The sequence below is a fragment of the Actinoplanes flavus genome (genome assembly GCF_017592555.1).
In the GTDB taxonomy this organism is placed as follows: Bacteria; Actinomycetota; Actinomycetes; order Mycobacteriales; family Micromonosporaceae; genus Actinoplanes; species Actinoplanes flavus.
On record NZ_JAGFNS010000029.1, the window covers coordinates 57,672 to 112,003 of the forward strand.

Consider the following 54,332-nt stretch of genomic DNA (forward strand, 5'->3'; position numbering starts at 1 on the left):
CCGGGGCCTCAAGATCCCGGGGTACGAGGACGGCTTCTTCGTCGGTCCCACGGTGATCGACCGGGTGACCCCGGCGATGGACGTGTACACCCAGGAGATCTTCGGCCCGGTGCTGTCGGTGGTCCGGTCCGCCGACGTGGACCAGGCCATTTCCATGATCAACAGCAATCCGTACGGCAATGGCACCGCCGTCTTCACCAACAGCGGCGAGGCCGCCCGCCGGTTCCAGCGGGGCGTCCACGTCGGCATGATCGGCGTCAACGTGCCGATCCCGGTGCCGATGGCCTACTACTCGTTCGGCGGCTGGAAGGACTCCCTGTTCGGGCAGAGTCACATCTACGGCCCGGACGGCGTCGACTTCTGCACCAGGGCCAAGGTCGTCACCCAGCGATGGCCCGCCACCAGCGCGTTCTCCGAGGCGTCCCTGCACTTCCCGACCGCGCGATGACCGGCGTGCTGCGGCTCGGCAGCGGGCCGGACACGCGGATCCCGTGGCGCCGGCTCCTCGACGAACTGGCCGCCGCCGGATACCACTGGCTGGAACTCGGCCCGTACGGCTACCTGCCGCCCGACCCCGGCCTGCTCCTCGACGAGCTGGCCGCCCGTGACCTGCACGTCTGCGCCGGAACGGTGACCGGCGCCGGCGGCCCGCACGGCGACTTCGCGGCGGTGCTCGCCGAAACCCGCCGGGTGGCCGAACTGACCCGTGCCCTGGGCGCCTCCGACGTGGTCTTCGTGCCGTCACCGGGCTACCGCGACGACCGCACCGGCGGCTACCTGGAGGCCGCCGAACTCGGCGAGGGCCAGTGGCGGTCGCTGCTGGCCAACACCGGCCTGCTCGGCCGGGTCCTCGCCGACGAGTACGGGCTCACCCTGCGCTTCCAGCCGCACGCCGACTACCAGGTCGCCAACGAGCACCAGGTCCGCCGCCTGCTGGACGGCACCGACCCACGCTACGTGTCGCTCTGCCTGGACACCGGCCACCTCACCTACCGCCGGGCCGACGTGCTCGAACTGATCGCCCGGTACCCGGACCGCGTCGGCTACGTCCATCTGCGGCAGGTCGACCCGGCGCTCGCGGCCCGCGCCGACGCCGAGGACCTCACCTACGGCCAGGCCGTCGCGATGGGCGTGAGCGTCACCCCACCGGCCGGCGTGCCGGAGATCCCGACCCTGCTGGCCGCCCTCACCGCCCTCGGCGCCGACCTGTTCGTCGTGGCCGTCGACGTCCCGTCGCCGCTCGCGCGGCGCGCCCACGATCATCTGACATCTTTCGGAGGCCTCATATGACCAGACGTGTCCTCGCCGCCGGTGCCGCGGCGATACTCCTGCTCGGCGCGTGCAGCGGCGGTGGCCGGGAGGAGCCCGGGGAGGATGCCGCGACCGGTTACACGATCGCGTTCATCACCCACGAGACGCCGGGCGACACGTTCTGGGACAAGGTGCGCTCGGGCGCCCAGCAGGCGGCCGCCGACCAGAAGGTCGACCTCAAGTACTCCAACGATCCGGACGCCGGCCGGCAGGCGGTGCTGATCCAGCAGGCGGTCGACGCGAAGGTGCAGGGCATCGCCACCACCCTGGTCACGCCGGACGCGCTGGCCGGATCGGTGAAGGCGGCGACCGCGGCCGGCATCCCGGTCGTCGGCCTGAACGCGGGCATCGACCAGTACAAGGAGCTCGGCGCGCTGATGTACTTCGGCTCCGACGAGACGGTCGCCGGCACCAGCCTGGGCGAACGGATCGCCGCGGCCGGCGCGAAGCACCCGCTCTGCGTCATCCACCAGACCGGGTCGGTGGCCCTCGAGGCGCGCTGCGCGGGCGTCAAGAGCGCCGTCCCCGGGACCGAGAACATCCAGGTCAACGGGGCCGACGACGCGGCCGTCACGTCGACGTTGCAGGCCAAGCTGGCGCAGGACAAGACCATCGACTACGTGGTCACCCTGGGCGCGCCGATCGCGCTCGACGCCATCAAAGCCGGGGGTACGGCGAAGCTGGTCACCTTCGATCTGAACCAGGAGACCGCTCAGCTGATCAAGGACGGGAAGATCGAGTTCGCCATCGACCAGCAGCCCTACGTGCAGGGCTACCTGGCGGTCACCTCGCTCTACCTCTACCTGAAGAACGGCAACGACATCGGCGGCGGGCGGCCCGTGCTGACCGGGCCGTCGTTCGTGGACAAGTCCAACATCGACACCATCCTGCCGTACACCCAGAAGAACACCCGGTGAGGCGGGCGGTGCGCCCCGAGGTGGGCGCGCTGGTGGCGGCCGCGGTCATCTTCGTCTTCTTCCTGGCGGTGGCCCCGGCGTTCCGGTCGGCGGACGCGTTCGTCACGGTGCTGTACCAGTCGTCGACGATCGGGATCGTCGCGGTGGCCGTCGGGATGTTGATGATCGGCGGCGAGTTCGACCTGTCCGCCGGGGTCATCGTGACCTCGGCCGGGCTGGTCAACTCGATGTTCTGCTGGTATTTCGGGATCAACCTGTGGGTCGGCGCGATCCTGTCGCTGTTGTTCTGCCTCGCCGTCGGTTTCCTCAACGGCTACCTGGTGATGCGCACCGGGATCCCCAGCTTCCTGATCACGCTCGGCACCTTCTTCGTGTTGCAGGGCGCGAACCTGGGCGTCACCAAGCTCGTCACCGGCTCGGTGTCCAGCACCGATGTCAGCCGGATCGACGGGTTCGGCTCGCTCGGCGCGATCTTCGCGTCCAGTTTCGCGATCGGGCCGGTCGTGGTCTGGGGCACGGTGGTGTGGTGGATCCTCTTCGTGGCGGTCGCGACCTGGATTCTGCGGCGCACCCGCGGCGGGAACTGGATCTACGCGGTCGGTGGGGCCGCCGACAGCGCCCGTGCGGTCGGGGTGCCTGTCGTCCGTACCAAAATCGGGCTTTTTCTCGCCGTGTCGTTTCTCGGCTGGTTCGTCGGGATGCACAACCTCTACCGGTTCAACACGTTGCAGGCCGGCGGCGGGGTCGGCAACGAGTTCCTCTACATCATCGCGGCGGTGGTCGGCGGCACCCTGCTGACCGGCGGGTTCGGCAACGCGCTCGGGGTGGCGATCGGGGCGTTCATCTTCGGCATGACCAGCCTCGGCATCGTCTACGCGGGCTGGGACCCGAACTGGTTCCGGGCCTTCCTCGGCGTGATGCTGCTGCTCGCCGTCCTGGTCAACCTCTACGTCCGCAGGCTGGCCACGAGGGAGGCGCGCGCATGATCGAGATGACCGGGATCGGGAAGTCCTACGGTCCGATCCGTGCCCTGCGCGACATCGACCTGCGGGTCAACGCCGGCGAGGTGACCTGCGTGCTCGGCGACAACGGCGCCGGCAAGTCCACCCTCATCAAGATCATGTCGGGGTTGCATCCGCACACCTCCGGCACGATGCGCGTCGACGGCCGGGAGACCGTCTTCACCTCCCCGCGGCAGGCCCTCGACCTCGGCATCGCCACCGTCTACCAGGACCTGGCCGTGGTCCCGCTGATGGAGGTGTGGCGCAACTTCTTCCTCGGCTCCGAGCTGACCGGCGGCCGGTTCCCGCTCGCCGGGCTGCGGATCCGGGACATGCGCCGGATCGCCGACGAGGAACTGCGCAAGATGGGCATCACCGTGGCCGACATCGATCAGCCGATCGGCACCCTCTCCGGCGGGCAGCGGCAGTGCGTGGCGATCGCGCGCGCCGTCTACTTCGGTGCGCGGGTGCTGATCCTGGACGAGCCGACCGCGGCGCTCGGCGTGCGGCAGTCCGGGGTGGTGCTGCGGTATGTGGCGGCGGCCCGGGACCAGGGCATCGGCGTCGTCTTCATCACCCACAACCCGCACCACGCGTACCTGGTGGGGGATCACTTCGTGGTGCTGAAGCTGGGCGCCATGGTGCTGGACGCGCGGCGCGGGTCGGTCAGCCTCGACCGGCTGACCGCCGAGATGGCCGGCGGCGCCGAGCTGACCGAGCTGGCCGAAGAGCTGCGACGGCCGGCGTGACGGCGTACCGGAAATGGTCTTCGAAAATGGGTGAGTGGCCCGTTGCCGGCGGCGTGCCCCGCGGTCGTCGGCAAATCCGGCGCGGAGCACGCCGTCGGCGGCCGGACCGGGCAGCACGTGCCTGATGCTGCCCGGTGCCGGTGGCCGCCGTTCTAGCTGTTGGGCAGGACCAGCACCTGGCCCGGGAAGATCCGGTCCGGGTCCGGCACGATGTCGCGGTTGAGGTTCCAGATGTCGCGCCACCGGTTCTCGTTGCCGAGCTTCTCGCGGGCGATCTTCGACAGCGAGTCGCCGGGCCGGACCGTGTAGAGCTTCGGGATCGGGCCGGTCGGCTGAGCCGGCGGCAGGAACAGCACCTGCCCCGGGAAGATCCGGTCCGGGTTCTGGATCGTCGCCCGGTTCAGCACGAAGATCTCCGGCCAGCGGGCCTCGTTGCCCAACTGCTCCCGCGCGATCCTCGCGAGGCTGTCGCCCGGCCGCACCTTGTAGGTGCGCGGCTGCTCGCCGCCCGGCAGCACCCCGGCCAGGCGCAGCAGGTCGGCCAGCTCGAAGTGGCCGGGTTTCCGCGACGGCAGGGTGGGCCGCCAGCCGGGCGTCCGCAGGTACGAGTCGTCGCTGCGCAGCGCGAGACCGATCAGCACCTCGGCGACGATGGTGCTGCCGACCGGGCCCAGGTGGGCGCCGTCGTGCAGGGCCTTCGCCTCGGCCAGGACGTAGTACCAGAGCGGGGTACGGGTCAGGAACTCGCTGTCGTCCAGCACCGCCCGCTGGGCGTCACTGCCCGCCGCGGCCCGGATCTGGTCCTTGGTCAGCTCCTCCACCCCGATCAGGTGGGCGATCGCCTGGCCGGTGGGCAGCCGCAGCCGGTAACCGCGCAGCAGGTTGCGGACCGCGAGCCGGCTGGCGTCGGCCGGCACCTGCGGTGTGCCGTCGATGTTCTTCAGGTTGAACAGGGCGCCGCCGCCACGGTTCAGGCCGAACGCCGCCAGCTTGGTGTCGATCTTGCGGGTCTTCATCACCTGGTCGCCGGAGCCGATGATGTTCTCCCACTCGATGATCCAGTTCTCCGGCAGCGTCTCCGCCGGGCCGAGCCGGATCTCCTCACCGAGCTGCCCGCTCAGCGCCGTGAAGACGAACAACAGGTCCAGGCTGCCCGGCGGCTGGGTGTCGACGCGGAAGTTGGAGTTGAAGTTGTAGACGCCCCGGACCATCGAGTGCCCGAACCGGTAGGCGGCCACCGCGAACTCCAGCGGCATGTAGAACGGTGCGGCGTACGGGTTGTACCACCGGTTGCCGTGGGTGAGGATGCCCTGCACGATCTCCTTGTCGGCGACCCTCTTGAGAAAGTCCTCGATCACGATGTACTGGTAGTGCTGGCGCAGCGTGCGACGGGCCTCGCCATAGGACAGACCCTGGTCGACGAGCACGTTGTGCGCCTTGAGGAACGCCACGTGCAGCTGCGAGATGATGGTGTTCTCGTCGTTGCGCGGGTCGCCGATCAGGGCCGCCCGGTCGTGCGTCTTGTCCGTGGGGTTGCGCCCCTCCCGGTGCACGTCGTTGTCGTCGCCCTTGCCCTTGGGCCGGGCGGTCGGCGGCGGGTTCGGGTTCGGCGGGTTCTGCAACGGGATGTTGTGCACCTTGCCGACCCGCAGCTTGTCGGAGTCGTCCGGGTCGAACTGCTGCGGCGGGCTGTACAGACTGTCCAGGTCCAGGGTGGCCGAACGCTGGTTGCGCAGCACCCGGTGCATCTCCTCGAGGGTGAGCGGCAGCATGCCGTCATCGAGGAGCACCTCCATCCTGGCCGAACCCAGACCGCGTTTCTCGTCCTCGATCTCCAGGGTGATGTCGTGGTCGATGAACTGGCCGAGATAGGTGTAGGCGGCCGGGATCGGGCTGTTGTCGTCCCGGTTCTCCTCCGCGGTGTCGTCCAGCATCGTCGCGCCGAGCCGCTTCAGCTGGGCGTTCGTGCTGGGCGACTGTGGCAGCAGGTTCGCCTCGTCCTCCTGCAACATCGGGAAGAGCAGGTCGAACGGTTGAGTGCTGACCGGCGGCGCCAGCGCGAACGCCAATGGCGACCGGGCGGCGAATGCGGCGAGTTCGGTCTTCGCCTGGTCGATGTCCTCGTCGGTGATGGGTTGCCCGTGTCCGAGACGCGGCATGGTGGGTCCTCTTTTCCGAGGTGGCGAAAATGGCCGCGCGATGACGTCGACCGGCGCGGCCTCGACCGGTCCATATCGGCCGGTGTCTCTCAGCGGCCACGATAGGCAGCGGCACCTGGAAGTGAAGACAGATGGGTGACACAGCGCGACGCTGTTGTTGGCAAATGGTGTCAAGCACGGCTTTCTCGAGTGGCGTCAGCGGTGCCGCAGGCCGTCGAAGGCCAGGTCGGCGACGGTGCCGGCGATGGACTCCGGAGCGCCCCGGTCCGGCCTGTACCACTCGATCAGCGAGTTCACCATGCCGAACAGCAGGCGGGCCGCGGTCGCCGGGTCCACGTCGGCCCGCACCCCACCCTCGGCCTGCGCCTGTTTCACCAGGTCGGTGACGATCCGGTCGAACTCCCGGCGGCGGGCCAGGGCGTGCTGCTCGGCCGCCGTGTTGCCCCGGACCCGCAACAACAGGGTGACGAACTCCAGGCGGTCGGCCAGGACCAGCACGCTGCGCCGGATCAGGTCCTTCAGGCGTACGGTCGCCGCGCCCTCGTCCCGCACGGCCGCCTCGGCCGCCTCGAACAGGCCGTCCAGCGCCCGGTCGACGGCCATCGTGAGCAACTGCTCCTTGCCGCTGACGTGGTGGTAGAGCGTCGACTTGGTGATGCCCAGCGACTCGGCCACGTCGAACATGCTGGTGGCGTCGTAACCGCGGGTGTTGAACAGGCGGACGGCGGCGGCCAGCACCGCGTCCTGATCATGCCCCGGACGGCCGCGGCGCCGGCTCTTCTCCACAGGTTGAATCTAGCCTCTTGATTTACCGACCGATCGGGCGGTTAATGGAGGCATGACGAGTCCCGCTGAGCTCTACACCACCCACCGCGAGCTGCTGGACCGCGCGGTCACCGCGACCGCGGCGCGTGACTACTGGTCGGCCTATCCGGAGTCGCCCAGCAAGTCGGTCTACGGCGAGGAGGCCGCGCCCACCGGCGACCGGGCCTTCACCGGCCTGCTCGGCCAGCCCTTCCCGCTCGACGTGCCGGGCGCTGTGGGCAGCGTGTCCACCGAGCGCTCTCCCTATGGCATCGAGCTGGGGATCAGCTATCCGAAAGCCGACCCGCTCGCCCTGATCGCCGCCGCCCGGGCCGCCACCCCCGGCTGGCGCGCGGCCGGCCCCACCGGCCGGGCCGGCGTCGCCGCCGAGATCCTCAGCCGCCTGCACGCCCGGGTCTTCGAGCTGGCCCACGCCGTGCAGCACACCACCGGCCAGGCCTTCGTGATGGCCTTCCAGGCCGGCGGCACCCACGCGCTCGACCGCGGCCTGGAGGCCGTGGCGTGCGCGCTCGCCGCCACCACCCGGCTGCCGTCCGAGTCCCGCTGGACCAAGGGGCAGCTCGAGCTGGCCAAGACGGCCACCGTCACCGGGCGCGGCGTCGGCCTGGTCATCGGCTGCACCACCTTCCCGACGTGGAACGGATTCCCCGGCCTCTTCGCCAGCCTCGTCACCGGCAACCCGGTGATCGTCAAGCCGCACCCGGGCGCGGTCCTGCCGCTCGCCATCACCGTCCAGGTCTGCCGCGAGGTCCTCGCCGAGGCCGGCCTCAACCCCGACGTGGTGACCCTCGCCGCCGAGGAGCCCGGTGACGGCGTCGCCGCGACCCTGGCCACCCACCCCGACGTGCGGATCGTCGACTTCACCGGCTCCAGCGAGTTCGGCGACTGGCTGGAGGCGAATGCCCGGCAGGCCGTCGTCTACACCGAGAAGGCCGGGCTCAACACCGTCGTCCTCGACTCCACCGCCGACTACCAGGGCCTGCTGCGCAACCTGGCGTTCTCCCTCTCGCTGTACAGCGGCCAGATGTGCACCACCCCGCAGAACCTGCTGATCCCGCGCGACGGCATCGACACCGACGCCGGCCACCGCGACGTCGAGGAGTTCGCCGCCGACCTGGGCGCGGCCCTCGACAAGCTGCTCGGCGACCCGCGCCGGGCCGCCGGGACACTCGGGGCCATCGTCAACGACGGGGTGTTCGCGCGCCTCACCGAGGCGGGCACCGCCCCGGGCGTCGTGCACCCGTCCACCGCGATCGCCGACGAGCAGTTCCCCGGCGCGACCATCCGGACGCCGCTGGTGGCCCGGCTCGACGCGGCCGACGAGAAGACCTACACCCGGGAGTGGTTCGGGCCGGTCTCGTTCCTGATCACCACCGACTCGACCGAGCACAGCCTGCGGATCTTCACCGAAACCGTCCGGGCACACGGCGCCCTCAGCGCGCTCGTGCACTCCACCTCGCCCGCCGTGCTGGAGTCGGCCCGCGAGGCCGCGCTCGACGCCGGCGTGCACCTCTCGGAAAACCTGACCGGCGGCGTGTTCGTGAACCAGACGGCCGCGTTCAGCGACCTGCACGGCACCGGGGCGAACCCGGCGGCCACCGCCTCGCTGACCGACGACTGGTTCGTGGCCGGCCGGTTCTTCACCCTCCAGTCGCGGCGGCCGGTGTGAGCACCGTCGACTCTGCCCCCACCGGCTTCGACGAGGCCATCGCGCGCGATCAGCGGATCGAGCCGGCCGACGACATGCCGGAGGGCTACCGGCGCACGATGGTGCGGCAGATCGCCCAGCACGCGCACTCCGAGATCATCGGCATGCAGCCGGAAGGAGACTGGATCACCCGGGCGCCCACGCTGCGGCGCAAGGCGATCCTGCTCGCCAAGGTGCAGGACGAGGCGGGGCACGGGCTCTACCTCTACTCGGCGGCGGAGACGCTGGGCGCCGACCGTGGTGACCTGACCCGCCGGCTCATCGAGGGCCGGCAGAAATACTCGTCGATCTTCAACTATCCGACGCGGTCGTTCGCCGACGTCGGAGTGATCGGCTGGCTCGTCGACGGGGCGGCCATCTGCAATCAGGTGCCGCTCTGCCGTAGCTCGTACGGGCCGTACGCCCGCGCCATGATCCGCATCTGCAAGGAGGAGTCGTTCCATCAGCGGCAGGGATACGAGCTGCTCATGACGATGATGCGGGGCACGCCGGCCCAGCGGGAGATGGTGCAGGACGCCGTCGACCGCTGGTGGTGGCCGTCGCTGATGATGTTCGGCCCGCCGGACGCCGACTCACCCAACACGGCCCAGTCGATGGCTTGGAAGATCAAGCGGCACACCAACGACGAGCTGCGGCAACGGTTCGTCGACATGACCGTGCCGCAGGCTGAGGCGCTCGGTGTCACGCTGCCCGACCCCGACCTGCGGTGGAACCCCGAGCGCGGCCACCACGACTTCGGCCGGCCGGACTGGGACGAGTTGCGGCGGGTCATCTCCGGTGACGGGCCGATGAACGCACAACGGTTGCGGCGGCGGCGTGCGGCCGATGAGGACGGGGCGTGGGTCCGCGAGGCGGCGGCCGCGCCCCCCCCCCCCCCCCCCCCCCCCCCCCCCGGGCCACCTCCTCCGCCGCTTCGATCCTGGAGGGGGAGCGATGACCCGGCACGAGTGGCCGCTGTTCGAGGTGTTCGTGCGGGCGAAGCGCGGGCTCAACCACGTGCACGTGGGGTCGCTGCGGGCGGCCGATCACGAGATGGCGCTGCACCACGCCCGCGACCTCTACACCCGGCGCAACGAGGGCGTCAGCATCTGGGTCGTCCGGTCGGACGCGGTCGCCGCCAGCGATCCGGCCGACCGGGACGCGTTCTTCGAGCCCAGCGCCGACAAGGTGTACAGGCATCCCACCCACTACGCCATCCCCGACAACGTTCCGCACATCTGAGAGCCCGGACATGGCCTTCGACGACGCTTACCACGCGCTCACCGACCACGACGACGATGCCCGATGGGCCTACGGGACCGGCTTCGTCGACAAGCTCGCCGGGGTGCCCGGCGACCTGCCGGACGGGGTGGACCGAGCCGACCTCGCCGAGTACTGCCTGATGCTCGGCGACGACGCGCTCATCCTGTCCCACCGCCTCCAGCAGTGGGTGACCCGCGCCCCCGAGCTGGAGGACGAGCTGGCCCTCGCCAACATCGGCCTCGACCTGCTCGGCCAGGCCCGCCTGCTACTCACCCGGGCCGGCGTGGCCGAGGGCTGGGGCCGCGACGAGGACGACCTGGCGATGCGGCGCGACCCCTCCGGCTTCCGCAACGTCCGCCTCGCCGAACGCGCCGACGCCGACTTCGCCCACCTGGTGGCCCGGCTGTTCGCCCTGTCCACGTGGCGGCTCGCGCTGCTCGACCGGCTGACCGCCTCCCGCGACCCGATGCTCGCGGCGATCGCCGCCAAGGGCGTCAAGGAGGTCACCTACCACCGCGACTACGCGGCCCAGTGGGTGGTCCGGCTGGGCGACGGCACCCCGCTCTCCCACGACCGGATGCGGGCCGCGGTCGAGACCCTGGCCCCGCAACTGGCCGAGCTGTTCCTCTCCCACCCCACCGAGGCGCGGCTCGCCGAGGCGGGCGCCGCCGTGGACCCGGCCACGCTGGAGGCCGAGTTCACCCAGGTCTGGACGCACGTCCTCCAGACCGCGACCCTCACCGCACAGCCGGTTCCCTCCGGCGCCGCGGATGCGCAGCCGTCGGGGCGGGCCGGGGAGCACACGCCCGCGCTCGCCGAGATCCTGGACGAGATGCAAGGGGTGGCGCGATCGGTGCCCGGAGGTGCGTGGTGACCGGCACCGCGGCCGAGGTGGTCGGCGCCGTCACCGACCCGGAGCTCCCGATGCTCACGCTCGCCGAGCTCGGAGTGATCCGTGAGGTGCGGCAGGACGAGGACGGGGTGCTGGTGACGATCACGCCCACCTACTCGGGATGCCCGGCCATGGAGAGCATTCGGGCGGACATCCGAAGCGCTCTGCGGCAGGCCGGATTCGGGCGCGCCGAAGTGCGTACCGTGATCGCTCCTCCCTGGACCACCGACTGGATCAGCGCATCCGGGCGGCGCAAGCTCGCCGAGGCGGGCATCGCCCCGCCGGGGGCGGCACCCGTCCGAGCGACCGGACCGATTCCGATCAACCTGAGCCCGCGGCCGACCGCGGTCTCCTGCCCACGCTGCGGGCACACCGACACCGAGACACTCGCCGCGTTCGGTGCCACCGCCTGCCGTGAACTGCGGCGATGCCCGGCCTGCCGGGAACCCTTCGAGCACATGCGGGAGATCTGAGATGAGCGCCCTCGGATTCCACCCGCTGCGGGTCGCGGCCGTCGACCGGCTCTGCGACGACGCGGTCGCCGTCACCTTCGACGTGCCCGACGAGCTGGGGGAGCGGTTCCGGTTCCGGCCGGGGCAGTCCCTGACCGTGCATCGAGAGGGTGAGCGGCGGACGTACTCGATCTGTGCACCCGTGGGCGCCGCGCCGCGTATCGGGGTGCGTGAGGTGCCCGGCGGCCGCGTCTCGGCGTGGATCGTCCACCAGTTGCGGCCCGGTGACCTGGTCGAGGTCGCGCCGCCGTCCGGTACGTTCACCCCGGACCTGGAAGCCGGCGGCCGCCACGTGCTGATCGGCGCCGGATCCGGCATCACCCCGCTGCTGTCGATCGCGGCGTCGCTGCTGCGGCGGCCGGACACCGACGTCAGCCTGTTCTACGGCAACCGGCGCGCGGACACGGTGATGTTCGCCGAGGAGCTCGCCGACCTGAAGGACCTCCATCCGGACCGGCTGGAACTCGTCCACGTCCTCTCCCGGGAGCCACGGGAGACCGAGCTGTTCAGCGGCCGCCTCGACGCGGACCGGCTCCGGGCACTGCTGCCCGCGCTGATCGACGTGCCGGCGGTCGGGCACTGGTGGCTGTGCGGCCCGTTCGGCATGGTGACCGACGCGATCGAGGTGCTCAGCGAGTCGGGAGTGCCCGCCGCGCGGATCCACCGGGAGCTGTTCTGGGTGGACGAGGCGCCGCCCGCGCCGGTCCGCTCCGAGGACACCGCCCGGGGGCCGAGCCGCGAGGTCACCGTGATTCTGGACGGACGGTCCACGACGGTCGCCGTGCCCGAGGGCGTCACGCTGCTCGAAGGGGCGCAGACGGCCCGGCCGGACCTGCCGTTCGCCTGCAAGGGTGGGGTGTGCGGCACATGCCGGGCCCGGGTCACCGACGGCGAGGTGACGATGCGGCGCAACTTCGCGCTGGAGGAGGCGGAGGTCGCCGACGGGTTCGTGCTCACCTGCCAGAGCCTCGCCGAGTCACCGAAGGTAGTGATCGACTTCGATCAGTGAAATCGATTTCGGCAGGTGCACGGGTGCGGGCAGAATCACCGGATGCGAATCAGGGCGGCCCGGACCGGCGATCTCACCCGGTTGCAGGACATCGAGCGGGCGGCCGGCGAACCGTTCCGTGTCATCGGCATGACGGAGATCGCCGACGACGAACCGCCATCGATCGACCAACTGTCGGAGTATGTCGAGGCGGGCCGCGCGTGGGTGGCCACCGTCGCCGGTGGCGCTGACGTGCCGGTCGCCTACCTGATCGCCGACCTGATCGACGGCAACCTGCACATCGAGCAGGTGTCGGTGGATCCCGCCCACGCCCGGCAGGGCATCGGGCGGCGGCTGATCGAGCACGTCGCCGACTACGCGCGGGGCGCCGGCATGCCGGCGCTGACACTGACCACCTTCGTGGATGTTCCGTGGAACGCGCCGTACTACCGGCGGTGCGGCTTCGTCGACCTGGACGGGGACACGCTCACCGAGGGCCTCCGTGCGGTCCGCGACCACGAGGCGGCCATCGGCCTGGACCGCTGGCCCCGAGTCTGCATGCGCCGCGACCTCCGCGGCTGAGCGGCGCGCCGCCGTTCACCGTGCCCGTTGATGGCGCTTCGCGTCCGCGCCCACGGGGCTTCGTGTCCGCGGTGATTTTCCTTCGCGCGCGTGCCCATGGGCTTCGCGTCCGTGCCTATTGGGCTTCGGGCTGTGTTCATGGCGCTTTGCGTCCGCGTTCGTGGGGCTTCGTGTCCGGGTTCATCTTCCTTCGCGCCTGTGCTCATGGCGCTTCGCGTCCGTGCCTATTGGGCTTCGGGCTGTGTTCATGGCGCTTTGCGTCCGCGTTCGTGGGGCTTCGTGTCCGCGTTCATCTTCCTTCGCGCCCGTGCCCATGGGGTTTCGCGTCCGTGGGCTTCGGGTTTGCGGATGGCATCAGTCCAGCAGGTCGTAACGGTCCAGCGCGTCCGGTGTACGGCGGTGAGCTCCCAGACCGACGGTGTCGAATTCGTCGAAGCCGGCGTCCGGGCGTACACCCAGAGCGCGAAGCGCGCCGTTGATGTCCTCCACGGCCGCGACCCGCGCGCCGTCGTGGAAGACGCATGCCCACTGGTCACCTACGCCGCCGAAGTATTCGGTCATGATCACGGCGAACGGCGCCGGGCTCCGGCCGGTGACCGACGCGGCCAGATCGGCCAGCACGGCCTCCCGGGGGAAGATCGGCGGGAAATCATCGGGTACGTCGAGGAGCGTCCCGACCCGGCGAAGACGCTGCTGATAGGACGCGTAGGCGAGACTGATGTGGATCAGCCGCAGGTCATGACCGAGAGGCAGCCCCTCGACGTCCCACTCCCGGGCCGCGGCCTCGTCGAACGGCTCGGCGACCAGCAGCGCCGTGATCTGGTGTCCCATGCGCGGGACGCTAACAGCAGCGCCCCGCGACCTCCGAACCGAAATCAGGCCGGCAACTGGGCGAGCACGAAGATCTGGCTCTCCGCCGGGCCGCCGGGCGGGACGAACTCGACCGTCTCGATGCTGACCACGGTGAAGCCGTGCGCCTCGACGACCGCGGCCAAGTCGTCCTGCAGGTAGCCGGAGACGGTCACCGGCACGCCGAGGAACTCGAACGGAAGACTGTCACCGTCGAAGTTGACCATGCCGATAGCCAGGTAACCGCCCGGTTTCAGCCAGCCGGCGACGAGGTCGAGGCTCTTCTCGATCCGCTCCTTGGAGAGCATGAGCAGCGAGAAGAACGCGGTCGCCGCCTCGAACCGGCCGAAGTCGGCGGGCAGGTCGGCGAAGTCGGCGTGCACGAACTCGGCGGCGGGCACCTGCTCGCGGGCCACCCGCAGCATGCCCTCGGAAATGTCCACACCGACCACCTGGTGATCGGATTCGGTCAGCAGCTTGGCGGTGGGCACACCCGTGCCGCAGCCCAGGTCGAGCACCGCGGCGCCGGCCGGCAGCAGACCGGCGAGCCGCTGCACGAGCGCGATCTGAACGGGATTATGGCTGTGCTCGCCCTGATACTTCTCAGCGAGTTGATCGAAAACCTCCATGCGCGGACCGTACGGCAGCGGCATCCAATGTGGAAGCCGATCATCAGAGGAACCGGGTGACACCTTCGGCCATGATCCGGTCGTCCAGTCGGGACCGGTCCATGTTGGCGCACAACACGATCGACGCCCCGGCGGTCAGCGGCGCCATCAGCCAGATCAGCGGATCCTCGCAGGCCACCGTGTCGACCAGCACCCGATCCCCGGCCACGATGCCCCGCGCTCCGGCCACGGCGGCCGCGGCTGCGCCGTACTCCCCGAAGGTCGTGCCGTCGACCGTCGCCGTCTCACCCACCGCGACCCCGCCCGAAGGTGGTGGCGTGCCCAGATGGGACCGCGCCGCGGGCGGAAAGTCGCGATAGCCGGGCGGAACATCCGGGCTCGGCCCGCCACCGGGAGCCAGACCGAGCACGAACTGGTGCGGCGCGGGCGGCACATCCTCCAGCCAGCTGCCGACCCGGCGCCGCTCCACGAACGTCACGTCCAGAGCCGGCCCGGTGTCCGGATCCAGCCCGGCCGCGCCCCACCCGCGGAACGACACCTCGATTCCGGCCGCCCACGCCCCGAGCAGCACCGCCGCCGTCTGCCAGTGCGGCGGCAGCAGCACCCCGGCCCGGCTGCCGCGGCGCAGCCCGCACTCCCCGCTGAGCAGCGCGGCCGTCGCCGCGACCCAGACGCCCAGCTCGGCGGCGGTCAGCCCGGTACGCTCGCCGGTCGCGTCGTCGTAGTAGGTGATCAACTGGTCGCTCATCGCGCCTCACCCTAGCCACGCCGGAACCGCACCGGCATCACCCGACAGAGGCCTTCAGCCGAGTCAGGCGGCGCGGATCCGGGACAGTTCACGCGCCTCCGCGGCGTACCGGGTGAGGAGATGAACCGTCCGCGGGCCCGCCTCGCCGTCGACCGGAAGGCCGGTCCGGATCTGGAAGTAGCGGACCGCCTCGGCCAGTTGGGCGTCATCCGGGGAGATCCGGACGCCCAGGTCGGCGAAGAGCGCGCGCAGCACCTCCGGATCGGCCGGCGGGACCGGCTCGTTCCAGCCGATCAGACCGCCGACCGCGCTGCCGACCACGCTGAGCATTCCTCGTGCTGACATCGTGACCTCCCGGTGCGTCGTGATGAACCCAGCATCTCGGCGGGACCTGTGCCGAACATCTGCCTGCCGTCTTCAGGACCTGTGCGCGGCTACGACTTTCGGCCGATCCAGCCGTGAGGGGTAACGCGTCGTGACGCTGTTCGGAAGCGGGCAGCGCGCGGTAGGAGACGGCGGTTACTCCGGGTCAGGAAGAGCACCGGGCCATCTGGTCCAGCGGTTCGATCTGCTCGAACGGGCCGGTCGTTGATGAAGCCGAAACGCGGCGCCGAGTCGGCCCAACGGCCTGGCCCGGCGATCCTAGGACTGGCTCCGGCGATCCCAGCCTCTAGGACTGGCTTTGGGGATCCCAGCCTGGCTCCGGCGATCCTAGGACTGGCAGAGCGTCCTTCGGGCCAGTGTCACGAGACGGCGGGCGTCCACCGGTTCCAGACCGGATTCGGTCAGCTCGGCGGCTGCCTCGGCGCGGTCGTTGCCGGCCGCCAAGGACGAGCACGCCTGCCCGCCCAGCTCGGTGATCTCCTCGCTGCGCCGGTCCATCGCCACGGCGGGCAGTTCGCCGCGTACCGCGTCGAGGAACTCGTCGCCGATCACCGCCTGAGCCCCGTCATCCGTCTCCGGCGGCGTGCCGGTCACGGCGCCCGGGCTGCCCGGCGCGGCCACCGGACCGGTCGGGCCGATTCCGGTCCCCGCGCTGCCCACCGCGGCCACCGGGCCGGTCACGCTGGGTGCCGCGCCGATCGGTTCCGGGTCTTTCCATTCCGGTACGGGTGACGCGCCCACACAGCCGGAAAGCAACGGCACGACCGCCAGCACCACGAGCCCGGCCCTGCTCAGCGCCTTGTGCCCCACCGCATTCCGCCGTCGCGACGGGCTGGTGGGCTTGTTCGCGAGCTTGCTCATCGTGCCTCCCGGGGGTCGGCCGACCGGGGAGAGCGCAGTGCCGCCGCGGGCTCGTTGATGGTCGGACCGAAGGGCCGCCGTTCCACCGTCGGTCGCGGGCGCCCGATCCGTCCGCCTGTGAGTTTCGTGAAAGGAAGCTCGGAACTGTGCGAAACCGCAACGCCGACGGTCGACGATTCCGGCCGGTCCAGCCGGTCCGCCGGGCCGTCACCGAGCTGCGCCACCGAGGCGGGCCGGGTGCATGCGGCGACGGCGACGGGCGGTGTGGCCATCGTTTCCGACGTCGATCCGCAGGGCCGGACCGCGATGGCGGAACTCGCCGGGACCACCGTGGGGGGAGCGGGTGGGGCGCTCGGGGGAAGGTTGGGGAGCAGCATCCGGCCGACCCTAGACATCCGCGGCGCACATGCGAGCCGCCGCGCCGGGGCTACCCGGAAGGGCTACCGGGGCGTACAGCGAAGTCACAGACGGCTCACCGCTCCGAAACAAGATCGGAGCGGAACCTCGAGGGCATGACCGACCTGCTGAGCCGCCCCGCCCTGGACGACCGGACCCGTGACGCCGGCGAGCGCGTCGCCTACGACCTTCCGCCGACGGGTGTCCCGCCGGTGACGTGGGAAACGCCCAGGGATCCCCGCTGGCGGCGCCGGGTCGCGGGCGGCGCGGCGATCCTGGCCCTGATCGCCGGTGGGGGCGGCGGCGGCGCGTTGCTCGCCGAGCACTACCTGCGTGGCGGTTCCGCGCCGGCCTCCGCCGCGCCGACGACGATCGCCGAAACGGGGGACCTGGCGCCGATCGTGGCCCAGGTGCAGCCGAGCGTCGTGACCGTCCTCGTCGACAGCGCCCGCTCGTCGTCGCTGGGCTCCGGCGTGGTACTGAGCGCGGACGGTCTCATCCTGACCAACAACCACGTGGTGGCGGCGGACGGCGCGGTCAGCGTGCGCCTGTCGACCGGGCAGACCGCCCCGGCGCGGGTGATCGCCACCGACGCCACCCACGACCTGGCCCTGGTCCAGGCGGCGGGCCTGTCCGGTCTCACCCCGGTCACCTTCGCCACCGGCGACAGTGTGGCGGTCGGCGACACGGTGCTGGCCTTCGGCGCCCCGCTCGGCCTGGAGGGAACTGTCACCTCGGGCATCGTCTCCGCCCTCGACCGCAGCGTCGACACCGGCGGTGAGAAGCTCACCGGCCTGCTGCAGACCGACGCGGCGATCAACCAGGGCAACTCCGGCGGCGCGCTGGTCGACACCTCCGGCCGGGTGGTCGGCATCAACGTAGCGATCGCCACGGCCGGCGACAGCACCGGCAGTGTGGGCCTCGGCTTCGCGATCCCGGCCGGCACCGTCACCGCGGTGGTGTCCCAGCTCCAGGCCCAGGCCCGCTGACCTCTCCCGAACCGTCCGCCCGTGCTGGGCCGTGTCCGTTCTCCAATAGCGATGCACCGTGGCCGATCATGCCCTGTTGGTCGTGAGCTATCCAGGTAGGTGTTGCTTCGTCCGTCGTTCTGCGGCTGACGTTGCCGATCATTGCGATGTGGATCATGGCTTCGGAGCTGTCTGGGCGGGTCTCGTGGTCGCGGGCGAGCCTGCGGTGCGCCATCAGCCAGCCCAGGCCTCGCTCCACGATCCAGCGCCGTTTGACGACGGGGAAGCCGCCGGCTTCTGAATACGCAGCGCCCGTCGGGCGTCGGAGAAGTCGCTGGGGTACGCGCGGTGGGCGGTCACGGTCGGGACCTACCTGGACAGAGCCGAGGTTCGTCGCCACCGGCATGAACGGCGATTCACCGTCAGACTTGGCGCCCCCGGCAATGGGAGAATGGTCGAACACCGATGTGACCTCGCCGTATCGGATCGGGAAGCGGGCGTCCCGGTCAGTATCGGTCAAGTCCCACTTGTGCGAACTCGTCGATCTCGTAGCGAGCACGCACGCCGAGGGCGCGCAGCCCTTTGTTGATCGCCATGTCGTCGCGCGTGACCCAGGCGCGGGGCGGCCCGTCGTTCGAGGTGCTGGTCAGCCACGGCCCGAAGAGAACCTCACCGTTGCGCCAGGCGACGACGTCGTGCGTGCCGGTGCCGCCGAAGAACTCGGAGAACACGTACATCACGTCGCCGTCGGCGGACAGCTCCCGGGCCCACCGTTCGACGCCGACGCTCAGCTCGAAGAATCCGCCGCTGACTCGCCGGTCGCCGCCGTCATGCCCCAGCGCAGCGCGCGTCTCGCTGGTGATGTCGATGAACCAGAATCCCGCGACGTCCAGCGGTGTCGCCGTGGCACCGGCGGGCAGCGGCCCTTCGGGCGGCGTGGAGCCTTTGATGACGATCCCCTCGACCGTCCCTGCCATGTGGCGTTCTCCTCGGTCTGCGAAGCAAGATCATCGTATCCTCCGGCGGCCACCCTGCCGGAGTGCCCGGCGAGAACGCGCAGCCAGACCGGTTCAGTCAAGGGTGTGGATGCGAAGGGATCCTCAGTCCGCTGAGGACGGTAGGGCTCGCGTGACGACGTGGGTGGTCCGCATCATCGACCACGATCTTGCCCCAGCCTCTCGACTGCGTCTGCGTCTTCGGACTCGACCTGCCCCATGCCTTCGCCCACGATCTCGACCTCACCCGAGCCTTCTCGTGCGACCTCAGCCTCAACACCGGTAGAGCGATTCGCGGATGCTGATCGACCGGCGGGCCAGGACCCATCCGCGGTGGCTGCGGCGAACGCGGTGCGGATCACGATCCAGGCCCCGTCGTAGACCCGCGGGCCGTGAGCGCCGACGCCGCAATCCTGCTTCCCGCGGTCTGGACGAGATTGGGCTGAACCGGGCTGCGGACGTTGGGGTGTTGGTCAAGTGGGGGAGCCGGTCAGAAATCGCGCCACTTGTCGAACCAGTCCTCTGCGGTTGGGGTGGGGACACCGGCCCGCTCGGCCAAGCCGGCGAAAGCGTCTCCGGCCTCCTCGCGGCGCAGCGTGTCGACGATTTCCCATTTCTCGTCGACCTGGTTGATCGCCTCCACCAGGGTGCGCAGGATCGGCTCGGCGTCGGCGGGAGTGCGGGTGGCGGGCAGCCGGTCGACGGCCCGCAGCGCGGCGGCGAACGCCTTGCAGGCGGCGGCTCCGGCTTTCGGGTGGTCGTCGGCCCAGTCGCGGAACGGGTTGTCCATGTTGGCGGCCAGCCAGCTGTCCGACTTGGCGCCGGCCAGCGACAACCCCACCTCGGTACGCCGGAGGCGCGCCCGCAGTTCCTTGGCCACCGACCCGCGCAGGCCGTGGATGTCGAGGTGCCGCAGACCCGGCAGGTGGGTCAGCACATCGGCGTCCACCCCGTACGCGTCGACCATCTCCAGCAGCCGCAGCCCGGGCAGACCGGCGAGCGCCGCCGGGTCGTCGAGGCGGCCCGGCGCCGCGCCCCACTGCAGTCGTAGGGTGTGCATGTCGCGCAGGCCGGCCACGGTGGCGGCGGACAGCACGCCCGCGCCGGTCAGCGACACCTGCCGCACCCCGTCGAGCCCGGACGGCGCCGGCGTCGACGGGGTGACCAGGAAGAGCGCCAGTCTCAGCCAGCGGCCCCGGTCGGCGGCCCGGACCGTGCACGGCGACCCGGTCGGCCCCAGATCCAGGTGGTGCGCGCCGGCGGGCAACCGGATCTCCCGCAGTTGGTCACCGGAGGCCCGCAGGGACAGCACCGACGTCTCGCTGAGGTCGACCAGGGGCGGGGCGTCGACCCAGTGCACCCCGGTGACCAGCGGATGCCGGGCCAGCGCCGCGGTGAGCCCGCGATCAGGCCCGGACCAGGTGATCTGCGTGCAGCGGGGCAGCCGGTCGAGGACGCTCCAGTCGACCGGGCCGGATGCGGGCAGCGGGATGTCACCGGACCGCAGGTCGAGATGCCCGAGGGCGGTCGTCAGCGTGACCGGCCCGGCGCCCAGATCGGCGGTGACCGGCTCGGGCGGGCGCAAGGCCCGGTAGGCCGCCCGAACCGGCTCGGGAAGCCGCTCCCAGCGCCGCTGCCGGACCATGTCGGCGACCGGGGACTGCCAGCCGGAGAAGGCGGTGCCGCCGGCCGGGACACCGGGTGGCACCGGCAGATTGCCGATCCACTCGAGATCCGGCGGCATCGGATGGTTCTGCGGGAAGACCGAGATCTGCGCGATCCGGCCGGTCCAGCTGTGGTGGTCGAGGGCCACGAGGCCGGCGCCGCTGAGCTCGGCCAGCACGGGTGGCTGCGGCGAGGACCAGTCCAGCGCGTGCAGCGTCACATGCTCGCCGGTGATCTCGCTGATCTGGCAGGCGCCGTAGCCGCCGCCGGGCAGCGGGGTGACCGCCACGTCGCCGATCCGAAGCTGATCCGTCATGCCCGGCACGGTACCGGGCACCTCTGACACAACACGATCAGTAACCGCCGCGGATGAGTTCCGGGACCCTGCGGGAGCGGACCGTCAGAGGACCGCGCGGAACTCCGGCCAGTGGCCCCAGAACCGCTCGACCTCCTCGATCACGTTCTGCATGCCGGCCACGATGTCGCGCGGCACCGGTGTGCCGTCGTCCCAGGTGGGAGCACTTGGCAGGTAGTAGAGGCCGCCGCGCACACCCGGTTCGACGCCCAGTGTCAGCACATGCCCGTCCACCTCGAACTGCGTCGCGAAACGGCGGCTGCGCACGATCGCTCCGGAGTGGTGCAGGGCCTCCCGATGCTGCAGTTCCTGGACTGTCATGGTCCTCTCCTCACCGATTCTGGCCGTGAGCCTGGTAACAGTGAGTACGCATCGATGGGGTGCGGCGTTCAGCGCCGGACGGAAAAACTTACGCCCGGAAGCGGGCGACGGCCGGGACGGGCCGCCCGGCCGTAGCCGATCGGCGGAACCGTTCGCACCGCGTACCGATGAAGGGGGTCAAAGGGCGAGATGCGCGTTGGCCGCGCGTGCCGCCGCGGCGAACTCGGGCAGCTCGACCACCTCGATGCCGGCGGCGATCAGCAGCGCGACACCCTCGCAGGTCACGAAGAGATCGGGCTCACGCCAGGCGATGACCACCCGGGGGATCCCGGCCGCGATGATCAAGCTGGCGCAGGTGGCGTGCGGGCGGCTGGCGCGTTTCGAGCAGGGTTCCAATGTGCTGTACATGGTCGCGCCCCGCAGCCGGGCCCGGTCACCCACCCGGACCAGCGCGGACTCCTCGGCGTGCACCCGCGGATCGGAGTCGCGGGACCAGCCGCCGGCCAGCTCCCGGCCGTCCGGATCGACGATCACCGCCCCGACCGAGAACGCGGACGTCGACGCGGGACAGCGATGCGCCAGCTCGATCGCGTGGCTCATCCACCGGTGGTCGTCCATCCCGCTCCCCGTCACTCGGCTCCGACCAGCACCTTAGCGCCGTGACGTGGGCCTCTCCGCGGCGGCGTGGCGGCTGTGGCCGTCACCTTCCGGACAGGTCGCGCAGCGCGGAGACGTAGCGGTTGGTGACGTAGACCTGGATCAGGCCGGTCACCGGCCCGCCCAGCCGGGCGAGCAGCGTGGCCGGCCGGGAGAACGCGGTGATCCGGAAGCGGACCCGGCCGCTTCCGGTCAGATGGACGAGGAACGCCTCCTCGCCGCACTCGGGATGCCCGGGCAGCGTCCCGTAGGCGAACCCCTGCCGGTCCGGTAGGTCCACGCGGTAGATCACCCGGACCGGCGCGGCCACCCCGAACCGCAGCAGGACCGGCTGACCGGGGGTCGCCGGACCGGCCGCGGTGACGCCGATTCCGGCGGCCCGGTGCATTCGCCAATGCAGTAGCGCGGTGACGGCCCGGTCGAACGTCTCCCCTCCGGCGCCGATGTCGACGTCGCGGCGCACGTGTTTGTACCCGGCCGGCAGGACCGCCTCCCGGGTGGCGCCTACCTGCGTGTACGTGACCTTGGCGTTCATCAACATCATTGTTGTCCACATTGATCGACGTCATGTGCAGGTGTGAAGAAGATTGCGATGACCGCACGGCCCCGAGAACAATGTTCTGCATTGATGGGCGACGCCGTGAACCGGAAAAAGATCAACGTGGTTATGACAGTCGGTGGCGCATAGCCGATCTATGGGCAAGGGGTAACGGGATGGCCGGTCAGGAACCGCTCGGCAGGGAGTACCTGCTGCACGAGGAGATCGGCCGCGGCGCGATGGCGGTCGTGCGGCGGGCGACCAGCCGGCACGGCGGCGTGCCGCTGGCCGCGAAGCTCCTGCGCCCCGAACTCGCCGGGGACCGCCGTGTCCGGGAGCTGTTCCTCCGCGAGGAGGCGGCCCTGCGCGCCCTCGACCATCCGTCGATCGTGCGGCTGCGGGACCTGATCGTGGAGGGCGGCACCCTGGCCCTCGTCATGGAGTTCGTCGACGGTCCCCACCTGCGGCGCTACCTGTCGATGCGCGGCGGGCGGCTCACCCCCGGCGAAGTCGTCACGGTCGCCGCGCAGGTCGCCGCCGCGCTGGCCGCCGCACACGAGCACGGCGTCGTGCACCTCGACCTCAAACCGGAGAACATCCTGGTCCGCCGGGGATCCACGCCGCCGGAGATCCGGATCACCGACTTCGGGGTGGCGGTACTGCTCAACGACGCCGATCGGGGCGCGGCCGGCGGGACACCCGGGTACACCGCCCCGGAGATCTTCCAGGGTGCGGCGCCGACGCCGGCGGCCGACGTGTGGTCGCTCGGCGTGCTGCTGCTGGAGATGACCACCGGGCGGGCCACCGGGGATCCGTCGGCGCTGCCGGGGCCGCTCGGGCCGGTGGCACGCGACTGTCTGGCCGCCGATCCCCGGCGACGGCCGCCGGCCCGGCGGGTGGCGGCCTATCTGCGGCAGTTCGCGGTGGGTGCGTCTTTCGGGGGTACGGGTACGCGCCCCGCGCCGGCTCCGGTCCCCGGCTTCTCCGGGCCGCCGGGGCCGGCTACCGGCTTTTCCGGGCCGCCGGGGCCGGCCACCGGCTTTTCCGGGCCGCCGGGGCCGGTCGTGCCGGCCGCTGACCACGATCCCGAGCCGGCCACGCTGCCGCTCGGGTTCCCGCCGCCGCAACTGCCGCCGCCGCAGTTCCCGCCGCCCGCTCCGCCGCAGCCGCCGCGGGCCGCGTTCGTGACGCCGGGGCCGCCGGCCGCGCCCGGGCAGCGGGACACCATCGGCACCTGGGCGGGCCGGCTGCCCGGCACCGGGCCGTACGATCCGGCGCCCGCGCCACCGCGTGAGCCGTCCCGCTGGCGGCGGGGTCCGCTGATCACCCTGGCCGCCGCGGTGGTGGCCGCCGCCGTCATGGCCGGCGTCACCATGACCGCCAGCGCGGGGGAACGCTCCAGCCGCCTGGTCACCCAGGTCAGCGTGCCGCCGAAGGTGTCGCCGGTGGAGGCCACCGGCTCGCCCGCGCCGGCCGCGACCCTGCCGCCGACCACCGAGGTGGCCCTGCCGCCGCTGAACACGCCGAGCGCCGAGCGGCTGCGGGTCACGCTGGCCGGCAAGGTCGAGGACGACGCCGGCACGCTGGCCATCTCGATCCGGGACGGGGTGGCGATCGCCTACGTCTGCGACGGCGACCGGCTGGAGGTGTGGCTCAAGGGCACCGCCCAGAACGGCCTGCTCAACCTGACCGGTAAGAAGGAGAGCCGGATCACCGGCCTGTTCGACGCCCGCCGCGCGGCCGGTGAACTGACCGTCCAGGGCGCCACCCACCGCTTCGAGATCGGTGTGGTGCGCAAGCCGTCCGGGCTGTACCGGCTGGCCGGCCGGGTCGGCGGCGCCAGCGTCGACGGTGGCTGGATCGTCCTGGCCGACGGCACCCAGGTCGGCGTGCTGAGCCGGGCCGAGGTGCCCGGTCCGGCGCCGCGCCTGGACGTCGCCACCCGTACCACCACGATCGACGGCGAGACGGTCACCGGCACCAGCGTGGACGCCGAGACCGGAGAGGGTTTCTGACCGTGCCGACCGCGACGCCGTTGCGGCCCCGGGTGTGGCTCCCGCTGGTCGCCGGTGTCGGCGTCGCGGTCGTGCTGGGCGTCTACGGCCGCCTGCACGAGCCGGTCGGCACCGCCGACGTCGCCGGTTTCCTGCGCCTGCAGACCGCGAAGGTGTGGCTGGCGACCGGGGTCGGGATCCTCGCGTTCGTGCAGGTGGTCAGCGCCGCGGTGATCTACCGGACCCGGTCGGCGCCCGGGTGGGTCGCCGGTCTGCACCGATGGAACGGACGGCTCGCCCTGCTGCTGTCGGTGCCGGTCGCGGTGCACTGCCTCTACCGCTTCGGGTTGCGCTTCGACACACCCCGGGTGCTGGCCCACTCACTGTTCGGGTGCCTGTTCTACGGCGCGTTCGCGACGAAGATGCTGCTGCTCAGCCGGCCGGGCCGGGGCAGCGGGTGGGCGCTGCCGGTGGCCGGCGGGGTGGTACTCGCCGCGGTGGCCGGATTGTGGCTGACCTCCGCCCTGTGGTTCTTCACCACCATCGGCGTCAGCTGGTGAGCGACGGCCGGTCCAGCCCGGCCCGGATGGCCTCCCGGCGATGGGCCCTCGCCGGCCGGGCATCGTGAAGCCCGGTGCGCTTCCATGGTCCGGCTCCGCGCCTCGGTTCCGGCGATTTTCCGGTACGCGCGACGCCGTCCCCGTTCCGGTGGACCGTCCCGTCCGTGCGGCGCGGGCTCGCTGCCGGGTCCGGCCTGTGCCGCGCCCGCCGGGCTGAGATCGGTGCTTCCGCGGGCCTTCCCTCGCCCACTCTGCCGCCAGCCCCCGCCCATCGTGGTGGGCGACTATCCTGTGTGGATCATCGGTCGACGGCTGGAGGAGCTGTGGGCGAACCCCTGGACACCGGGCGTCCCCATCCCGCGCGGGTCTACGACGTCCTGCTGGGCGGCAAGGACAACTTCGCCGCCGACCGGGCCGCCGTGGCCGAAGGGCTGAAGGCCAACCCGAACGCGGCGACCGCGCCCCGGCAGAACCGGGCGTTCCTGCGCCGGACCGTGCGCTACCTGGCCGAGTCCGGGGTGCGGCAGTTCCTGGACATCGGCACGGGACTGCCCACCTCGCCGAACGTGCACGAGGTGGCGCAGGCGGTGAACCCGGCGGCCCGGATCGTCTACGCCGACAACGATCCGCTGGTTCTGGCGCACGCACGGGCACTGCTGACCAGCACGCCCGAGGGGCGCACCGCCTACGTGGACGCCGATCTCGAGGACGGCGCCGCCATCCTCGACGCGCCCGAGCTGCGGAACGTGCTGGATCTCGGCGAACCGGTCGCGGTGCTGATGTTCGCGCTGCTGCACTTCGTGGTGGACGACCACGATCCGTACGGCATCGTCGAGAAGCTGATGACCCGCCTGCCCAGTGGCAGCCATCTGGTGATCTCGCACATCACCGCCGATCATGATCCGGAGTCGTGGGCGCGGTTCACCGAGATCATGCGGCGGCAGGGGATCGACGCCCGGCTGCGCGGGCGGGCCGAGGTGGAGCGGTTCTTCACCGGCCTGGAGCTGGTCGACCCGGGTGTCGTGCCGATCCTGTCGTGGCGGCCGGAGGAGCCGACCGGATTCACCGACGCGCAGGTCGCCCTCTACGGCGGGGTGGGCCGGAAGCCCTGAGGCCGGGCATTCTCCGGATCGGGTTCGGGTCGGCGTACCCCGAATGGTGTTCTTCCGGGACCGGAGCGTGACGTCCGGCGGCGAGAGTGACCACCATGAATGCCGTTCGGGGGAAGGCGCTCGCCTGGTCGGGGCATCCGGTCACCGTGACCGCGCTGGTGCTGCTGGCCGTTAATGACCATGTTCTGAAAGCCGTGTGGCCGGGTTGGGTGACCGGGAAGCTCAGCGACGCGGCCGGGATGGTGCTGGCGCCGCCGCTGCTCGCGGCCGTGACCGGCCTCATCGCGCCACGCGCGGCGTTCCGGTGGGTCGCGCCCGGTGCGATTCTCACCGTGGGCGTCGGGTTTCTCCTGGTCAAGGCGACGGGGTACGGTGCTGAGCTCGCGTCTTCGGCATGGAGCGCGGTGACGCCGACGCTGATCCGGGCCGACCCCACCGATCTGCTGGCGCTGCCGTTCCTCGGGGTGGCGTGGTGGGTCGCGCGACGCCCGGTGCGGCCGGCTCCGCGCTGGTTGCGGGCGTTGCGGCTGGCCGTGTTCCTGCCGCTGGCGCTGGCCGGGGTGGCCGCGACGAGCCCGGCGCCGCACCCGATGGCGCAGACCGTGGCGGTCACCGACGGCGCCCTGTACCTCGGCTACGAGGAGGGCTACGGCACCGACTGGTCGGTCAGCCTCGACGGTGGTCTGACCTGGACGGACTCGGCCGAGGGGCCGGGGCCGATCCGGTCTCCCGGCTGCTCGGAGGCGGCCCCGGCGGTCTGTTACCGGGCGGTGCCGGGTGAGATCGGCGTAGCCAGCGGGCCGGCCGGCGGCCCCTGGACCGAGAGCTGGCGACTGTCCGATAAAGATCAGAAGCTGTTGGCCGAGACCTACCCGGACACCGAGGTCGGCGAGTTGCAGACCGTGTCGATCGGTGTGCTCGACGTCGACGGCGGGCACGTGGTCGCGGCGGCGAACGGCCGGGACGGGTTCGCCGTCCGGGCCGTGTCCGGGCAGTGGCAGCGGATCGGCTTCCCGGGCATGAGCTGGGACGAGGCGCCCGCCGAGCTGGCCGCCGCCGAGTCCGCGTCGACGTCGGCCCGTGTCCGGATCCTGGCGCTGCTCGGCGTGTACGCCGCCGGTTTGATCATCACGGTGGCCGGTGTCGTGGTCATCCGGCGCGCCGGCGGCAGCGGGCACTGGTGGTGGATGCTGGCCCCGCACCTGATGGTCGGTGTGGTGGTGCTGCCCTCGGCGCTGCTCGGCTACTACGACCGTGACTCGATCATGGCCATCGCGACGTGGGTGGCGCCGTTCCCGGTCGGCTTGGTGGCGCTGGTCTGCACGATCGTCGTGGTGATCGCCGCGCGGGCGCAGCGCCGGGAACAGCGGGCGACGACACCGGGCCGGTGGTACTGACCGATCGCCCGGACGTCGTCACTCCGGCTCCTCCCGGTCGCGTTCCCAGGTCTCGTCGTCGTTCAGCCACGCCTGCTCGCCCGGGGCCAGGTCGGCGACCTCCCGGATCCGTGGGTGCCGGGCCAGCAGGTGATGCAGATGCGCCACCCGGATGTCCCCGGCGGTGATCTCGCCGCCGTCGACGAACTGCCACGATCCGTCGGCCGCATGGATCACCCCGCGGACCGGGGCGCCGCCCTCGACGATCCGGTTCAGGGTGAAGACCTGCGCGCGGACACCGTCCGCCGGGAACGGCCACGGCAGGACCTCGTCCAGGTCGGCCCACAGCCCGTGCCCGTTCTCCTCCGGCGGCAGCCACAGCGCCGGCTGGTCGGCTCGGCAGTTGTCGCCGCAGCCGTCCTCCCACGGGAAGAGCCCGTGGCGGTCCGGCCACACCACCTGCACGATCGGCAGCGGCGGCCGCCGGTAGAAGTTGAGAGCCGACCCGAACATGCGTTGGTACCAGGCCGGGTGCACCGGGCGCACCGCCAGCGGGAACCCGTCCAGCACATCGTGCACGAGGCGGTCCGGGCCCAGCGGCCGCCCCGCGAGAATCCGGTCACCGAGCCGGTTCAGCCACTTCTGCATGTCGGTCAGGCCCAGCCCGAACATGGCGATCTCCGGGCTGCCCAGACGGTGCCACAACCCGACCGTGTAGACCCAGGCCGGAACCCCGTCGTGACCGCCGTTGCCGACGACGCTCCAGTCGTGCTTCCGCACCAGCTTGGCGGTCGCGTTCCGCCAGTCACGGCAGCCGTCGTCGTCCCGGTTGCGCTCGCAGATGTGGCAGGAACAGTCCCGTCGCGGGTCGATCCAGTCGGTCACCGGACACCGAACCGGCGCAGCCGCTCGCCGAACGCACCGTCGCTCGCCAGCGTTCCCCAGAACCCCATGCCCAGATGATATTGACGCGTGCCCACGTCCCGTCCGCCGGCTCGGGTCGGGACGGACACGGCACGTCTTGACCTTTCCCCTGGGGGAAGGTCGAGGCTCGCTCCGCCGGGATCGGGATGGGAGGACGTCGTGCGGTGGGGTGCGTATCTGGTTGATCGGCGACCGTTGCGGGTGGCGGCCTTCCGGCGGCTCTGGCTGGCTTCGGTGGTCACGGCGGTCGGGGGGTCGTTCAGTCTCGTCGCGGTGCCCACGCAGCTGTTCGCGCTCACCGGATCGTCGGGCATGGTCGGGGTGGCGGCGGCCGTCTCGTTGTGCGCGCTCGCCGGGTCGGCGCTGTGGTCGGGGGTGCTCGCCGACACGATGGACCGGCGGCGGCTACTGATCGCCGGTGACGCCGGGCTCGGGCTGTCCCATCTCGGGCTGTGGCTGAACTCGCTGCTCCGGCTGGACTCGGTCGCGCTGCTGCTCGTGCTCGTCGCGGTGCAGGGTCTGAGCCTCGGGGTCACCCTGACCACGACGGGCGCCGCAGTGCCCCGGGTGGTGCCGCGCGAGCTGCTCGTCGCGGCCAACAGCCTCAGCTCGCTGACCCGCTACAGCGGCGCGGTCGCCGGGCCGCTGCTCGCCGGGATGCTGATTCCGGTGGTCGGGCTCGGCACGCTCTACCTGTTCGACGCGCTGGCGCTCGGGTTGGTGCTGTGGGCGGTGGCCCGGCTACCGGCGATGCCCCCACCGGCGGCCGTCGCCGGGGGCACGCTGCGGCGGCTCGGTGACGGCTTCCGCTACCTCGCCGGGCACCGGTTGCTGGTCGCGATCCTCGCCGTGGACCTGGCCGCGATGGTCTTCGCGATGCCGCATGCGCTGATGCCGGAGCTGGCCGAGCGGACCTACGGCGGGGCGGCCGGCGGCGGCGCCGAGCTGGGGGTGCTGTACGCCGCGTACCCGGCCGGTGTGCTGCTCGCCGGGCTGCTGTCGGGGACGTTCGGCCGGGCCCGGCGGCACGGCGCGCTGATGGCGTCGGCCGCGATGGCCTGGGGCGGCTGCGTGATCCTGCTCGGCCTGGCCCCGAACCTGCTCGTCGCCGTGGTGGCACTAGGCGCGGGCGGGGCCGTCAACTTCGTGCTGAGCACGTTCCGCAACGCGATCTCCCAGGCCTACACCGATGACGCCCTGCGCGGCCGGATCCAGGGTTCGCTCACCGTCGTCCTGATGGGCGGCCCACAGCTGGCGAACACGCTGCACGGGCTCGGCGGCGCGGCGGCCGGCGCCCGCGCGGCGATCGTCGCCGGTGGCACGCTCACCGTGCTGACGGTCGCGCTGCTGGCCCGGACCGTGCCCGACCTGTGGCGCTACGACGCTGGAGGGAACCCGTGATCGCGCGGCCGTGCGCGGGGCGGGCGTTGTCGGGGGTGTGATTGCGCGGGCGTGCGCGGGGCGGGGCGCTGTTGGGCGGAGTGTGTGATCGCTCGGCCGGGCGCGGGGCGATGTTGGAGGAAGTGTGATTGCTCGGCCGGGCGCGGGCGGCGCGATGTTGGAGGGAGCGCCTGATTGATCGGCCGTGCGCGGGGTGGTGGCGCGACCCGGGCCCTGACGCGCGGATCGCCGGGGAGCGGGGCGCCGCCTGGGCGCGCCGCGGCCCTGCCTGATCCGGGAGACAGGGCCTAGTCTTGGACGGCGATGAGTGAGCGCAAACCGGCGGGCATGAGTTACGAGTCGTGGGTCGAGCAGCGGATCGGGGAGGCGGCCGACCGGGGCGACTTCGACGGGCTGCCCGGCACGGGCCGTCCGCTGCCGCAGGGGGAGGCCGACGAGGACTGGTGGGTGCGCGGCTACCTGCGGCGCGAGGACGTGTCCACCGACCTGTCGCTGCCGGCTCCGCTGCTGCTGCGCCGGCAGGCCGACGACATCGACCACACCGTGGGCCGGCTACTCGACGAGGCGGCGGTCCGGCGGGTGGTGGGTGAGCTGAACCAGCGGGTCGAGGAGTCCTGGCGGCGGCCGGCCGGCCACGGTCCGGTCGCCCGCCGGGTGGACGCCGAGGCGGTCGTGGCCCGCTGGCGGGAGAACCGGGCCGAACCGTCGCCGGAGCCCGCGGCAGCCCGGCCGACCCCCTGGTGGCGGCGTGTCGGCCGTCGGGTGCGATCCCGGCCGTGATTCCGTACCCGGTTGAGGGGATCAACCACCCTCAGCGGCTGATCGATGGGGTACTGAAGAGGACCGGGTGGCCGTCACCGAGGCCGTCCTCACCTGACCGGGGGAGACCCCTGTGCACGAGATCTGGAAGCGGCTGCTGGACGGTAACGAGCGGTGGCTGGCCGACGGCCGGGCCGCGACCCGGCGGGCCGAGACGGTGGGCGGGCAGCAGCTGGCGGCCGTGGTGCTGGGCTGCTCGGACTCCCGGGTGCCGGTGGAGATCGTGTTCGGGCAGGGGGTCGGTGACCTGTTCGTGGTGCGGACGGCGGGGCACACGCTGGACACCGCCGGGCTCGGGTCGGTCGAGTACGCGGTCGGGTACCTGCGTGCGACGCTGATCGTGGTGCTCGGGCACGACCGGTGCGGGGCGGTGGCGGCGGCGATCCGGCTGGTCGACGACGGGATCATGCCGCCCGGGCACATCCGCGGGGTCGCCGAGCGGATCGCGTCGAGCGTACGGCGGGCCCGGGAGGAGGGCGCCGTCACCGCCGGGGAGATCGTCGCCCGGCACGCGGTCTACACGGCCGAGCAGTTGCGGCAGCGGGTGGCGGTCCCGCTGCACGGGGTGGAGATCGTCGCCGCCCGGTACGACCTGGTCGACGGGACGGTCGCCCAGGTCTCCCGGATCGTCGACCGAAGGCCCGGGTGAGTCGTCGGCCCGGATGCGCGGCGACGGCCCGGTGTGGCACCGGGCCGTCGATCACTCATGCGGGCTTCTCCGGTAGGCGTACCGTCAAAGGTTTTTGATCATGTTCTCGAAGCTCTCGGTGAGCGCGAACGGATCGGTGACCGTGGCCGGTTCCCGGCGCTCGACCTCGATGGCGAGTTCCGTGGCGGCGCGTTCGATCCGGCCACGCAGCGGGCCCTCGACCGAGTTGGCGCCCCAGTCGTCGCCGGCCGCGAAGACCGACGTCGGCAGGATCGCGGCCCGCAGGTAGGCGAAGAGCGGGCGCAGCGCGTGCTCCAGCACCAGCGAGTGGCGGGCGGTTCCGGCGGTGGCGGCCATCATGACCGGTTTGCCGGTCAGCACATCCTTGTCCAGAACGTCGAAGAACGACTTGAACAGGCCGCTGTAGCTGGCGCTGAACACCGGGGTGACCACGATCAGCGCGTCCGCGGCGGCCACCGAGTCCTGGGCCTGCTTGAGCGCCGGCTTGGCGAAACCGGTCAGCATGTTGTCGGTGATGTCGTGGGCCAGGTCGCGCAGCTCGATCACCTGGACGTCGAGGGTGACGCCGAGCCGGGCGGCGGCGCCGACCGCGGCCGCCGACAGTTGGTCCGCGAGCAGGCGGGTCGACGACGGCTGGCTCAGACCGGAACTGATCACGACGAGGTTGCGCTGCTTCATGCCTGGACCTCTTCCTTCTTCTCGGCGCGCGCGGCCAGCAGCGACGCGTGGGTGGGCGCGTCCGGCACGTGGGCCGGCTTGAGCGAGGTGAACTCCTTGCGCAGCACCGGGACGACCTCCTCACCGAGGATGTCGAGCTGCTCGAGGACGGTCTTGAGCGGCAGGCCGGCGTGGTCCATCAGCCACAGCTGGCGCTGGTAGTCGCCGACGTAGTCGCGGAACCCGAGGGTCCGGTCGATGACCTGCTGCGGGCTGCCGACGGTCAGCGGCGTCTCGCGGGTGAAGTCCTCCAGCGACGGGCCGTGGCCGTAGACCGGTGCGTTGTCGAAATACGGCCGGAACTCCTTCACCGCGTCCTGGCTGTTCCGGCGCATGAACACCTGGCCGCCGAGGCCGACGATCGCCTGGTCGGCCGAGCCGTGGCCGTAGTGCTCGAACCGCTGCCGGTACAGCCCCACCATCCGCTCGGTGTGCGACGCCGGCCAGAAGATGTGGTTCGCGAAGAAGCCGTCGCCGTAGTAGGCGGCCTGCTCCGCGATCTGCGGCGAGCGGATCGAGCCGTGCCAGACGAACGGCGGGACGTCGTCGAGCGGGCGCGGCGTGGAGGTGAAGCTCTGCAGCGGGGTGCGGAACTTGCCCTCCCAGTCGACCACGTGTTCGCGCCACAGCTTGTGCAGCAGGCCGTAGTTCTCCAGGGCGAGCGGGATGCCGGCGCGGATGTCCTTGCCGAACCACGGGTAGACCGGGCCGGTGTTGCCACGGCCGAGCATCAGGTCGACCCGGCCGTCCGCGAGGTGCTGGAGCATCGCGAAGTCCTCGGCGATCTTGACCGGGTCGTTCGTGGTGATCAGCGTGGTGGCGGTGGACAACTGGAGCGTCGTGGTCTGCGCCGCGATGTACGCCAGCGTGGTGGTCGGCGACGACGAGAAGAACGGCTCGTTGTGGTGCTCGCCGAGCGCGAAGACGTCGAGGCCGGCCTGCTCGGCGTGCTTGGCGATGGTGACGATGTCCTTGATCCGCTGCGCCTCGGTCGGGGTCCGGCCGGTGGTCGGGTCGGTGGTGATATCCGAGACGCTGAAGATTCCGAACTGCATGACCCGCTCCTGGACCGTCCTGCCGGGGCTCTGTCGTCCCGGACTGTCCCGCACAACGCGTTTGACTCGGCAACTATTTCAGATTCAAACAACCTTGGCTGCGGCGGGGGTCACAAGGACCGCGGACAAGGCCAGAATCAGCGCCAGGTGGCCCACATTGCCGGTCCCCAGCGCGACCCAGACCAACTCGGCGATGATGAACACGCCTGCGATGAGCAGGGCCGCTCCCAGTCCCTGCGAGAGCGGCCGCCGCCCGGCCCGCAGCGCCACGACCGGGCCGATCACCACGGCCATGGCGAGAGGGACCCAGGTGACGGCGCCGAACCCCCGGAACATCGAGTCACCATCGGCCGTCGAAACCAGGTTGATCGGCAGCGCGCAGCAGGATGCGGCCCCCAGCGGGAGCAGCAGCCAGTACAGGCGTGCGCTCGCGCCCACGCTCCGGGCCCGCCGCACGGCCACCAGAGTGAGCACCAGCCCACCGAGGAACAGCGCGAACCCCAACGCGAACGGCCCGGTCTCCACGAAGTCGCCGGCCGACCGTGCCTCGTCGAGCGGGACCGGGGCGATGTCATGGGTCGAGGTCGGGAACCCGATCCGCCGCCAGTTTCCCGCCACGTCGCGCACCGCGAACCCGTCGCGCCCGTTCGCCACCGCCACCACGTGCCCGCCCGGCACGTCCAGAACCGCCAGCGCCACCGAGTAGAGGCGGTGCGAATCAGGATGCGGGTAGGCGTCACTCAATTCCGCGACGGCACCCTCGCTGATCTCCCAGGACAGCCGCCACGGCCCGGCCCCGGTGCGGCTCTCCACCGCGATCCGCCGGTGCACCGGCTGGTAGCAGACCACCGGCTCGGACCGTGAGCACTGCGGGGCCCGCCCGGCACGCGGTCCGGCGCTCGACACGAACGTGAGGCCGCCGTCCCGGCTCACCGCCCACGGCGCGCCGTCGCCCAGAGTGTCGGCGCCGAGATACAGGGCGCCGTCCGGGTCGACGACCACGGTGTGCGCGTCCGGCGACGGAATCGCGCTGGTCGCCGCCACACCGGCCAACGCCAGCGGCAGGAACACGGCCAGCCGTAGCGCTTTCAGCCACTGCGGTGCCGGCCTCGGTTCTTGCCGCGCCACCCACCACGCCACGGCCAGGAACGGCAGCGCCAGCAGATCCGACGGATCCACCCGGACCAGCGACGGCGTGACGAGGCTCCATGCGTCTGAGGCGAGCGCGGCGGCGTACCCCATCGTCTTGACCATGGCGAAACCCACGCCCACCGCGAGGATCGCGCCAGGCGTCACCCAACGGAATCTCGCCCGCGGCGCGATGAGGCCGGTCACGGCCGCGAGCAGCGGCGGCGCCACCACCAACCCGGCGGCATCGCTCAGCTTCCCGGTCACCCATCCGGGATGCGCGGCCTTCCACACATGATCATTGACGATCAGCAGCACCAGCGCGGCCATCGACACCGGATGCCCGAGCCAGGCCAGCGATCTCCCCCGCGAGTCATTCACGAGGGTCACCCTCGCTGCCCAAGATCACGCTTCCATCCCATTTCGGTACGGCTACGCGAACCGTTTCCCGAAGACGGCGATCCGGGCGCGACGCTGGTCTTTGTTGCTTGTTCCGGGTGGGGCGCTGGCCTTTGTTGCTCGTTCTGGGCGGGGCGCCGGCCTTTGCCGCTCGTTCTGGATGGGCGCTGGTCTTTGTCGCTTGTTTTGGGCGGGACGCCGACCGCTGCGCTCGTCTTGGGCGGGACGCCGACCGCTGCGCTCGTTTCGGGTGGGGCGCCGGCCTCTGTCGCTCGTTCCGGGCGGGGCTGCCGCGTGATCTTCCGATGATTAGGGTGAGCCCATGGGAGCGCTGAAGCCGTGGCATGTGCTGTGCCTGCTGTTCTGCATGCTGAGTGTCACCGCGATCGTCGCCGCGGTCGTCCTCGTCACCCGCCGGCGGCGGCCGCCCTCTTAAGATCGACCTCGATCACGAACCCATGGACGGCGGCGACCCTCGTCGGCGGCGACCGTCCCGTGTGAGAGGTGCACACCCATGCATGCCATCGAAGCCGCCCAGATCCTCGCGGCGGGAGCGGCGGCCGGCGCGATCAACGCGCTCGTCGGCTCCGGAACCCTGGTGACCTTCCCGGTTCTGCTGGCCCTCGGCTATCCGCCGGTCGTCGCCAACGCGTCCAACACGGTCGGTCTCGTGCCCGGCTCGTTCGCGGCCGCCTACGGATACCGGGCCGAGGTGGCCGCCCAGCGCCGCCTGCTGCTGCCCCTCGGCGCTGCGGCCGTGGCCGGTGCGATCGGCGGGGCGCTGCTGCTGCTCGTCCTGCCCGAGGCGACATTCGGTGCGGTGGTCCCCGTTCTGATCAGCCTGGCGCTGGTGCTGATCATCCTCCAGCCCTGGATCGTCCGGGCGCTGCGCCGTCGCACGGCCGGCGGCCCCCGCCCGGTCGGGCCGGCCCTCATCGGCGCGGTGTTCGCGGCAGGCGTCTACGGTGGCTACTTCGGCGCGGCGCTCGGTGTCCTGCTGCTGGGCGTGCTCGGCATCCTCGTCTCACCGAACCTGCAACAGGTCAACGGTCTGAAGAACATCATCGCCGGGCTGGCCAACACGGTCGCGGCCGTCGTCTTCGTCGCGGCCGGGGTCGTCGAATGGCTACCCGCCCTGCTGATCGCGCTCGGGTCGGTGGCGGGCGGGATGCTCGGCGCCCGCTACGGCCGCCGCCTGCCGGATGCGGCCCTCCGTGCGGTGATCGTCGCCGTCGGCTTGACGGCGGTCATCCGCATGGTCGCCTGACCGGTCGCCGGGTGGGCGACTTCCCGTCCGGCGGTGTCGTCTGCCCGGCGGGCTTGTCTGCCCGGCGGGCGGAGTTGGGCGGTGGGCAAGTCTGGGTGGTGGTGTCGTGTGCCCGGTGGGCGGGGCCGGGTGGTGGTGTCGTGCGCTCGGCGGGCTCGTGTGCCCGGCGGGCGGCATCCAAGCGGTGGACGGCGCCGGGCGGTGATGTCGTGTGCCCGGTGGGCGGATCCAGCCGGTGATGTCGTCTGCCCGGCGGGTGGAGGCAGGGCGGTGGGTGGAGGCAGGGCGGTGGGTGGAGGCAGGGCCGTGGGTGGAGGCAGAGCGGTGGGCGGGACCCGGGCGGTGGTGTCGTTCGCCGGGGCGGGAAGTGGCCGGGATCAGACGGGTGGGCCGGCGATGATCAGTGCGGACACCGCCAGCCAGCCGATGTGCCAGGCCTGGTCGAGTTCGAACAGGCCGGTGCCCGGCCCGCTGTTGGTGTGGCCGGCTGGTCGGACCACCCCGACCTGGTCGATGTAGCCGCCCCGCCCGAGCAGCCGGCCGAGCCGGATCAGTGGCGTCCGGAGATCGGCGATGAAATGTGTGACCGCGTTCAGCCCCACACCGGCCGCGAGCCATCCCGGCTCCAGCGGCAGTTTCAGCCACCAGGCCGCGCCCAGCAGGAACACGGTCGTGGTCAGCGTCCAGGACGCCACGTGCCCGGCGCAGTGCCGCATCGCGGTCGACCGCACACAGCCGGCCGCGTCCAGGCCCTTGCCGTAGGCCTGTCCACTGGTCTGGGCCCAGTGGTCCCCGATGTAATGCCCGGCCAGCATCACCCCGAAGGCCACCGCGGCGACAACCGCCCTGACCAGATCCTCATGCTGCATACCGCGGTCCGCCTTCGCCGAGAGTGCCGTCTCGTCTCCACTCCAGCACCCTCCGGCGCCGAAGACCCCGAAACGTGTCCGCGCACACGCGTAGTGTCCATCACCCTGCCGTAGTGATCTTGCCAGGCCGGATGTGTCCGTCGAGTTTGGGCGGCGGTGGCGGAGTCGATCGTAGGGTGGGAGTGCACGGGACGGGAGGAAAAACAGGTGACGGGAACGACGGTGGCCGAGGTGATGGCCGAGCTGGCCGCGCTCGAGGACCCGAAGGCGCGGGCCGTCAACGAGCGGCACGGTGACGATCACGGGGTCAACCTCGGCAAGCTGCGGGCGGTCGCCAAACGGCTCAAGATCCAACAGGACCTCGCGCTGGAGCTGTGGGCCACCGGGGACGGCGCGGCACGGCTGCTGGCGCTGCTGATCTGCCGTCCCCGGGCGTTCGGGGCGGGGCAACTGGACGTGATGGCGCGCGAGTCCCGTACCCCGAAGGTCCATGATTGGTTCGTCAACTATGTCGTCAAGAAGAGCCCGCACGCGGAGGAGCTGCGTGTCGCCTGGCTGCGGGATCCGGATCCGGTGGTCGCGAGCGGCGGGTGGGCGCTGACCACCGAGCGGGTGGCCCGGAAACCGGACGGTCTCGACCTCGTTGGCCTGCTCGACACGATCGAGGCGGAGATGAAGGACGCCCCGGACCGCCTCCAGTGGGCCATGAACCACTGCCTCGCCCAGATCGGTATCGAGCATCCCGGGCATCGGGCCCGCGCCATCGAGATCGGCGAGCGGCTCGGTGTGCTCGAGGACTATCCGACCCCACCGAACTGTACGTCTCCGTACGCGCCCGCCTGGATCAACGAGATGGTACGCCGGAAGGCCGTCGACTGAGATCTGGGTCACTGACCGTGACGGTACGGAGAGTAAGGGATTCCCGTCACATCCCGGGCCTGCGCTGAGCGTGCCCGGAACCCCGTCAAGGTAGCCTTCCGGCCATGCGAGGAACCACCACCGCAGCCGTTTTCGCCTCGACCCTGCTGGCGATTTCCGGCTGCGCCACCCCTGGAGAACCTGTCGGATCCGCCGCCACCGCGGCGCCGACGGTGTCCATCAGCGGCCTGGACAACGCCACCGCGTCCGCCTGCACCCTGGCCAATCAGGCGACTCTCGGTCAGGACGGTTACGATTTCGACATCGCCACCGCCAACCAGATCGTGACGCTCGGTAAGCAGTCGAAGAGCACGCTGATCACCGCGGCCGCGAACGTCGTCGAGCAGCCCGTCCGGCAGGCCGAGGCCACCGCCGGGGAGCCCCAGCAGGCCACCCACCTCGCCGAGGTGCGGACCGCGATGCTCAAGTTCCAGACCGTGTGCCAGGACGTCGACGCCCTCACCGTCAGCATTCAGGAGAGCCAGCGTTCCCTCGACGCGGACGCCGGCAAGAACACCCGCTGACCTGAACCCGGCGGGACCACTACCGCTCCCGGAGACCCCGGACCAGGGGTTCCGCCAGGAGCCATCGGCCGACAGGGCCACGCTCCACGAAGCGCCCCGGACCGCACAGGTCCGGGGTGCTTCGTATCCGGACTCGTTTGTTCGGCTTCGATGATCGGCTGACCGGCCCATGTGACGGTGGGCCTTGTGGAGATACGGTCACCGTCCACATGTCAACGGCCCTTGGGGGAGAGCCATGCACGTGGAGGAAACGGTTCGGGACGCCTTGCTGCAAGTCGAGGGGGCCGCCCGTCTTTACGGTGCGCGAGAGGAGAGCATCGCCGGGTTCCGGGAGATCCTGGCCCGGCAGCATCCGAACGACCGGGGGACGTACGCGTCCGCCGCGCTGGGCCGTGTCGTCACCGACATCGCCTACAACCATCGCACCGAATGCGACGGTGGCGACTGTCGTACGTGTGAGGGGCTCCACGAGGCCATGACCGTCGTGGTCGCCAGCGTACGCTCGATGATCGCCAACGAGATGACCTGGCAGCGCCGGCGGGGGAACCGTCGCTGGTTCTGGTCCCGATGAGCCTGCAGGACGACTTCCTCTGGTATACCCGCCGCGCCGTCGACTACTACCAGGTCCCGGACTCGGCGATCGCGGGCTACCGGGAGGCGCTGGAGGTGGCGGGCGGGCCGGCCCAGCCGGGGGAGATCCGCGCGCTGCACGCGTCGATCGTGAACATCGCGGCGGCGCACCAGCATTGCGAGGTCCCGTCGTGCCCGACGTGCGAGCAGATCCGTCATGGGCTGGCCGTCGCCATGGCCGTTCTGCGCGCCGAAGTGGACGCCCACTTCCACCGGATGACCGGTGAGGACGGTCCGGCCGTCGGCCGGGCGGGTCTCCCGGCCGATCGTGACCGCATTCCGCGCGTCTACCACGCCGGCGAACTGAACCCACCCCCGGAGTTCCAGGCCGACAACGAGCCCACCCGCTGACACGGGACCCGGCCTGCGCCGGCCCCTCCGTCCGGACGCGACCTTCGGTCGCGAACGGCGGTGACCGGCTGTTCGGGCGCCGAGCTCAGTGGCATCAGATCGGGCGACGTGGTCGCGGTCTGGAGAGCCGGCGCCGTCGGCCGGATGGCCCCCGCGCCGCGGTGCTGCTCGGTCCAGCGCCTTACGCCGGAACCTCTCCGGTTTCGGTCAGGTGCTCCGCAACGTCGGCGAGTTTGCGGTTGAGCCGTTGAGAGACGCGGCGGAGCAGGTCGAAAGCTTCGCCGGCGGACAGACGCTGGCGTTCCATCAGGATTCCCTTGGCCTGCCCTATCACGTCGCGAGTGCTCAATGCTCGATGCAGGGCGGCTTCGCGGCGGTCGACCTCGTCCTGCCGTCGTGCCGTGGCGACGGCGACCGCCAGATACGCGGCCAGGATGCAGCCGAAGTCGTGGTCGTCGTCGCTGAACGCGTCCGGTGCCGTCGCGTAGAGGGTGAAGGTGCCCAGCGCCGACCACTGGGCGGGCCGGTTGACGTACAGGCCGAAGCTCAGGGCGCTGCGAATGCCGAGCTCGGCGGCGGTGGCGGTAAGGGCCGGCCAGCGGCGCCCGGCGGCGAGGTCGGGCACGTGGACCGGTTCCTCGCCGTACAGCGCCTCCGCCGCCGGCCCGATGCCGGTCGCGAACTGGATCTCGTCGAGTTCGGCGGCGTCCGCGCTGCTGTTCACGCTTTCGACGACGCGTCCGCGCTGGATCAGGGTGGCGCTCGCGCAGTCGCACCCCGCCATCGCCTCCACGGTGAACTTGAGGACCCGGGCGATCGCGGCGGTCAGGTCGTCGTTGTCGAACAGCTGCCGGGCGAGTGGGGCGAAACTGGACAACAACATCGGCCCGTACGCTGGAGGACCCCACAGTTCGGCAGGCCGCTCGGCCGTCGCTCGCGGACGCCCACCGCTGGCGCCGTCCTGCGTCGGCCCCGGCTGACGGCCGGCCGGGCTCGGCCCGCTCATGCACTTCTCATGGTCGAGAATCTCGCGTTCACGTTCGTCGGCCAGACGCTCGCGCCGTGCGGCGGCCTGGTCGCGTCTGTCGGCGATACCGTCACGTTCGTCGGCCAGACGGTCACGTTCCGCGGCGACGAAATCGCGCCGATCAACCGCCCAGGCGACCTCCTCCCCATCGACTGTTCCTGCGGCCGCACTGGCGGCCACGGCGCGGTCGGCGCGGGCGACACGGAGGGCGGCACGGCGCTGGGCGCGGGCGGCGGCCTGCCGTGTGCGTTCCAGCTCTGCTTCCGCCCGGCGCACGGCGGCCTCGGCCCGGCGTACCGCCAGCTCGGTTGCGTCGGTGTCCGCACCGTCGTCACGGTCGTCCGTATCGCCGCTGGGGGTCACGCCCGAGGCCGGCCGGTGTCCGGGCCTGGTCAGCTCACGCTCCTGACGATCGGCCATGCGTTCCCGCTCGTCCGCGAGGGCGTCCCGCTCGTCCGCTGACCGCTCCCGCTCGTCGGCGAGCCGCTCACGTTCGTCGGCGCGGGACTGCCAATGATCAGCCCGGCGCGTCCGTTCCACCAGTGGGACGTCGTCGTGCGCCGCCGCCTGCCCGTCAGCCTCGTTCACCGGTGCACCTCCAACACCAACGGGTACCTCTGCCCGGCCCACCAGTCCCGGCATCAACCCGAGTATCTCGAAGACCCGCTCCGGTGTGCCGTGCAACCCTTCGACCCGGAATCGCTTGCCGCGAGAGGTCGCAGCGTCATGGGCGGCCAGGACCACCCGAATGCAGCCGGCATCGATGAATTCCAGCTCGGACATGTCCAGTACGAACGTGGCCGCGGTGCTCGCCGCGGCGGCGCTCAGCAGCCACTCACGCAGCTCCGGAAGCGCGTCGCGGTCGAGCTCACCGGTCAGGCCGATCACGTCGCTGTCCCCGAGGCAGCGCTGCGACCGGCCGAAATACTCTGAACCCGATCCCGGGGAATGCTTGTCAGGCTCACCGAACGTGGACACCAGCCATCACCTCGCGAAACTTCGGCGCGAATTCGGCTGGGTCATCAACCGCCCCCATTCTTGCCCGGTCCGGGGTTCCCCACAACCCGCCAGTCGGCAACGGAACACGGTGTGCCCGACACAGCGTCGCGGAGGCCTCGAACCGGAACCGCACACGGGCAGGCGGCTCAGCCGTGGACGACCCGCCGCGATCATCGGTCGATGTCGTTTCAACCGGCCCGCGACGGGCACTCGGCGACAGTCGGGGCGCGGGAGGGCGCGGACAGTATTCGGGTAAAGCGGTTACGTGCGGTGTCAGGATGGGAATCCGGCCAAGGAGGCAAAGGAGGCGTCATGCCCGAAACCCTGACGGGGCGGACCACCAGCCCGGTGGCGGCGCCGACGCTGCCCGCCGGCCCGCTGGCCTGGCAGCGCACCAACGTCATCGGCACCGAGCTGGTCTTCGCCCGGGAGCACTGCGCGCAGGGCACCGCGGTCGTCACCGGCGCCGTGCCGTTCTCGATGGGCTGGCACGCCGAGCTGGACGAGGAGACCAGGGTTCGTGAGCTGAGCGTCTCCTGCCGGGGCGACGGGTGGAGCCGTGGCCTCCAGATGCACCACACCGGCGGTGAGTGGGTGATCCGGGCCGACGAGCCGGGGACCGCCCTACCGGAGATCGACCCGGAGGCGGTGCCGCGGCTCGTCGACTCGCCGATCTTCGTGTCCTGGGCGATCCGGCGGCTCGGCCTGACCACCGAGCCGGGGCCGGTGAGCGTGCCGTCGGTGCGGGTCCTGGTGCCGTCGCTGGAGCTGGTCGCGGGCACGGCCACCTACCACATGATCAGCCCGAACCGGTTGCGGATCACCGGGGAGGGGCCGGCCGCGACGTACGAGATCGACAACACCGGCCTGGTCTCCTACCAGCCGGGGAATCTGCGCCTGGCGCGTTAGCGCAGTTTCCGGAAGTAACGGCCGGCGATGTAGGCGCTGACCGCCTCACCCAGCTTCTGGCCCTGCAGGTCGGCGTTGCGGAAGTGGATACCACCCCAGACCCGGGCGTTGTTCACCTCCTCGACCCCCTGGGAGAAGCTGCGGAAGTAGCGGGTCGTGCCGGAGGCCTCGCTGTAGGCGCTGTAGGCGATCCGGTCCCGGCCGAAGAAGGTGCGGTAGGTCGCCATCCGGGCCGCCGTCGCGCAGGCGTGGCCGGACGGGTGGTCCGGGAACGGCGGGGTGATCAGCAGTGGCGTCCAGTCCGGGTCGCCGCTGGTCCGCGGGTTGCCGTCGGTGTCGGCGGCCCGGATCGCGGTGACCGGCCGCCAGAAGCTCCACGCCCGCTTGTCGTCGAAGCAGGAGATCTGGGTGTCGGCCGCGGTCGTATCGACCAGGGCGAACAGCCGCGCGGTCTGGAGCACGCTCAGCCGCTGTGTCTCGGCGAGCTGCCGCTTGATCTGCCACTCGGTGACGTTGCGGTCGTGCCACCAGATCGCCGCCTCGGTCTGGTCGGCGGTACGGGTCGTGCTGTCCACCGCCCCGACCGACTTGATCTCGTTGAAGTCGCGTGCGTAGGCGGCGCTGACCAGCGGATACGGGCCGTCGCTGCGGTACCGCGACGGGTCGGCGATCAGGAACGGCTTCTGGTCGGCGACCCAGGCCCCGTCCGCGGCGTACGCCGGTGGGGTCGGCCGCCACGCACCGGGCTGGGTGCCGATGACCCACTCGGCGTCGCCGGACGATCCGTCGTTCACCCGGAACGCGATCATGGCAGCCGCCGTCCGGTCTCCGAGAGCGATTCCCGCGGTCTCCGCCGGCCCGTCCGGCACCGCGGCGAGCGCCTGGTCGTACTGTTCGCGGAGCCGGGTGGCCTGGGCCGGCAGCACCGACGCCAGCACCCGGTAGGCCGCGGTGGCCACGGCCGCGTCGATCGACTCCCGCCCGGTGGCCGGTGGCGCCGTCAGCAGCGGCTGGTACCGCTTGCCGGTGATCGCGTTCACCGCGTCGTAGACCGCGCCGCTCACCATGGCGAACGAGCGTCCCTGCTCCCACGGAAGCTGCCCGCCGACGTCCCAGATGGCGGTCTGCGCGTTGCGGTCCCAGACGATCACCGGATTGGCCGCCGGTTCGCCGGCTCTCGCGGCCGGCGCCACGCCGGCTCCTGTCAGGCCGATGACCAGCGCGGTCACGGCTCCACCCACTCGACGTCGCATGGGTTCTCCTCCCCGAGAACAACCATATTGATCGTTACGAATGTGCCTCGCGCACTATACTTCGCGCGTCCGGCCGGCGTCCGGCCGAACCGACGGGTTCGGTGAGGGAGAAGCAGGTCCACGCCGATGGCGCGGACCCGAACGTCCCATTGGACGGAATTCGCGGAACGGCGGCGAGATCGGCGCCGGTTTCCCCTTCCTCCGGGACCCGGCCGGGTACGGCGACGGGGTGATCGTCCACATGCCGGCCCGGGGCCGGCTCGTTCCGGTGCCCGACGGGCTGGACGAGACCGGTGGCGGAGGCACTGTCCACGCCGCTGATGTCCGGCATCCCGCGTCAGGTCGGGCCGCTGTGCCGGGTTCCGCCACGCGCGGGGCAGGTCACCACGCGTAGGCGCCTTTGAACAGGTGGGCCGGATCCACCGAGGCGTGGACGCGGCGGAGCCGGCCGAGGTTCGGGCCGTGGTAGTCGGCCGGATCGACGGGACCCGGCTCCAGATAGTTGACGTACCGCCCGGCCGACCAGCGGGCCAGCGCCCGATGCCCGGAGTCGATCCACGTGTAGCCGTCGGCCACCGACACGGCGTCCACCTTCGCCGGCACGACCAGCCACTGGAGCATGGCCAGCGCGCCGTGCCACGGGAACGCGGTCGCCGCCGGCGCGATCCTGGCCGGCGCGCCGGTCATCCGCTTCATTTTGGCCAGCCCCGGCCGCTTCGTCGCGGCCCGGCGCTGCACCGCCGCCACCAGCGCGGCGATTCCCGCCGGCGGCAGCGCGGTCCGGAAGATCTCGCTGCCGATCAGGTGGGTGCCGCGGGCCGGGCCGCCCGCCCGGTCCTTCATCAGCTCGACGTGCGGCTCCCGCCCCACCGCCACCGACGCGGGCTCCCTGCCGATCGCCCTGGTCAGCGCGGCCACCTCGCCGTGGGCGTCACCGTCCATGACGAAACCGTTCAATCGGACCGACAGCGCACCGCCCGCCTCCGCTGTGAACTGGCACGACGACCAGGCCTCGTCCGGCGCCGTGGCGATCCGGGCCTGCCAGCCGGTGGCCGCCCGGGCCGCGTCCGCCCACCGGTACGTCAGCGTGAACGTGCCGATCGTCGTCGCCGGATGGGTCCGCATCCGCCAGCCGGTCACCACCCCGAACCGGCCGCCCCCGCCGCCGCGCAGCGCCCAGAACAGGTCCGGCTCGCGGGCCGCGTCCACCGTCCGGTGCCTGCCGTCGGCCGTCACCACGTCGACGGCGGTCACGTTGTCGCAGGCCAGCCCGTACGCGGAGGCGGCCGGGCCGATCCCGCCGCCACAGGTCAGGCCACTGATTCCGACACTTCCGCAGGTGCCCGCCGGAATCGAGACACGATGCCGCCCGAGAGCCGTGTAGGCCCCGATCACGGTGGCGCCGCCGCCGATCGTCGCGATCCGGGACGCGGCGTCGTAGCCCACCCGGTCGATCGGCCGGACGTCCAGAACCAGGCCGTCACTGATCGTGGACGCCCCGACGTAGGAGTGGCCGCCGCCGCGGGCCACCACCGGCAGCCTCATCCGGGCGGCGAACCGGATCGCCTCGGAGACGTCGGCCGGGGTGGCGCAGCGGACCACCGCGGCCGGGCGGATGTCGTCGAACCGGGGGGAGTAGAGCTGCTTGCCGCTGTCGTAGGTGGCCGTGCCCGGACGGTCCAGCCGGCCCTCCAGCCCGGCGGCCAGCGCCTTCCAGTCGGCGTCCGTGGGCGGTCCGGACGGAGGCGAGACGATACCGATCAGACCGGCACTGATCAGGGCACGGCGGGACAGTCGCATACAAAAATCCTGACATATGCGACTTTTCTCTGCCGGCTCACTCCACCGCGGCGACCCCATAGAGCTGCTTGTGCCCGCGCGACTCCATCTCGGCGGCCCGTTCCTCCGCCTCCGCCCGTGAGGCGAACCGCGCCACTACGAACCGGTTTCCGTTGTCGTCCTGCCGCCAGACCACCCATCGAACGTCACCCATCGGCCCATTCTGTCGGCTACTACGATCCTAGTAGGGTCGGGGGTATGGCGACCATCGTGATCGTGGGCATCGGCACCCGGGGAGACGTCGTCCCGTACACCGCATTGGGATCCGCGCTGGCGGCCGGCGGCGATCGAGTGACCATCGCGACGCACGCCTCGCTGCGGTCCCACGTCGACGAGGCCGGGCTCGGCTTCGCCGACCTGCCGGTGGAGTTCGGCGCGGACCGGCCACTCAGCTCGGCCCGGTTCGCCCGGCTGCTGGCCGGGCGCTGGCTCGACATCGGCGAGGCCGTGCTGGCCGCCGCCCGCGACGCCGACCTGCTGCTGCTCTCGCCGATGGGCTGGCTCGGCTACCACGTGGCGCAGGCCACCGGCGCGGCGAGCATGGGCGTCTTCCTGCAACCGCTGGAGCCGACCGCCGCCTTCCCGCCGCCCCTGGTGACCACCCGCCCGCTCGGCGCGGCCGGCAACCGGGCGGCGGCCCGTGCCTTCCGGGTGCTGGGCCAGCTGCCGTTCGCGCGGGCGAACGCCGAGTTCCGCCGCCGTCTCGGGCTGCCGCCGCTCGGGCCGGCGGCGATGTTCCGGCAGGCCGACGAGCAGCGCTGGCCGGTGCTCCACGGGTTCAGCTCCGCGGTGGTCCCGGTCCCGGCGGACTGGCCCGAACACCGGCCGGTCACCGGCTACTGGTGGCCGCGCGGCGGCCGCGGCCTGTCGCCGGAGCTGCGCCGGTTCCTCGACGACGGTGAGCCGCCCGTCTTCGTCGGCTTCGGGAGCCTGGCCGCTCCCCGGCTGCGCGACGTGGTCGAACAGACGGTGGCGGGACTCGGCCGGCGGGTGATCGTCCAGGCCGGGGCGGCCGGTCTCACGGCCGGCCACCGCGACGTGCTGACCATCGGGGACGAGCCGCACCACCTGCTGTTCCCGCGTACCTCGGTGGTGGTGCACCACGGCGGCGCCGGAACCACCGCGGCCGCCCTGCGCGCCGGTGTGCCGTCGGTCGTCGTGCCGTTCACCGCCGACCAGCCGTTCTGGGCGCGGCGGGTGGCGGCCCTGGGCGCGGGACCCACCCCGATCCCGTTGCGCCGGGCGACTCCGCGGCGGCTTCGCGACGCCATCGCGGTGGCCGATTCCCACCGTACGGGCGCCGAAGCCGTCTCCCGGCAGCTGGCCACCGAGGACGGGATCGCCACGGCGGTCGCCGAGATCCGTCGCCGGGTGCTGCCGGTACAGTGACGCGGTGCCGTCACCCACCGCCGTCCGGGTCTGCGACGCGGCACTGGAGGTCCTCGGCACCGGAGGCATCCACGCGCTCAGCCACGCCCGGGTCGACGCCACGGCCGGCCTGCCGCCCGGCTCCAGCTCCAACTACTTCCGTACCCGGGCCGCGCTGGTCGCCGGGGCGGTCGAGCGGCTGCGCCAGCTGGACGCCGAGGCGTGGCAGGCCCTGGCCGACGCGGACCCGCCGAGCACCCTGCCCGGATTGATCGCGGCGTTCACCGCGTTCGTGGAGGACGCCACCGGCCGCTCCCGCACCCGGACCACCGCCCGGTACGTGATCTTCGTGCAGGGGGTGGTCGAGCCCCACCTCCTGGACCGGTTGAACGCCGACCGCCGATTGATCACCGCCTGGACCGCGGGCATCCTGACCACCCTGGCGGTGCCCGATCCGGAAGCCACCGCGCACACCCTGCTGGCCGCCGTCGAGGGCCTGATCATGCACCGCCTGACCGGATTCGCCACCGACCCGCCGGGTCCACGGCTCGACCGCCTGATCACCGGCCTGTGCGGGCGGGCCGCCCCCTGATCACCGGGCGGCCGGCTCCACGGTGAGCGTGCCGGCGTCGGCGTCGAGGATCGCGGGCACACCGAGGCCGACCGCGGTCTGCTGCTCGCCGTGCCCGATCGGCAGCCCGCCGAGCACCGGAACACCCAGGTCGCACAGGTGATCGGCGAGCACCCGCGCCGCTGTGACGTCCGGATACTTCCGCGGCTCGCAGTCGGTGAACTGCCCCACCGCCACCCCGGCCAGCCGGTCCAACCAGCCGGCCCGTTTCAGCTGCGTGATCGATCGGTCGATCCGGTACGGCTCCTCGTTCACCTCCTCGATCAGCAGGATCGCGCCGGACAGGTCCGGCCGGTGCCGGGTCCCGGCCGTCGAGGCGAGCAGCGTCAGGTTTCCGCCGAGCAGCACGCCCTCGGCCCGGCCCGGCCGCCGCACCGGATCAGGGTCGGCCACCACCACGACCGGGTCGGCGGTCATCACCGCCCGCCGGGCGGCCGCCGTGCTCGGGCACGCCGGGAACTCCCGCAATGTCCCGCCGGTCGGCCCGTGCACGCTGGCCAGGCCCGCCTCGCACCACAGGGCCATGTGCAGGGCGGTGATGTCGGAGAAACCGATCACCAGTTTCGGGTCGGCGCGAACGGCCCCGACATCGATCCGGTCGACGATCCGCTGCGTGCCGTAGCCGCCGCGCAGGCACAGCACGCCACGCACCTCCGGGTCACGCAGCGCGTCGTTGAGATCGGTGAGGCGCTCGTCGTCCGTACCGGAAAGAAAGGTGTGCCGCCCGAGCGCGTGCCGCCCCACCCGCGTCCGTAGCCCCCAGCCCGCGAGAATCCGCTCCGCGCTCGCCGCCTGCTCCGGCGGCACCGCCCCGGCCGGCGCGACCAGCGCCACCAGATCCCCGCCACGCAGCCGCCCCGCCTTGATCATCCCCGCACTCTATGCCCACGTCGTGGTCCGGCCAGGCGGTCCGCTTGCGCCATTTTTCCCGGTACGCCTACGTGTGCCGCCCGGGGCAGACGGCGATCTCGCTGCCTGGGCGCGCCTTTGCCGCACCCGCCGGGCTTAGCTCGGTGCCCACCCGGGCCGGCCACCCCGCCCCCGGGCCGCCTGCCGCCGCCCCCGGCCCGCCTGCCGCCGCCCCACGGCCTCCCTGCCGCCGCCCCACTCCCGACCGCCCCACCAGCCGCTCCGGCAAGCCGGAAGCCCCCGGCTGGCCGCCAGCGCTTGATCAACAGGCTCAGGACAGCCCAGGCAGCCACCCGAATGCTCTCGGCTGGCTGCCAGCGCTTGATCAACGGGTTCGAGACAGCCCTGACGGCCAGCCGGGGACTGATCAAGCGGGGGTGAGAGGTTGCCGCTGACCTGTGTTCGGCACGTGGGCGGCGCTATCGGTGTTGGGGCGGTGCGCGTAGGCGTACCGGAAAGGGTCAAGCGACGGCGCGGGGCATGTAGCCGAGAACGAGATGGTCGAGGGCCTGAGGCAGGCGGCCGAAGGTCGACAGGCCGGAGATCGCGTAGATCTCGCCGGTCTCGTCGATGCCGAGGCTCGTCCAGGCGCAGGTGCCCCCGGCGAGTTCGCCGATCGGGGCGATGTCGCGGCCGATGTCGGCGCCCCACTCGATGAACCCGTCGGCCTCGCCGAGGCAATCGGTGGGGGTGAGTGTGAAGTGTTCCCGGGCGCGCGTCACTCCGGCGCCGCAGTGGGGGAAGCGCAGGCCGCCGAATTCGGTGAGGAACCGGCGGGCCACGGTGTGCAGGGGCGGGAAGCCGTCGGCGGTGAGCTCGGCCTCCCAGGCGGTGATGTCCACTGCGCGGCCCGAAAACCAGCCGGCGTCGGTCAGCGCCTCCCGGGTCGGGAGATGCCGGCCGGCGTCGGTGGGCGCCTCCCGGGTCGGGCGGAGCGGGTTGTGTGACGGGTCCATGGTCAGGCTGCCTCGTCGTGGGTGTCCGCGGAGTCGCCGGGGTGCGGACCGGTGCTCACGGGCGAGGGTCGGCTATGGGCGGCGGTCGGCGGCCGCGTAGGAGACGGCGGCGGTGACGGCCGCGACCGCCAGCACCGACGGCCACGGGCCGATCCGCTTGGCCAGCGGGTGTGAGGCGACGAAGGCGCCCAGGTAGGTGGCGACCAGGGCGCCCGTGGTGACCGGGCCGGTCCGGCGGGACCACTCGCGGCCGGCGATCAGGCCACCGGCCGCCAGGATCGCGCCACCGAGCGGGCGGACACCGGTCCGGCGGGCGACCTGCCAGCCGGCGATCAGGGAACCGGCGGTGACCGCCGCGGTGGGGACACGCATGGGGAGACCGTACACCGTGGGTCAGATCATCACGGGCCACCGCTACGCCGGTCGATCCGTCATGATCATGGCCATGAATACGCGGGTGTCGGCGATCATGGCCGGGATCGGCGGGGCCGCGGTCCTCGCGGTGACCGCCTCACCCCGGTACACCTCTGGCCCGATGCCGGTCATCCACGACCTCGGGCGGGCGGAGTACCACGGGCTCGGCTGGGCGATGGCCTTCGTGCCGGTCGTGGTGGCGGTCGCGGCACTGCTCCTGGTGCGCTGGTGGCCGTACCTGCTGGCGGCCGCCTGGCTGATGGCCGCCGTGACGCTGCCGCCCGTCGTCGACCATCCGGCCGCCCTCGACGTGGTCCTCGACCACGCGCCCTACCCGCTGGCCGTCGTCGGCGTCCTCGGCTGCGCCCAGGGTCTGCTGCGCGGCCGCGATTCCGGCTGGGGCGCGATGATCGCCGGGCTGTCCGCCGGTGCGCCGCTGTTCGCCGTCTCGGTTCGTGGCGCCCTCTGGCTGTACCAGCAGCCGTTCCTGGCCGAATGGCATCTCGGGATGCTGCTGCTCGCGTGCGTGCTGCTGGCCCCCGGCGTCTGGCGACTGCGGCGGGGCGACCCGGCCGCGGTCGCCCCGGACGGGGTGCCGTGGTGGGGCTGGGAACGGCTGCGACTGCCGTTGGTCGCGGGCGCGGCCACGTTCATCGAGATCCCGCTCGCCGTCCTCAGCACCGCCGACCTGGCCCTGATCTTCGGTGTCGACGGTGTCGCCCTGTACCGGCACCCCAGCGCCGAGACCGCCATGATCGGCGCGATCACCCTGGCCATCGCCGCGTTCTTCACCGCCCTGGCCGGGCTGTGGACCCTCGCCGGATCGCTCACCGCGGCCGCCGCCCTGGTCGCCGTGTCGGCGCCGATGCTGCTGGCCATCTCCGCGATCGGGTTCGGTGGCCCCGGCCGGTGGCTCGGCGCCCTCGCCGGCCTGGCGATCGGCGCCGGCGTCGCCGTGACCCGCTGGCGGGTGCCCGGCGCGGTGACCCTGGCCGTGGGCGCGGCCACCGCCGTCTTCATCGCCCACTCGGCCACCACCGGGCACCCGGAGAAGCTGGCCCAGCAGGAGCGGGTCGTCCCGGCGCTGATCCTGATGGTGTCGACGGTGGCCGCGGGCACGGCGGTGTTCGGCGCGATCGCACCGGCTCTCGCGTCGCGCGGGGTGGCTCCGGCCGCGCTCGGCCCGATCGGTGGTGTGCTGGCCGTCGCCGGATTGCAGCTCATTCAGGTCACCTACCGGGAAGGGGAGGACCAGTACTCCGGGATGCTGCTGCCGGGCGGCTATCTGACCAGTTCCGGGATGCTGCTGCTGGTCGCGGCCGCCGGGGTCGCCGGGATCGGGCTGGCGCACCACCTGATCGAGCGGTGGACCGGGCGACGCCGGGCCGAACAGATCCGCAAGGAGGCCGCCGAGGCGAGAACGTGACCGGCTGGCCCGGCCCCTCCCCGGCGGGGTGCCCCAGGTGCTGACTCCGGCGCTCGCTGTACGTGCCGGGTGCCCGCCGGGCCCGCGTGATCTGCTGATCGATCACGGACGCGGCGACGGACACCGTCTGACTGCCGATCCGTGTCTCGTAGGCGGACCGGTTCGGGTCCACGCCGACCCGGTCGTAGAGCGCCCGCCGCAACAGCCCGGCCATCCGGTCCTCGCCCTGGCCGAGGTGGAGGACCTCCCCGTCCTCGTCGTCGATGCGCCGGCGCCACGTCCGCCCGCGTCCCCCTCCGATGGAGGAGAACCCTGACGGTCAGCCCAGGGACAGGACCAGGAACTCCTCCGCGCCTTCGCGGACGACCTCCATCTCCTCGAAACCGCACCGCTTCAGCAGGCGGATCGAGGCCGCGTTGCGGACGTCGGCCTCCCCGTAGAGCGGGCGGGTCGTCTCCTCCACCAGGAAGAGGGTGAGCGCCCGCGTGCCGATCCCGCGGCCCCACCAGATGCGGCCCAGCCAGAGACCGACCGTCCGCCGGCCGTCCTGCCACCAGGCGACGATATGGCCGGCGAGCTCCCCGTCGGCGACGATGGCGCGCGCCCGCACCGACGGGTCGCCGAGGACCCGGCGGCGCCAGTGCTCGGTGAAGGAGGCGTGCGAGCGGCTCGGGAAGTTGGCCCGTCGCAGTGCCTCGGGATCACTCTCCTGCTGGTAGAAGACCTCGAGATCCTCCACCGCGACCGGCCGCAGCCCGACGCCGGTCATCGGTCCACATCGCTCACTCCGTCATGTTCTCACGCTGACGGGCCGGCGTCGGTCGCCCAGTCGCGGGACCGACTGCCGGGACGCCCCGCCGCGTCCCGACGCGGAGAGCGGCAAACGGCCGCGCACCTCGGCCCGCCTCACGTCACCGGGCCGTGACGCCTTCGCCGGTCACGTCGGTGCCCTTCAGGAGATCGTGGTCCGCTCCGGCCTGGCGGTGCTCCCGGGCCAGGTCGGCCGCTGAGACGGACCGGTCAGCCGCCCGATCGGGCCGCGAGGTCAGCCGCCGGGGCAGGTGGCCTCGCCGCCGCTCCGGTCGGCGCAGTTGCCGGTGGACACCGGTGAGTGGTGAGTCCGGGACGGGGTGTCGGCGACCAGGCCGGTGGCCTCCAGCCCGCCGCGCACCGACAGGAGCGCGACGAGGAGGCCGGCGACGGTCAGGACGCCGCAGATCATGGTGCCGAGTGGGCGCTGATCGCGGTGGCCGACGACGGTGGCGGCGGCCGGGAGCAGGACCGCCAGGGTGCAGGCGGTCAGGACCAGGACGCCGCCGCGGGTCTGATGCGGGTTCGGCGCCTGCGAGGAGAAGCTGATCAGGTCGAGGACGGCGACGAGGAACAGTGCCGGGACCGCGATGATCCACAGCAGGATCAGCACGGTCATGGTGAATCGGGCGTCGCCCCGCCGAATCCGGTCGGTTTCCCCCGCTGTCGATGACATGGGTGCACCGTAGCCGGGCCGGGCACGGGATTCGGCCCGGCGGCCGCGCGGCGGCCCGGACCGGCAGGCGGCCGCGCGGCTCGGCGGGACGGGGTGGGTTCGTGGAGGGCGGCGTAGCCCGTACGAATCAGTCGATTGTCGGGGGTTGGTTCTGAGCGGCGCGGAGGGCGGCGGCGGCGGCCGAGTAGGGGTTGTAGGTGTAGGTGCGCGAGAGCGTGCCGGTCGCGCTGAAGTAGGAGGCGGCGAGTTTGGCTGGGTCGGTGGCGATCTCGCCACGGGCGACCGCGTCGTTGCCGTCGTCCCAGCCCCAGGGCGCGTTGGCGGAGTTGGTGCCGCAGGCGAAGGTGCCGGTGCCGCAGCCGCCGGAGTTGTCGCCGGCGAAGGTGCCGAGGGAGGCGAACAGGCTCGTGTTGGCGCGCTGGGCCCACAGGCCGCCGTCGGCGAAGACGTCGATCAGCCGGTAGCGGACGTCGCGGTCGTTGGTGCTGCTCGGCGATTCGGATACGGACAGTGACGGGTAGTAGACGATGCCGTCGCCGTTGATGGTGTATTGCGGATAGGCCTTGAGCCCGTGTCCGCCGCGCTCCTGGGCGGTGACCGGATGCTGGTAGGAGTCGTGCGGCGAGGACTGGAGCTGGAGCGTCCCGTCGATCGTCTCGGATCCGTTGGCCCAGTCGCCGCCGGCCGGCTTGTAGGAGAAGAAGTCACTGTGCGCGACCGTCACGGCCGCTTTCAGGCTGCCGTAGTCGGACCCGTCCTTGGCGACGATCTCCAGCACGCCTTCGCCGTCGTTCTCGTGCTCGGTCTCGAAGAACGGGTGGTCGATCCAGTCGCGCGGGTGGAAGAAGAGGTAGGTGAGGTAGTAGTGGGTGCTCGTTTCCAGGACCGAGTAGTAGACCGCGGCGTCAGTGTTCGTCCCGGTGTTGTCCCAGTTGTCCCGGCCGTTCAGGTTCCCGTCGAAGTCGTATCGGGTGATGTAGTCGCTCTTGCCGCTGAGCGCGTGGCCGCCGGTGGCGTCGACGTCCTGGTAATGGATGGGCGCCCAGCGCAGGGCGATCTCCGCCCGGCTCGGGGCGGCGTGTGCCGGAGTGGTGAGACCGGCCGCGATCAGCGCGCCGGCCACGACGGGAACCATTTTTCGCACGGGTCCTCCTTGTATCGGTGCACGTCAATATAAGGCCCGGGATTAGGCTGAGATGGTGAACGACCGACGCCTGTATGAACTCGTGCTGATGCGCCGTGTCCGGGACCGGATCGACCGCCACTACGCGGAGCCGCTCGACGTCGAGGCGCTGGCCCGGTCCGTGCACATGTCGGCCGGGCACCTGAGCCGGCGGTTCCGGTCGGCGTTCGGCGAGTCGCCCTACAGCTACCTGATGACCCGGCGCATCGAGCGGGCCATGACCCTGCTGCGGCGCGGCGACCTGAGCGTCACCGAGGTGTGCTTCGCGGTCGGCTGCTCGTCGCTCGGCACGTTCAGCACCCGGTTCTCCGAGCTGGTCGGGGTGTCGCCGAGCGTCTACCGCAAGCAGGCGGGCGACCAGCTCGCCGGCTTGCCCGGCTGTGTCACCCGGCAGGTGACCCGGCCGATCCGGGCTGTTTCATAGCATCATCGGGGCATGAGCCTCGTCATTCAGTCGGCCTTCCTGCCGGCCGACGATCCGGAGCGATCACTCGCCTTCTACCGCGACGGCCTCGGCTTCGAGGTGCGACTCGACGTGGGGTACGGCGACATGCGCTGGATCACCGTCGGCCCGCCCGGCCAGCCGCAGACCTCGATCGTCCTGCACCCGCCCGGCGTCGACCCGGGCCTGACCGACCAGGAACGGCGCACCATCGCCGAGATGATGGCGAAAGGCTGCTACGCCGGCATCATCCTGGGCGCCACCGACCTTCAGGAGACGTACGAGAAGCTGGCGGCCAGTGGCGCCGAGGTGGTGCAGGAGCCGTTCGACCAGCCGTTCGGGGTGCGCGACTGCGCCTTCCGGGACCCGGCCGGCAACCTGATCCGGATCAACCAGCTGACCTGATCAGGAATCGAGAAGCGCGGCCCGCCGGTGACGACCTAGCGTGATGGGCATGACCACACAAGGCATCAAGACCGTCCTGCACCCCGTCACCGACCTGGAGAAGTCCAAGGCCGTCTACA

At 71.8% G+C, this 54,332-nt stretch carries 58 protein-coding genes and 2 pseudogenes (2 of these 60 cut by a window edge); 32 read left to right on the top strand and 28 right to left on the bottom strand.

Translation table 11 applies throughout. From position 1 onward, the window contains the following. The 5 genes in view from J5X75_RS33940 to J5X75_RS33960 are tightly spaced (each overlapping or abutting the next) and all read left to right on the top strand, a layout consistent with a single transcriptional unit that may run on beyond the window. Positions 1-448, top strand: the 3' end of a protein-coding gene (locus J5X75_RS33940; protein WP_208471721.1) for a CoA-acylating methylmalonate-semialdehyde dehydrogenase. Its footprint begins 1,046 nt before the window's first position; the window shows 448 of its 1,494 coding nt (coding positions 1,047-1,494); its start codon lies beyond the left edge, outside the window; it ends in the stop codon at positions 446-448. Beyond that, the gene (locus J5X75_RS33945; RefSeq protein WP_208471722.1) at positions 445-1,290 is read left to right on the top strand and encodes a TIM barrel protein; all 846 of its coding nucleotides are present in this window, start codon (positions 445-447) and stop codon (positions 1,288-1,290) included. Before J5X75_RS33940 ends, J5X75_RS33945 begins: the two co-directional genes overlap by 4 nt. Next, a complete protein-coding gene (locus tag J5X75_RS33950) occupies positions 1,287-2,228 on the top strand; it encodes a sugar ABC transporter substrate-binding protein (protein ID WP_208471723.1) in 942 nt (313 codons plus the stop codon). The genes J5X75_RS33945 and J5X75_RS33950 overlap by 4 nt, the downstream gene beginning before the upstream one ends. Continuing rightward, entirely contained in the window at positions 2,225-3,214 is a 990-nt protein-coding gene (locus tag J5X75_RS33955) for an ABC transporter permease (protein WP_208471724.1), read from the top strand. The genes J5X75_RS33950 and J5X75_RS33955 overlap by 4 nt, the downstream gene beginning before the upstream one ends. Next, a complete protein-coding gene (locus J5X75_RS33960) occupies positions 3,211-3,978 on the top strand; it encodes an ATP-binding cassette domain-containing protein (RefSeq protein ID WP_208471725.1) in 768 nt (255 codons plus the stop codon). The genes J5X75_RS33955 and J5X75_RS33960 overlap by 4 nt, the downstream gene beginning before the upstream one ends. 152 nt (positions 3,979-4,130) lie before the next feature. On the opposite strand, the gene J5X75_RS33965 is transcribed toward J5X75_RS33960, so the two are convergent. Then, positions 4,131-6,137 carry a LysM peptidoglycan-binding domain-containing protein gene (locus J5X75_RS33965; protein WP_208471726.1) on the bottom strand — a complete coding sequence of 669 codons (2,007 nt, stop codon included), beginning with the start codon at positions 6,135-6,137 and terminating at the stop codon, positions 4,131-4,133. Positions 6,138-6,332: 195 nt separating this feature from the next. Further along, positions 6,333-6,923 (bottom strand): TetR/AcrR family transcriptional regulator, encoded by a 591-nt coding sequence (locus J5X75_RS33970; protein ID WP_208471727.1) that lies wholly within the window; start codon positions 6,921-6,923, stop codon positions 6,333-6,335. Between the two features lie 52 nt (positions 6,924-6,975). Here J5X75_RS33970 and paaN point away from each other — a divergent pair, with 52 nt between their 5' ends. The 7 genes and pseudogenes from paaN to J5X75_RS34005 all read left to right on the top strand — a co-directional run bounded on the left by paaN (position 6,976) and on the right by J5X75_RS34005 (position 12,886). After that, entirely contained in the window at positions 6,976-8,631 is a 1,656-nt protein-coding gene (gene paaN / locus J5X75_RS33975) for a phenylacetic acid degradation protein PaaN (protein WP_208471728.1), read from the top strand. Positions 8,632-8,705: 74 nt separating this feature from the next. Continuing rightward, positions 8,706-9,533, top strand: a pseudogene (paaA, locus tag J5X75_RS33980) (1,2-phenylacetyl-CoA epoxidase subunit PaaA); the annotation flags it as partial. 70 nt (positions 9,534-9,603) lie between these two features. Then, positions 9,604-9,891: a 1,2-phenylacetyl-CoA epoxidase subunit PaaB gene (paaB, locus tag J5X75_RS33985; protein WP_208471729.1), complete on the top strand. Its 288-nt coding sequence runs from the start codon at positions 9,604-9,606 to the stop codon at positions 9,889-9,891. A 10-nt stretch (positions 9,892-9,901) separates the two neighbouring features. Then, positions 9,902-10,786 carry a 1,2-phenylacetyl-CoA epoxidase subunit PaaC gene (paaC, locus tag J5X75_RS33990; protein ID WP_208471730.1) on the top strand — a complete coding sequence of 295 codons (885 nt, stop codon included), beginning with the start codon at positions 9,902-9,904 and terminating at the stop codon, positions 10,784-10,786. Then, positions 10,783-11,277: a 1,2-phenylacetyl-CoA epoxidase subunit PaaD gene (gene paaD, locus J5X75_RS33995; RefSeq protein ID WP_307798441.1), complete on the top strand. Its 495-nt coding sequence runs from the start codon at positions 10,783-10,785 to the stop codon at positions 11,275-11,277. The genes paaC and paaD overlap by 4 nt, the downstream gene beginning before the upstream one ends. Before the next feature lies 1 nt (position 11,278). Continuing rightward, positions 11,279-12,325: a 1,2-phenylacetyl-CoA epoxidase subunit PaaE gene (gene paaE / locus J5X75_RS34000; protein ID WP_208471731.1), complete on the top strand. Its 1,047-nt coding sequence runs from the start codon at positions 11,279-11,281 to the stop codon at positions 12,323-12,325. Positions 12,326-12,367: 42 nt separating this feature from the next. Then, positions 12,368-12,886: a GNAT family N-acetyltransferase gene (locus tag J5X75_RS34005; protein ID WP_208471732.1), complete on the top strand. Its 519-nt coding sequence runs from the start codon at positions 12,368-12,370 to the stop codon at positions 12,884-12,886. A gap of 354 nt (positions 12,887-13,240) precedes the next feature. Here J5X75_RS34005 and J5X75_RS34010 read toward each other — a convergent pair whose 3' ends face one another. The 5 genes from J5X75_RS34010 to J5X75_RS34030 all read right to left on the bottom strand — a co-directional run bounded on the left by J5X75_RS34010 (position 13,241) and on the right by J5X75_RS34030 (position 16,357). After that, complete coding sequence (locus tag J5X75_RS34010) at positions 13,241-13,717, bottom strand: hypothetical protein (protein ID WP_208471733.1); 477 nt, start codon at positions 13,715-13,717, stop codon at positions 13,241-13,243. A gap of 44 nt (positions 13,718-13,761) precedes the next feature. Then, complete coding sequence (locus J5X75_RS34015; protein ID WP_238490444.1) at positions 13,762-14,364, bottom strand: class I SAM-dependent methyltransferase; 603 nt, start codon at positions 14,362-14,364, stop codon at positions 13,762-13,764. 43 nt (positions 14,365-14,407) lie between these two features. After that, complete coding sequence (locus J5X75_RS34020) at positions 14,408-15,112, bottom strand: TIGR03089 family protein (RefSeq protein ID WP_208471735.1); 705 nt, start codon at positions 15,110-15,112, stop codon at positions 14,408-14,410. 63 nt (positions 15,113-15,175) lie between these two features. Beyond that, on the bottom strand, positions 15,176-15,457 hold the full coding sequence (locus J5X75_RS34025; protein WP_208471736.1) for a peptidoglycan-binding protein: 282 nt from the start codon (positions 15,455-15,457) through the stop codon (positions 15,176-15,178). Positions 15,458-15,823: 366 nt separating this feature from the next. Beyond that, positions 15,824-16,357, bottom strand: a complete 534-nt coding sequence (locus tag J5X75_RS34030) for a DUF732 domain-containing protein (protein WP_208471737.1) — start codon at positions 16,355-16,357, stop codon at positions 15,824-15,826. A gap of 512 nt (positions 16,358-16,869) precedes the next feature. Here J5X75_RS34030 and J5X75_RS34035 point away from each other — a divergent pair. Beyond that, entirely contained in the window at positions 16,870-17,742 is an 873-nt protein-coding gene (locus J5X75_RS34035; RefSeq protein ID WP_208471738.1) for a S1C family serine protease, read from the top strand. Positions 17,743-17,833: 91 nt separating this feature from the next. Here the strand turns inward: J5X75_RS34035 and J5X75_RS34040 are convergent. The 6 genes and pseudogenes from J5X75_RS34040 to J5X75_RS34065 all read right to left on the bottom strand — a co-directional run. Next, positions 17,834-18,019 (bottom strand): annotated as a pseudogene (locus tag J5X75_RS34040) (IS5/IS1182 family transposase); the annotation flags it as partial. A 208-nt stretch (positions 18,020-18,227) separates the two neighbouring features. Then, complete coding sequence (locus J5X75_RS34045) at positions 18,228-18,698, bottom strand: hypothetical protein (RefSeq protein WP_208471739.1); 471 nt, start codon at positions 18,696-18,698, stop codon at positions 18,228-18,230. Between the two features lie 508 nt (positions 18,699-19,206). Continuing rightward, the gene (locus J5X75_RS34050; RefSeq protein WP_208471740.1) at positions 19,207-20,697 is read right to left on the bottom strand and encodes an ACT domain-containing protein; all 1,491 of its coding nucleotides are present in this window, start codon (positions 20,695-20,697) and stop codon (positions 19,207-19,209) included. An 84-nt stretch (positions 20,698-20,781) separates the two neighbouring features. Further along, a complete protein-coding gene (locus J5X75_RS34055) occupies positions 20,782-21,057 on the bottom strand; it encodes a hypothetical protein (RefSeq protein WP_208471741.1) in 276 nt (91 codons plus the stop codon). Positions 21,058-21,234: 177 nt separating this feature from the next. Beyond that, complete coding sequence (locus J5X75_RS34060; protein ID WP_208471742.1) at positions 21,235-21,675, bottom strand: deaminase; 441 nt, start codon at positions 21,673-21,675, stop codon at positions 21,235-21,237. An 82-nt stretch (positions 21,676-21,757) separates the two neighbouring features. Further along, positions 21,758-22,249, bottom strand: a complete 492-nt coding sequence (locus tag J5X75_RS34065; RefSeq protein ID WP_208471743.1) for a DUF1990 domain-containing protein — start codon at positions 22,247-22,249, stop codon at positions 21,758-21,760. Between the two features lie 179 nt (positions 22,250-22,428). On the opposite strand from J5X75_RS34065, the gene J5X75_RS34070 reads away from it, so the two are divergent. From J5X75_RS34070 to J5X75_RS34085, 4 genes are all read left to right on the top strand, one after another. Then, positions 22,429-24,267 (top strand): protein kinase domain-containing protein, encoded by a 1,839-nt coding sequence (locus tag J5X75_RS34070; protein WP_208471744.1) that lies wholly within the window; start codon positions 22,429-22,431, stop codon positions 24,265-24,267. Positions 24,268-24,269: 2 nt separating this feature from the next. Next, the gene (locus tag J5X75_RS34075) at positions 24,270-24,806 is read left to right on the top strand and encodes a DUF6529 family protein (protein ID WP_208471745.1); all 537 of its coding nucleotides are present in this window, start codon (positions 24,270-24,272) and stop codon (positions 24,804-24,806) included. A gap of 323 nt (positions 24,807-25,129) precedes the next feature. Beyond that, the gene (locus J5X75_RS34080; RefSeq protein ID WP_208471746.1) at positions 25,130-25,918 is read left to right on the top strand and encodes an SAM-dependent methyltransferase; all 789 of its coding nucleotides are present in this window, start codon (positions 25,130-25,132) and stop codon (positions 25,916-25,918) included. A gap of 95 nt (positions 25,919-26,013) precedes the next feature. Further along, positions 26,014-27,315: a hypothetical protein gene (locus J5X75_RS34085; protein WP_208471747.1), complete on the top strand. Its 1,302-nt coding sequence runs from the start codon at positions 26,014-26,016 to the stop codon at positions 27,313-27,315. An 18-nt stretch (positions 27,316-27,333) separates the two neighbouring features. Here J5X75_RS34085 and J5X75_RS34090 read toward each other — a convergent pair whose 3' ends face one another. Then, entirely contained in the window at positions 27,334-28,179 is an 846-nt protein-coding gene (locus tag J5X75_RS34090) for a DUF4262 domain-containing protein (RefSeq protein ID WP_208471748.1), read from the bottom strand. 198 nt (positions 28,180-28,377) lie between these two features. Between J5X75_RS34090 and J5X75_RS34095 the strand changes: the two genes are divergently transcribed. The 3 genes from J5X75_RS34095 to J5X75_RS34105 all read left to right on the top strand — a co-directional run bounded on the left by J5X75_RS34095 (position 28,378) and on the right by J5X75_RS34105 (position 31,087). Further along, on the top strand, positions 28,378-29,619 hold the full coding sequence (locus J5X75_RS34095) for an MFS transporter (protein ID WP_208471749.1): 1,242 nt from the start codon (positions 28,378-28,380) through the stop codon (positions 29,617-29,619). 303 nt (positions 29,620-29,922) lie between these two features. Beyond that, positions 29,923-30,399: a DnaJ family domain-containing protein gene (locus J5X75_RS34100; RefSeq protein WP_208471750.1), complete on the top strand. Its 477-nt coding sequence runs from the start codon at positions 29,923-29,925 to the stop codon at positions 30,397-30,399. A gap of 112 nt (positions 30,400-30,511) precedes the next feature. Next, positions 30,512-31,087 carry a carbonic anhydrase gene (locus tag J5X75_RS34105; protein ID WP_208471751.1) on the top strand — a complete coding sequence of 192 codons (576 nt, stop codon included), beginning with the start codon at positions 30,512-30,514 and terminating at the stop codon, positions 31,085-31,087. An 84-nt stretch (positions 31,088-31,171) separates the two neighbouring features. Here J5X75_RS34105 and J5X75_RS34110 read toward each other — a convergent pair whose 3' ends face one another. From J5X75_RS34110 to J5X75_RS34120, 3 genes are all read right to left on the bottom strand, one after another. Then, entirely contained in the window at positions 31,172-31,786 is a 615-nt protein-coding gene (locus J5X75_RS34110; protein WP_208471752.1) for an FMN reductase, read from the bottom strand. Further along, complete coding sequence (locus J5X75_RS34115; RefSeq protein ID WP_208471753.1) at positions 31,783-32,880, bottom strand: LLM class flavin-dependent oxidoreductase; 1,098 nt, start codon at positions 32,878-32,880, stop codon at positions 31,783-31,785. The genes J5X75_RS34110 and J5X75_RS34115 overlap by 4 nt, the downstream gene beginning before the upstream one ends. Before the next feature lie 84 nt (positions 32,881-32,964). Further along, complete coding sequence (locus J5X75_RS34120) at positions 32,965-34,389, bottom strand: hypothetical protein (RefSeq protein WP_208471754.1); 1,425 nt, start codon at positions 34,387-34,389, stop codon at positions 32,965-32,967. A 532-nt stretch (positions 34,390-34,921) separates the two neighbouring features. Between J5X75_RS34120 and J5X75_RS34125 the strand changes: the two genes are divergently transcribed. Beyond that, positions 34,922-35,674 (top strand): sulfite exporter TauE/SafE family protein, encoded by a 753-nt coding sequence (locus tag J5X75_RS34125; RefSeq protein ID WP_208471755.1) that lies wholly within the window; start codon positions 34,922-34,924, stop codon positions 35,672-35,674. 377 nt (positions 35,675-36,051) lie between these two features. Here the strand turns inward: J5X75_RS34125 and J5X75_RS34130 are convergent, their stop codons facing one another. After that, positions 36,052-36,543, bottom strand: a complete 492-nt coding sequence (locus J5X75_RS34130) for a transcriptional regulator (protein ID WP_208471756.1) — start codon at positions 36,541-36,543, stop codon at positions 36,052-36,054. A 234-nt stretch (positions 36,544-36,777) separates the two neighbouring features. Between J5X75_RS34130 and J5X75_RS34135 the strand changes: the two genes are divergently transcribed. The 4 genes from J5X75_RS34135 to J5X75_RS34150 all read left to right on the top strand — a co-directional run bounded on the left by J5X75_RS34135 (position 36,778) and on the right by J5X75_RS34150 (position 38,966). Next, positions 36,778-37,422, top strand: a complete 645-nt coding sequence (locus tag J5X75_RS34135) for a DNA alkylation repair protein (protein ID WP_208471802.1) — start codon at positions 36,778-36,780, stop codon at positions 37,420-37,422. A gap of 104 nt (positions 37,423-37,526) precedes the next feature. After that, positions 37,527-37,985 (top strand): hypothetical protein, encoded by a 459-nt coding sequence (locus tag J5X75_RS34140; protein WP_208471757.1) that lies wholly within the window; start codon positions 37,527-37,529, stop codon positions 37,983-37,985. 235 nt (positions 37,986-38,220) lie between these two features. Continuing rightward, on the top strand, positions 38,221-38,556 hold the full coding sequence (locus J5X75_RS34145; protein WP_208471758.1) for a hypothetical protein: 336 nt from the start codon (positions 38,221-38,223) through the stop codon (positions 38,554-38,556). Then, complete coding sequence (locus J5X75_RS34150) at positions 38,553-38,966, top strand: hypothetical protein (protein WP_208471759.1); 414 nt, start codon at positions 38,553-38,555, stop codon at positions 38,964-38,966. The genes J5X75_RS34145 and J5X75_RS34150 overlap by 4 nt, the downstream gene beginning before the upstream one ends. A gap of 181 nt (positions 38,967-39,147) precedes the next feature. On the opposite strand, the gene J5X75_RS34155 is transcribed toward J5X75_RS34150, so the two are convergent. Then, the gene (locus J5X75_RS34155; RefSeq protein WP_208471760.1) at positions 39,148-40,971 is read right to left on the bottom strand and encodes an ANTAR domain-containing protein; all 1,824 of its coding nucleotides are present in this window, start codon (positions 40,969-40,971) and stop codon (positions 39,148-39,150) included. A gap of 333 nt (positions 40,972-41,304) precedes the next feature. Between J5X75_RS34155 and J5X75_RS34160 the strand changes: the two genes are divergently transcribed. Beyond that, a complete protein-coding gene (locus tag J5X75_RS34160) occupies positions 41,305-41,901 on the top strand; it encodes a putative glycolipid-binding domain-containing protein (RefSeq protein ID WP_208471761.1) in 597 nt (198 codons plus the stop codon). On the opposite strand, the gene J5X75_RS34165 is transcribed toward J5X75_RS34160, so the two are convergent. The 3 genes from J5X75_RS34165 to J5X75_RS34175 all read right to left on the bottom strand — a co-directional run bounded on the left by J5X75_RS34165 (position 41,898) and on the right by J5X75_RS34175 (position 45,147). Next, complete coding sequence (locus tag J5X75_RS34165) at positions 41,898-43,154, bottom strand: vanadium-dependent haloperoxidase (protein ID WP_208471762.1); 1,257 nt, start codon at positions 43,152-43,154, stop codon at positions 41,898-41,900. The two genes, J5X75_RS34160 and J5X75_RS34165, sit on opposite strands and share 4 nt — an antisense overlap. Before the next feature lie 381 nt (positions 43,155-43,535). Then, positions 43,536-44,954 carry an FAD-binding oxidoreductase gene (locus J5X75_RS34170; RefSeq protein WP_208471763.1) on the bottom strand — a complete coding sequence of 473 codons (1,419 nt, stop codon included), beginning with the start codon at positions 44,952-44,954 and terminating at the stop codon, positions 43,536-43,538. Positions 44,955-44,991: 37 nt separating this feature from the next. Next, complete coding sequence (locus J5X75_RS34175; protein WP_208471764.1) at positions 44,992-45,147, bottom strand: hypothetical protein; 156 nt, start codon at positions 45,145-45,147, stop codon at positions 44,992-44,994. Between the two features lie 44 nt (positions 45,148-45,191). Here J5X75_RS34175 and J5X75_RS34180 point away from each other — a divergent pair, with 44 nt between their 5' ends. After that, complete coding sequence (locus J5X75_RS34180) at positions 45,192-46,382, top strand: glycosyltransferase (protein WP_208471765.1); 1,191 nt, start codon at positions 45,192-45,194, stop codon at positions 46,380-46,382. A gap of 4 nt (positions 46,383-46,386) precedes the next feature. Further along, positions 46,387-46,953: a TetR/AcrR family transcriptional regulator gene (locus J5X75_RS46185; RefSeq protein ID WP_208471766.1), complete on the top strand. Its 567-nt coding sequence runs from the start codon at positions 46,387-46,389 to the stop codon at positions 46,951-46,953. Here the strand turns inward: J5X75_RS46185 and J5X75_RS34190 are convergent, their stop codons facing one another. From J5X75_RS34190 to J5X75_RS34200, 3 genes are all read right to left on the bottom strand, one after another. Beyond that, on the bottom strand, positions 46,954-47,862 hold the full coding sequence (locus tag J5X75_RS34190; protein ID WP_208471767.1) for a S66 peptidase family protein: 909 nt from the start codon (positions 47,860-47,862) through the stop codon (positions 46,954-46,956). Between the two features lie 500 nt (positions 47,863-48,362). Continuing rightward, on the bottom strand, positions 48,363-48,857 hold the full coding sequence (locus J5X75_RS34195) for an SUKH-3 domain-containing protein (protein ID WP_208471768.1): 495 nt from the start codon (positions 48,855-48,857) through the stop codon (positions 48,363-48,365). Between the two features lie 72 nt (positions 48,858-48,929). Continuing rightward, on the bottom strand, positions 48,930-49,229 hold the full coding sequence (locus J5X75_RS34200) for a hypothetical protein (RefSeq protein ID WP_208471769.1): 300 nt from the start codon (positions 49,227-49,229) through the stop codon (positions 48,930-48,932). A 73-nt stretch (positions 49,230-49,302) separates the two neighbouring features. Between J5X75_RS34200 and J5X75_RS34205 the strand changes: the two genes are divergently transcribed. Further along, positions 49,303-50,697, top strand: coding sequence for a hypothetical protein (locus J5X75_RS34205; protein ID WP_208471770.1), 1,395 nt, complete (start codon positions 49,303-49,305; stop codon positions 50,695-50,697). A 319-nt stretch (positions 50,698-51,016) separates the two neighbouring features. On the opposite strand, the gene J5X75_RS34210 is transcribed toward J5X75_RS34205, so the two are convergent. From J5X75_RS34210 to J5X75_RS34220, 3 genes are all read right to left on the bottom strand, one after another. Then, positions 51,017-51,466 (bottom strand): GNAT family N-acetyltransferase, encoded by a 450-nt coding sequence (locus J5X75_RS34210; RefSeq protein ID WP_208471771.1) that lies wholly within the window; start codon positions 51,464-51,466, stop codon positions 51,017-51,019. Between the two features lie 276 nt (positions 51,467-51,742). After that, positions 51,743-52,183 (bottom strand): hypothetical protein, encoded by a 441-nt coding sequence (locus J5X75_RS34215; RefSeq protein WP_208471772.1) that lies wholly within the window; start codon positions 52,181-52,183, stop codon positions 51,743-51,745. A 127-nt stretch (positions 52,184-52,310) separates the two neighbouring features. After that, on the bottom strand, positions 52,311-53,318 hold the full coding sequence (locus J5X75_RS34220; protein WP_208471803.1) for a hypothetical protein: 1,008 nt from the start codon (positions 53,316-53,318) through the stop codon (positions 52,311-52,313). 97 nt (positions 53,319-53,415) lie between these two features. Between J5X75_RS34220 and J5X75_RS34225 the strand changes: the two genes are divergently transcribed. The 3 genes in view from J5X75_RS34225 to J5X75_RS34235 are tightly spaced (at most 49 nt apart) and all read left to right on the top strand, a layout consistent with a single transcriptional unit that may run on beyond the window. Continuing rightward, complete coding sequence (locus J5X75_RS34225) at positions 53,416-53,790, top strand: helix-turn-helix transcriptional regulator (protein WP_238490469.1); 375 nt, start codon at positions 53,416-53,418, stop codon at positions 53,788-53,790. A 12-nt stretch (positions 53,791-53,802) separates the two neighbouring features. Beyond that, a complete protein-coding gene (locus J5X75_RS34230) occupies positions 53,803-54,213 on the top strand; it encodes a VOC family protein (RefSeq protein WP_208471774.1) in 411 nt (136 codons plus the stop codon). A gap of 49 nt (positions 54,214-54,262) precedes the next feature. Then, positions 54,263-54,332, top strand: the start of a protein-coding gene (locus tag J5X75_RS34235) for a VOC family protein (RefSeq protein WP_208471775.1). The gene runs 278 nt beyond the window's last position; 70 of the gene's 348 nt are visible here — the first part of the coding sequence; the start codon lies at positions 54,263-54,265; its stop codon lies off the right edge, out of view.

Excerpts from the sequence above, each read along its gene's own strand:
- J5X75_RS34100 (WP_208471750.1), top strand. The coding sequence starts at position 29,923 with ATGAGTGAGCGCAAACCGGCGGGCATGAGTTACGAGTCGTGGGTCGAG.
- J5X75_RS34015 (WP_238490444.1), bottom strand. The coding sequence starts at position 14,364 with ATGGAGGTTTTCGATCAACTCGCTGAGAAGTATCAGGGCGAGCACAGC.
- J5X75_RS34005 (WP_208471732.1), top strand. The coding sequence starts at position 12,368 with ATGCGAATCAGGGCGGCCCGGACCGGCGATCTCACCCGGTTGCAGGAC.
- J5X75_RS34225 (WP_238490469.1), top strand. The coding sequence starts at position 53,416 with ATGCGCCGTGTCCGGGACCGGATCGACCGCCACTACGCGGAGCCGCTC.
- J5X75_RS34045 (WP_208471739.1), bottom strand. The coding sequence starts at position 18,698 with ATGGCAGGGACGGTCGAGGGGATCGTCATCAAAGGCTCCACGCCGCCC.
- J5X75_RS34060 (WP_208471742.1), bottom strand. The coding sequence starts at position 21,675 with ATGGACGACCACCGGTGGATGAGCCACGCGATCGAGCTGGCGCATCGC.
- J5X75_RS34050 (WP_208471740.1), bottom strand. The coding sequence starts at position 20,697 with ATGACGGATCAGCTTCGGATCGGCGACGTGGCGGTCACCCCGCTGCCC.
- J5X75_RS34110 (WP_208471752.1), bottom strand. The coding sequence starts at position 31,786 with ATGAAGCAGCGCAACCTCGTCGTGATCAGTTCCGGTCTGAGCCAGCCG.
- J5X75_RS34010 (WP_208471733.1), bottom strand. The coding sequence starts at position 13,717 with ATGGGACACCAGATCACGGCGCTGCTGGTCGCCGAGCCGTTCGACGAG.
- J5X75_RS34020 (WP_208471735.1), bottom strand. The coding sequence starts at position 15,112 with ATGAGCGACCAGTTGATCACCTACTACGACGACGCGACCGGCGAGCGT.
- paaB (WP_208471729.1), top strand. The coding sequence starts at position 9,604 with ATGACCCGGCACGAGTGGCCGCTGTTCGAGGTGTTCGTGCGGGCGAAG.
- J5X75_RS34165 (WP_208471762.1), bottom strand. The coding sequence starts at position 43,154 with ATGCGACGTCGAGTGGGTGGAGCCGTGACCGCGCTGGTCATCGGCCTG.
- J5X75_RS34210 (WP_208471771.1), bottom strand. The coding sequence starts at position 51,466 with ATGACCGGCGTCGGGCTGCGGCCGGTCGCGGTGGAGGATCTCGAGGTC.
- J5X75_RS34035 (WP_208471738.1), top strand. The coding sequence starts at position 16,870 with ATGACCGACCTGCTGAGCCGCCCCGCCCTGGACGACCGGACCCGTGAC.
- paaC (WP_208471730.1), top strand. The coding sequence starts at position 9,902 with ATGGCCTTCGACGACGCTTACCACGCGCTCACCGACCACGACGACGAT.
- J5X75_RS34190 (WP_208471767.1), bottom strand. The coding sequence starts at position 47,862 with ATGATCAAGGCGGGGCGGCTGCGTGGCGGGGATCTGGTGGCGCTGGTC.
- J5X75_RS34215 (WP_208471772.1), bottom strand. The coding sequence starts at position 52,183 with ATGTCATCGACAGCGGGGGAAACCGACCGGATTCGGCGGGGCGACGCC.
- J5X75_RS34065 (WP_208471743.1), bottom strand. The coding sequence starts at position 22,249 with ATGAACGCCAAGGTCACGTACACGCAGGTAGGCGCCACCCGGGAGGCG.
- J5X75_RS33965 (WP_208471726.1), bottom strand. The coding sequence starts at position 6,137 with ATGCCGCGTCTCGGACACGGGCAACCCATCACCGACGAGGACATCGAC.
- J5X75_RS34115 (WP_208471753.1), bottom strand. The coding sequence starts at position 32,880 with ATGCAGTTCGGAATCTTCAGCGTCTCGGATATCACCACCGACCCGACC.
- J5X75_RS34025 (WP_208471736.1), bottom strand. The coding sequence starts at position 15,457 with ATGTCAGCACGAGGAATGCTCAGCGTGGTCGGCAGCGCGGTCGGCGGT.
- J5X75_RS34125 (WP_208471755.1), top strand. The coding sequence starts at position 34,922 with ATGCATGCCATCGAAGCCGCCCAGATCCTCGCGGCGGGAGCGGCGGCC.
- J5X75_RS34070 (WP_208471744.1), top strand. The coding sequence starts at position 22,429 with ATGGCCGGTCAGGAACCGCTCGGCAGGGAGTACCTGCTGCACGAGGAG.
- J5X75_RS34195 (WP_208471768.1), bottom strand. The coding sequence starts at position 48,857 with ATGGACCCGTCACACAACCCGCTCCGCCCGACCCGGGAGGCGCCCACC.
- J5X75_RS34140 (WP_208471757.1), top strand. The coding sequence starts at position 37,527 with ATGCGAGGAACCACCACCGCAGCCGTTTTCGCCTCGACCCTGCTGGCG.
- J5X75_RS34030 (WP_208471737.1), bottom strand. The coding sequence starts at position 16,357 with ATGAGCAAGCTCGCGAACAAGCCCACCAGCCCGTCGCGACGGCGGAAT.
- J5X75_RS33950 (WP_208471723.1), top strand. The coding sequence starts at position 1,287 with ATGACCAGACGTGTCCTCGCCGCCGGTGCCGCGGCGATACTCCTGCTC.
- J5X75_RS34085 (WP_208471747.1), top strand. The coding sequence starts at position 26,014 with ATGAATGCCGTTCGGGGGAAGGCGCTCGCCTGGTCGGGGCATCCGGTC.
- J5X75_RS34205 (WP_208471770.1), top strand. The coding sequence starts at position 49,303 with ATGAATACGCGGGTGTCGGCGATCATGGCCGGGATCGGCGGGGCCGCG.
- J5X75_RS34150 (WP_208471759.1), top strand. The coding sequence starts at position 38,553 with ATGAGCCTGCAGGACGACTTCCTCTGGTATACCCGCCGCGCCGTCGAC.
- J5X75_RS34160 (WP_208471761.1), top strand. The coding sequence starts at position 41,305 with ATGCCCGAAACCCTGACGGGGCGGACCACCAGCCCGGTGGCGGCGCCG.
- J5X75_RS34175 (WP_208471764.1), bottom strand. The coding sequence starts at position 45,147 with ATGGGTGACGTTCGATGGGTGGTCTGGCGGCAGGACGACAACGGAAAC.
- J5X75_RS34230 (WP_208471774.1), top strand. The coding sequence starts at position 53,803 with ATGAGCCTCGTCATTCAGTCGGCCTTCCTGCCGGCCGACGATCCGGAG.
- J5X75_RS33945 (WP_208471722.1), top strand. The coding sequence starts at position 445 with ATGACCGGCGTGCTGCGGCTCGGCAGCGGGCCGGACACGCGGATCCCG.
- paaE (WP_208471731.1), top strand. The coding sequence starts at position 11,279 with ATGAGCGCCCTCGGATTCCACCCGCTGCGGGTCGCGGCCGTCGACCGG.
- J5X75_RS34055 (WP_208471741.1), bottom strand. The coding sequence starts at position 21,057 with ATGACAGTCCAGGAACTGCAGCATCGGGAGGCCCTGCACCACTCCGGA.
- J5X75_RS34135 (WP_208471802.1), top strand. The coding sequence starts at position 36,778 with ATGGCCGAGCTGGCCGCGCTCGAGGACCCGAAGGCGCGGGCCGTCAAC.
- J5X75_RS34200 (WP_208471769.1), bottom strand. The coding sequence starts at position 49,229 with ATGCGTGTCCCCACCGCGGCGGTCACCGCCGGTTCCCTGATCGCCGGC.
- J5X75_RS34145 (WP_208471758.1), top strand. The coding sequence starts at position 38,221 with ATGCACGTGGAGGAAACGGTTCGGGACGCCTTGCTGCAAGTCGAGGGG.
- J5X75_RS34170 (WP_208471763.1), bottom strand. The coding sequence starts at position 44,954 with ATGCGACTGTCCCGCCGTGCCCTGATCAGTGCCGGTCTGATCGGTATC.
- J5X75_RS33960 (WP_208471725.1), top strand. The coding sequence starts at position 3,211 with ATGATCGAGATGACCGGGATCGGGAAGTCCTACGGTCCGATCCGTGCC.
- J5X75_RS34180 (WP_208471765.1), top strand. The coding sequence starts at position 45,192 with ATGGCGACCATCGTGATCGTGGGCATCGGCACCCGGGGAGACGTCGTC.
- paaN (WP_208471728.1), top strand. The coding sequence starts at position 6,976 with ATGACGAGTCCCGCTGAGCTCTACACCACCCACCGCGAGCTGCTGGAC.
- J5X75_RS34130 (WP_208471756.1), bottom strand. The coding sequence starts at position 36,543 with ATGCAGCATGAGGATCTGGTCAGGGCGGTTGTCGCCGCGGTGGCCTTC.
- J5X75_RS34220 (WP_208471803.1), bottom strand. The coding sequence starts at position 53,318 with ATGGTTCCCGTCGTGGCCGGCGCGCTGATCGCGGCCGGTCTCACCACT.